This window comes from Methylorubrum populi, from assembly GCF_002355515.1.
In the GTDB taxonomy this organism is placed as follows: domain Bacteria; phylum Pseudomonadota; class Alphaproteobacteria; order Rhizobiales; family Beijerinckiaceae; genus Methylobacterium; species Methylobacterium populi_A.
Genome location: NZ_AP014809.1, coordinates 4384052 through 4441722, shown reverse-complemented (window position 1 = coordinate 4441722; position 57671 = coordinate 4384052). Strand labels below are relative to the sequence as shown.

Below are 57671 nucleotides of genomic sequence, written 5' to 3'. Positions count from 1 at the left end.
ACAATTTTGCTGATCTATTTGCGAGCAATTGATCACAGCCAGCCCGAGAGGCGCCGCTTCGCAGCAAGCCTCCGTTCAAAGAAAGCTATTTATGGCTAACACCTTCTACGTTTCTCCGACCGGCTCGGATGCTCAGTCCGGCACGTTGGAAAGTCCCTTCGCCTCGCTGGAATATGCTCACTCCAGGGCCCAGCCCGGTGACACCATTCTGCTACGCGGCGGCGTCTACACCCCGCTTTCGGGCATTGATCTCACGAGCGATGGGACCAGCGGCAAGCCGATCGTGGTCGCAAGCTACCCCGGCGAGCACGCTGTCCTGGACGGCTCCCGCCTACCTCAAGGCGAGTACGTCCTCAACATGCAGGATGCGTCCTGGAATCACCTCGTCGGCATCGAGATCCGCAATGGTCCCGAAGGGGGCTTGATCATGCAGGGGAACTCGCACGACAACATCATCGAGCGGCTCGATGTGCACCATAACGGCGGGCGTTCGGAATGGGACGGCAAGGGCATCTCGCTCTATGGCACCGGCGGCAACAACCTTCTCCTGAACAACGATTCGCACGACAATCATGACCTGCACGGCGACAACGCCGACGGGTTCCAGATCAGCAGCACCGGTCAGGGCAATGTGCTGAGTGGAAACCGTGCCTGGGGCAACTCGGACGACGGATTCGACCTGTTCAATGTGCAGGACGGCACGCAGGCCGGGGCGGTTCATCTCGAGGGCAACTGGGCCTTCGACAATGGCTTCGACGCCGCGGGCAACCGTGTCGGCGACGGCAACGGCTTCAAGCTCGGCGGCCAGCGTCCGGATGCGGGAAGCGAGTCGGGCGGCCACACCCTCGTCCACAACATGGCCTGGGACAACGGGGGCAGCGGGTTCGACGAGAACGGTGCCACCGCGCCCTCCACCCTGGAGGGCAACACCGCCCACGACAACGGGAGCTACAATTTCGGCTTCTGGGAGCAGGACAACACGTTCCAGGACGACGTCTCGTACGGCTCGGGCCGGCTCGCGATCTCGGGCTCGTCCAGCGGCAGTTCCTGGGACGTCGATGCGGCGCCCGTCACGACCGACCCGATGACGGATGCCGACGCCCGCGCAGCCCGCGGCAGCGACGGGTCGCTACCGGGCATGTCCGCTGACACCGTGACGGAAACGGCCACCGCCGCGACGTCTACCGCCGCGACGTCCAACATCGCGACGTCCAACACCGCGACATCTACCGCCGCGACATCTGCCGCCGGGCCTGTGACAGACCCGCTTGCGTCCGTCACGACCGGCGGCGCGAGCGCCACGGACAAGACCGCGACCGGCGTCTCCAGCAACGACGTCCTGCTCGGCAATGCGTCCGACGACCGGAGCTCGGGCGGTTGTGGCAACCACGTGTTCCACGGGGGCGCGGGCGACGACACGCTCAAGGGCGGTCGTGGCAACGATGTCCTCCACGGGGGCGCGGGCAACGACACGCTCAAGGGCGGGGCCGGCGACGACGTGTTGTTCGGCGAAGGTGGGAACGACCTGCTCATCGGGGGGCGCGGCGCCGACACGTTCGTGTTCGGAGCGGTGACCGGACGGGATGGAGGGACGGCGACCGTGCGCGATTTCACGCCGGGCGTCGATCACTTCAAGCTCACGGACGGGCTCTCGCTCGTGTCGTTCCACACGCTCGACATCGACTGCGGCGGCAGACACGACCTAGCACTCACCTTGAGCGACGGTCAGAGCATTCACGTCACGGGCGTGAGCGAGGCCAACCCGTGGGACTGGCTCGTCTGACGCGCGCCAGGCCGGGGGCCGGGACGACCAGCCCCGGCGCCTGAAGGTCGGGGGCCGCATTCGACCTGCCCGGCCAGGGACAACCGTCGAGCAGCCACCGGACGAGGGTGTACGCCCTCGTCCGGTCGGCTGCCGAGAGAAGGAACGCCCAGGAAAGGCCAGCGTAGCCGAGGGAGAGCACCGCGGCCGTCATGGCGAGGGCGGGCCACGTCTTGGGCGGCCACGTGGCCGCGACCAGGAGGCCGGCCAGGGATAGGCCGACGAGCATCAGCGCGCCGCCCGCCAGCGGGCGGATGAAGACCCAGGGAGACAGGCCGAGCACGCGGGCGGCGCAGGTGGAGAGCACGGCCGTGTTGCGCAAGGTCCAGACCAGGGCGCAGGCGCCCGCCACGCCCTCCAAGCCCCAGCCGCCCCAGTAGGCCGCAGCCACCGCCATCACCACGTAGGCCGCGCCGCACGCGACGGTCACCAGCCCCTGCAAGCGCATCTTGTCGTAGGCCGTGAAGATGTAGCCGACCGGGCGAAGCGCCAGGTTGATCGTGAGGTGACCGACGAGCAGCGCGAGTACGACGTGCATGCCGGAAAAGTCGGGGCCGAGCCAGAGCGTGAGCAGGGGCCGGCCCAACCCGCAGATCAGGCCTGCCGGCAAGGCGAGCCCCAGCGCCAGGAGCCTCGCCGCATCGGTGACGAGGTCCCGGATCCCCTCGGTGTCCCTGGCGGCGTAACGCGACATGATGAGCGGCGCGAGCAGGGGCAGCACGATCTCGGCAACGGTGTGGACGAGGAGCGGGATGAGCAGAATGGCTCCGTAGCGTCCGGTCGCCTCCGGTCCGAACATGAGGTTGATGACGAGCAGATCGGCGTGCATCAACATGAGGAGGCCGAGCATGTTGATGGAGGACCAACCCGTCATCCGAAAGAGCCGGCGCACGCATGCACGGTCGGCTGCCCAGGGGGCGAAACGCAGGGTCGGCGTCAGGCGTCGCCAGACCGCGACGTCGATGGCGAGCCCGATCGCCGCGGAGGCCATGAGCCCGGCCCCCACATGCCAGAGGCTTGCGGGCCACAGGGCGAAGCAGGCGGCGACGACCCCGACCCTCGCCGCCACCGACGCCCCTCGCCCCAGGTTGCGCAGGTCGAAGCGGTGGGCGATTGCGCTCGACGTGCTGAACAGACCCGTCAGCAGGCCCGCCAGTAATGTGCAGGCGGTGCCCGCGAACAGGAATTGAGTCGCTCGGTCGAGGTCGGGCGGCACGGCCAGCGCGTGGGGAAGCACCAGGGTGAAGGCGCCGAACGGCAACAGCAGGAGGCCGCAGGCCAGGAGTGTCAGCAGTGAGGCGCTGGCGAAAGTCTGACGCGCCGCTTCCCCGTCGCCCCGGTTCAGATCGATGGCGAGGTAACGGAAATAGGCGGTGTAGAGGCTCTCCGAGACCACGATGGCGTACATCACCACCGAGTTCGCGAGCGGAACCATCCCGTAGGCGGCCACGCCGAGATGACGCACCAGGAACGGCACGTACCACAGCATGAGTCCCGTGCTCAGGACAAAGTAAGCCATGTTGGAGGCGACATTGACGCCGAATCGGTGGGCGGTGGCCCCGTCGTCTGGGCGCGGTGCGCCGGGCGCAGCGGTGGCGGGCGCTGGCTTAGACACCGGACGTCTCCCCGCCGGCGCGGCTTGGTCGCTGCGCCTTGACGCCTCCGCTCGCGGCAGCCGCGAGGTGGGCGGGGATGAGCATCAACGCGAGCAGCAGGATCAGGGTCGGGTGATGCTTCATCCCCCCCGCCTTGAACCAGGACACGACGAAACCCACCGTGACCCCGATCACAACAGGGTAGTAGCCGGGGGGGGCGCCGAGGGCGAGCCAGCGGTGCCGGGAGTTCGCGAAGCTCCAGATCGCGCTGGCCAGCATGAGGGCGTAGAGCAGGAGCCCGAACAGGCCTGTGTCGACGGCGATCTCCAGGAATGGCTGGTGGCTCGGCAGGTCGAGGCGATGGTTAAACGTCCCGGTCGCGGCGGCCATGTAGGCGTGCAAGGCGAAGGGACCGTTCCCGACGCCCCCGCCGGTCCACGGGTGATCGCGGATGAAGTCGAGGCTCGCCGCCCAGAGTGGTGCCCGCCCGCCCAGTTCGCTCCCTCCTTCCTCGCCCACGCGGTGGAGGACCACGCCCAGAACGAACGGCGCCACCATGAGCAGGGCGACCAGAACGCCGAGGCCGGCGATGCCCCAGGGGCGCACCGAGCGGGAGAACAGGAACAGGAACAGGACGATGAGAAGGGAGAGCGCGCTGCCGCGCGATCCGCTCAACGCGACGAAGGCCAGGGTGAGCAGAAGGTAGACAACGCTCAGGGCCATCAGCACGGTACGCCTGCCGCCGTGGGCGCGCATGACGGGCCACATGGCCCCCGGGAGTCCTATGATGAGCAGGATCCCATACATATTCTCGTTGATCCCCAGCACCTGAAGCCGGGTCGTGAAGTCGTAGCCGGTCAGCGTGACGGTGAAGAGTCCGGCGAGGATCAGAAGCCAGCCGGCCAGCCCGAGGGTGAGCATTAGGGCATCGATGCTTTCGAGCGACCGTGTCCGTTGAAGCAGCAGGAAGAGGAGCAAGAAGGACAGGATCCAGGCGATGAGGGCCCGTCGGCCCTCGACGAGGTCGGGCGCCCACAGAAGCGAGATGAAGGCCCACAGAATGCAAAGCCCGAGGAGGAGCAGCGTGCCGTTCCAAGCCATCGGGTCCCGCCGCAGCCCGTCCGCGAGAAGCCACGATGCCAGTGCCGCCAGGCAAGCTCCGTTCGTGGCCAGGGTATGGAAAGGTTCGAGCTGGAGCGCAGGCGGCATCACCAGCAGAACGAGCCAGCCGTGGAGCGAGAGGGTCGGGCGATCGATCAGAAGGAGGCCTGCCGACACGGCCGCCGCGCCCGCGATCAGAAGCAACGATAGGCCCGGGACCGAGGCCGCGAACAGCACCAGGGCGGCGGCGAGGAATGACGCGGCGAGGAAGGCCAGGACGATCAGGAAAGTCGTGCGGCTCGGTCTCAGGGCGTGTGAGAGGGCCATGCGGGCTCCCGTGCGGGCTCGAACTGATGTGACGATCCGGCTTCAGCGCACTTCGTCGAGGGATCACGCCTCTCTGGCGTGGGTCGGGTCCACCTCGCCTGCGGGTGCTCCGGCGAGGGGGCGCCCCTGCCAGCCGCCGGGGCTGGAAGCCAAGGCGCCCAGCGCCGCGCAAACCGCGTCGCTGCCGTGCCAGCGTCGCACATAGGCGAGGCCGTTCTCGCCGAGGATGCGGTTCAGCCGCTCGTCGACGGCCAGTCGCAGCACGTCCTCGCACAGGACCTCTACGGAGCCACTGACCCGCCCGAGCCCGTATTCCCGGATCACGCCCCCAGGGTCCACGCGGAGCGAGACGACCGGTACGCCCATCGACCAAGCCTCCAGCATCGTGTTCGGGAAGCCCTCCCCGTCCGAGGTGTTGACCAGGACGCGGCTGCGCGCGAGGCAGTCCATGACGTTGTCTGCGCGCAAGGCGCCGAGCCACTCGACGTTGGTCAGACTGGCCATGCGCTCCATCAGATGGATGCGCGCCTGCTCGTCCACCGTCGGGTCGAAACCGCCCACCACCGCAAAGCGCATCCTCGGCAACGAACGGGCCAGATTCAGGAACAGATCCAGCCGCTTCTCATGGCGGATCTTGGCGACCCATACGACGTCGATGACGGCCGGTAAGAAGGGGCGCGGCTCCGCGCGAACCTTGCGCACGAGGTTCGGTACCCATGTCAGGCGGCCTGCTGTGCCCAGGCTGACCCGGGCGGCCTGGTGCCGATGCTGGACGGCGATGACGTGGGCGCTGCGCAAGCCGAGGCCGAACAGGGGCGCGTGGAACCACCGGCGGTGGTCGTAGGCCGTCCGGGCATCGGCGTGCGAATCGTGGGCCAGCGCGTAGACGAAGCGCGAACCTGGGCGCATGCGAGCGTACAGACCCATCAGCCACAGGAAGTCGTCGGGCAGGCGAGCGTAGAGCCTGTCTGGCTGGAGACGGCCGAGGGTGCGCCAGAACCGGGCGAGGCTCGCCGGGCGGCGCCAGGCGGGGGCCGCGTCGATGCAGGCAACTCCAGCCACGGTCCGGTCGGGCGTGGGCTTTGCACCCTCACCGTAGATCATCGTGACCTCGTGGCCGCGCTCGACGAGTGCGCGCGCCAAGTAGGCGACCTGAGCTTCCGCACCACCCGCGGAACGCGAGTCGCCGAGGAGCACATCGAGCGAGCGGAAGCCCGGTGAGAAGAAGCACCAGCGCGAGCGGGCCTCCTCTGCCTGGATGACCAAGGGAAGGGGACCGACCGCGGCCTGGGTCGTGCCGCAGGCGGCGTCGCGGGCCGCACCTTGGGCGGATGCCGCCCCGTGCGTCGGCAGCGGAGGCAGCAGGGAATCGAAGGCTTCGGGATGGTGGCGGGCGTGCGCCCAGTCACAGGACGTGATCGGCATCGGCGCTCCTCATCGCCCGGATTCCCCCCGGTTCAGGTGAGGCCCCGAGATCGGGCCTGGCAGTCCCGCACGGGAGCCTGCTTAGACGGCAGGTCGGCTCCTGAAATGACGAGCGTCAGTTTCTCTATTCAGCCTGTCCTCCAGGTTGGCTCTGCCCCCGAGGAGGCCAAGCCGGAACGCGTGCCGGTCACGGTGGCGCCGATGCCCCTCTCCGAGGTCGGCATCAGATGAAAGACGGTGCGCTGATGGCCATGGCTTTCTCGACCTATCCCTGGCGCAACGCGACTTGGCGCGAGCGCGTAGACGTCGTCCGCCTGCCGCCGTCCTCCGCGAGGCGGTTCATGGCCGTCCTTCGGGCGGCGCGGACCCACAGCATCCTGATCCTGAACGGCTTCTCCAGGGCGGACCTGTTCGCGGCGGTCCTCGTGGCCCGCCTGCGCCGCCCGCCCCACGTCGTCATCCTCGACCCAACCTGGGGGCGCGGAGAGAACTGGGCCGACCGAGCGGCTTGTCGCACCATTCTCACCCTGTTTGACGGCGACCACGTCCACTACGGCGTCTTGACGGAGTTCGAGGTCGGGACGTTCCCTCGCACATGGGTGGTCGACCCTGCTCGCGTGCACAAGGTGCTCTGGTCCTGCACGCTGGGCGACGACGAGCTGATTGCCTCCCGTAGCACCGGCGGCGGTGTCTTCGCCGGGGGCAACTCGCTACGCGACTGGGATCTGATGCTGCGGGCGGCGCGGATGGTCTCCACACCCGTGACCATCGCGGCGCCGAACCTTACGGTGGAGCAACTGCGCTCCGCCCCCGGCAACGTGACGGCCGGCCCGGTCAGCCCCGCACGATACGACGCCCTGTTGCGCGGCGCGGACGTCGTGGTCGTGCCCATGCAGTCGCGTGATGACCGCTCGTCAGGGCAAGGCACGATGCTCGCGGCCATGGCCCTCGGCAAGCCGCTGGTCGTCAACGATGCGCCCGGTGTGCGCGACTACGTGAGCGATGGAGAAACCGGAATCGTCGTCCCGCGGGATGACCCCGCCGCGCTCGCCGCCGCTCTGCGCCGGCTGCTTGGCGACGAACCGTTGCGAACCCGTCTCGGAGCCGCGGCCGAGCGAGAGGTGCGTCAGCGCTTCCTGCTGCCGCACTACGTGGAGCGGGTTCTCGGGTTGATGGACACTTTGCCGATCCGCCGGACCGCAGCAGCACCATCCCCGGACCGCGTCCGGGAGCGGATGCTGGCGCGGACGAGAGACTGACACGGTAACTGACGGGCGTCAGATCCCCGCCCCGATACTCGGCCCAATCTCGCTGCGCTGCTTTTCGGAGAACCCTTCGACCCCGGTCGATCACGACGCGGACGGCTCACCGGAGCGGACCGAGTCCGCTCGGACCGCCGCGGATGCCGCTCGGTCCCTGCCCCACCCCGACCTCCTTTCCCTCTCGAGCCGTCGACTCTCATGATGAACTGGCGTCATCCCATCCTGACCGTCTACGACCGCGTGGTCGCCCGCTCGCCCATCCCGGATTACCGCCGGAGCCTGAGCCTCTTCCACGAACTGCCGCGGCAGCAGAGGCGGGACATCCAGGTCACGCGTCTGGCGCGTCTGCTGCGTCACGCCGCGCGGCACGTCCCGTGGTACCGGGACGAACTTGCTCGGCTCGGGGTGATGCGCGGCGACGTGCTGGACCTGGAGCGGTTCACCACCATTCCGCCGCTGACGCGGGACTTCCTGCGGGAGCGCTTCGATAGCCTGGCCAGCGACGACCTAGCCTCGCGCCGCTGGTACCGGAACTGTTCGGGCGGCAGCACGGGCGAGCCCGTCGCCGTGCTCCAGGACCGGGACTACGAGGCGGCAGGCTTGGCCGCCATCGAGATGCATCACGCCTGGGCGGGCCGCCGGCCCGGCGAGCCCATGGTCAGGCTGTGGGCCTCCGAGCGCGACATCCTCCTAGGGTCGCAGGGCTGGCGCAACCAGGTCAGCGCCTTCGCCCGCAACCACGTTCTCCTCAACGCCTTCCGCATGAGTGCGGACGCCATGGAGCGCCACGTGGACCAGATTCGGCGCCGACGCCCGGTCCTGGTGGAGGCTTTTGCCGAGAGCGCGTACGAGATCGCGCGCCACCTCAACGAGACCGGGAGGCAACTCCACGGCGTGCGCAGCGTGGTCACCAGCGCCAGCACGCTTTACCCGTTCATCCGCAAGGAAGTCGAACAGGCCTTCGGTTGCCCGGTCTACAACCGCTACGGTTCGCGCGAGGTGGGCAGCTTCGCCGGCGAGCGCACGCCCGGCGGCGGGCTTGAAGTGTTCGCGGCCACGCACTGGGTGGAGGTGGTGGACGGGGATGGGAAGCCCTGCGCCCCCGGCGAGGAGGGCGACGTGCTGGTCACCTGCCTCACCAACCTCGCCATGCCGCTGATCCGCTACCGCATCGGCGATCGCGCCACGGTCGGAGAGGCGGTCGCGACCCCGACGCCCACGGTCGAGGTGCTCCAGACGGTGACAGGCCGCGCCAACGACGCTTTCGTGCGCCCGGATGGGGCTACCGTGCCCGGCATCTTCTTCATGTACTTCATCGGTGTGTTCTACAGCCGCAATTGGATCCGGATGTTTCAGGTGGTCCAGCGTGGCTACGACGACGTCGTGATCCGCATCGTTCCGGCCGCCGAGCCGCCGGCCAACGCTCTCCAGGAGATCGGAGACACCCTGCGCCGGGTGGTCGGGCAATCCTGTCAGGTGAGTTTCGAGTTCGCCGACACCATCGAGAAGCTGCCCTCGGGCAAGCACCGGTACCTGGTCCCGTTCGCGGCGCCTCCGTCGCCGGGCACCCGGCCCTGGCTTGCGGTGCGGGACGGCTTGACCGAGCCCGAAGCGCTGGCCACCGCCTGCGGCGCGCCGTCCATTGCAATGGGCCCGCTGGCCGACGCAGCGGCGGCGGCGCTGGCTCAGCGGGCGGACGCCTGATGGCCGCGGCGCCGGCCGTCTCCACAGTCCCCGCAGGCGGGCGTCCGCGATCCGCTTCAGGTCTCGTCCGCGCGCCTGAGCCCATCGCCGTGATGGTCGGGCAACTGGCCCAGGGCGGGAGCGAGCGCCAGCTCTACGCTTTCCTGGCTCACCGCGACCCGGCTCGGTGGGCACCCGTGCTGTACGTATCGGGCGAGCTCGGATTCTGGGAGGAGCCCATCCGGTCGCTCGGCGTCCCCATCGTGCTGCTGCGTGGCAGCGCAGCGGCTAAGATGGCGCGGTTCCGGGCCGCCTGCCGAGCGCACCGCCCGGCCTGTTTCTTCTCGTGGTCGTCCTACACCAATCCCTATGGATTGGCGCTTACAGGGATGGGCGTGCGCCGTGTCGGTTCGTTCCGCAACGCCGGGTTCGCCGACCTGCCGGAGCGGTTCCGCGGCCTCTGGTCAAAAGCGAGCCTAGCGGGACTGTCGATCGCGGTCTGCAACTCGCGTGAGACCCGCCAAACGCTCCTCACCCGCGGCTCCACGGCCCAGCAGGCGGTCTACGTCCCAAATGGCGTCGAAACGCCTCCCGCCATGCAGGCGGCCGCTTGGCGACGGGAATGGCGGGCGCGGTTCGGGCTCGGCGAGAGCGAGATCCTAGTCGTCGGCGTGGGACGCCTCGCACCGCAGAAGAACTTCGCGCGGTTCCTGGACGTGATCGCCCTGGTCCGCGCGCGCGCGCCTGTCCGGGCGGTCATCGCCGGCGAAGACATGGGGTGCCGCCCAGATCTGGAGGTCCGGGCCGCACGGCTCGGGGACACGGTGACGTTTGCGGGCCGAGTGCCTGACGCGCGGGAACTGATCTGTGCCGCCGACGTGTTCCTGCTCACCTCAGACCACGAGGGCATGCCGAACGTGCTGCTGGAGGCCATGTCGGCCGGGGTGCCCTGCGTGACCACCCGCGTCAACGCCGTCGGCGACTTGGTGTGCCACGGCGAGACCGGCCTCGTCGCGGGCCACGATGCCGGCGAACTGGCCGACTACGTCGCCCGCCTCGCCACCGATGGGAGCCTGCGCCGGCGCATCGGAGCACGCGCCCGTGCGGCAGTCATGCGCGACCACGACCCGGCCGCGGTTGCCGCGCGGCTCTGGGAATTGTGCGAGCCGTCCCCGTCTGGGCGGGCCTGAGGAGGGGCGACCATGCGTCTGGCTGTCTTCGTGGATCAAGTGTTCTGGCGGGACGGACACGGCCTCTCCACGGACGAGTCGTACGTCCTGTTCCTCCAGAGCCTCGCCGGCGAGGTGAGCGGGATGACCCTCATCGGGCGCCTTGCACCCGAGCCCCGGCGGGCACCCTACCCGGTCGATCCGGACACGTTCTCGCTGCTGCCGCTGCCATACTATCCGGATCTCCACCGGCTGTGGCGCGCGGACCCGCGCATCTACGGACGCGTGAGGCGCGAAGTCCGGGCGCAGGCCCGCAACTGGGATGCGCTCCTGGTGAGCGGCCCCCATCCGCTCGGGCAGATGATCGCCCGCGAGTGCATCGCGCTCGGCGTGCCCGTCGTCCTGGTGGTGCGCCAGAACCTCGTCGAGCAGATGGCGGCGCATCGAGGCCTGAAGCGCTGGGCCGCCCTTGCCGCCGCCGCGGTGCTGGAATGGGATTTCAGGCGCTTGGCGCGGGGGCGCACCGTGCTGGCTGTCGGCGCGGAGATGGCGGACGAGTACGGCCGCGTCGCCCGGCAGGTCACCAACCACTTCGCCTGCCTGGTCGACCGGGCCCGGTTCGAGATGTTCTCCAAGATGGCCACGGGCGGCGACCCGACCCGGCTCATCTGCGTCAGCCGCCTCTCGCCCGAGAAAGGTCACGCCCACCTGCTCTCGGCCCTGGCGCGGCTGACGGCGCGCGGCGTGGAGTATCGCCTCGATATCGTCGGGACCGGGCAGACGGATCCGCTTCTGCGGGCACAGGCCGAACGGCTCGGCCTCGGATCCCGGGTCACGTTCCACGGCTACGTTCCCTACGGGCCGGCGCTGTTCGACCTCTACCGCCGGGCGGGTGCCCTGGTGCTGCCGTCCATCACCGAGGGCTTCCCCCAGGTGATCAACGAAGCTCTCTCGCTCGGCCTGCCCGTCGTCGCCACGCGGGTCGGTGGCATCCCGTCCTTCCTCGAGCACGAGGTCACGGCCCTGCTGCTGCCGCCACGCGACGTTCCCGCGCTCGCCGACGCGATCGAGCGCATCGTCACCGACGAGGCGCTGCGTCACCGGCTGAGCCGGAACGGGCGCGCTCTGATGGGCGACAATACCCTCGAGGCGAACCGCGCCCGCGTCCTGGAGGCCCTCCACGATGAGATCCGTCCGCGCCCCTGAGCCCGCCTCCAGCCTCGGGCCCGTCGCCCCGGGATCGCGCTCGGCACTGGTCGACCACCCGTCGCCATCCCCGCCGGTGTGCCCGCGCGTGAGCATCATCGTGCCCATCCGCGACGAGGCCGCCGGCCTTGAGGCCCTGGTCGCGGATCTCCTCTCCCAGGACTATCCCGGGCTCGGCGAGATCCTGTTCGTCGATGGAGGCTCCCGCGACGGCACGCGCGAGAGGCTCGACGCGCTGGCGGCCCGGGACGCCCGTGTCCGGGTCATCCTCAACGAGCGGGGGGGCACGGCGGCCGGGATCAACATCGCCCTGGTTGTGGCCACGGGCGAGGTCGTGATGCGCATCGACGCGCATGCGCGCTACCGCGCCGACGTCGTCCGGGTCTGCGTGGAAGCGCTCCTGCGTACCGGCGCAGGGGGCGTCGGCTCCATCGCCCGCCCGCGCGCCTCCGCGCGGACGCCGATTGCGCGGGCCATCGTGGCGGCGCATCTCAGCCCGTTCGGAATCGGGGTTGCCAAGTTCCGCCGCGAGGGGGCGGAGGGCTGGACCGCAACCGTGTGGAACGGCTGCTACTGGCGCCACGTCGTCGATCAGGTCGGGCCCATGCGCGAAGATCTGCCCCGCAACGAGGACAATGAGTTCAACGCGCGGGTGCGCGCCCTGGGCTACGGCGTGTGGGTGACTTCGGCGGCGCACGCGTATTATCGCCCCCGCGAGACGCTTGGCGGCCTGTGGCGCCAGTACCGGGGAAACGGCCAGGGGGTCGCGATGACCCTGTTCGAGAATCGGGCGGCCGTGGGCCTGCACCACGTCGCGCCGCTGGTTCTGGTGAGCACCCTCGCGGCGCTTGCCGCCCTTGCCCCCGCCTGGTCGCCGGCGACCTGGGCACTGGCCTCCCTCCTCGCCGTCTACGGCGCGGTGCTTCTGGTGGCCACGGGCCTCGCCGCCCGGCGTCGGGACGGGGGTGAGGAGCGCGGGTCGTGGCTCCCCCTCCTCGCGCTGCCGGTGGTGCTCGCCACCCTGCACATCGCCTACGGGTTCGGCACGCTGGAGGGGCTCCTCGGCCAGGGCCGCGCCCGGGTGCGGCGGCTCTTGCCCCAGCAAGGGGCCACGCGCACCCGCGTGGAGGAGAGCCGATGACCACCCGCCGCCGCCTTCTCCTGGGCGCCGGTGGGCTCCTGCTCGCGGGGCCGGTCGCTGCCCCCCCTCTCCTGCACGCCCGCGAGCACAAGGCGTTCCATCTCGCCCCGGGCGGCGAGGACGGGGACGGGCCCAGTCACGGGACGCCCGAGCGCCCGTTCGCCACGCTGCCGCACGCCTATGCCAGGGCGGGGGCAGGCGACACCATCGTGCTCCGGGGCGGCGTGTACGGATTCGGCGGACGGACCTCCGGGTGGCTGCTCGCCGGGGGCGGGGGCCTCCCCGGCCAGCCGCTGCGCATCGAGGCGTTTCCGGGCGAGACGCCCGTCATCGATGGAAGCGACCTACGTCCGTCCGACGGGGCCTACGAGGCCTGGCCGTCGCGCAGCACGGCCGGCGGCTTCCCGATCGTGTTCTGGGACACACCCTATGTGGAGGTGACGGGGCTCACGGTGCGCAACGGCCCGTTGGGCGGCTGCCACGTCAACGGTTCCCATCCCGGCTTCAGGGCCGAGCGATGCCGCTTCCACGACAACGGTTGGCTCAACGACGAGCACGGTGTCGGACTCGGCCTCTACGGCTCCGGCGACGGCAACGTGGTGCGGAACTGCGACGCGTTCGGCAACCACGGCGGCGGCGAGGGCGCCACGGGCAGCAACGCCGACGGTTTTCAAGTCTCGCTCGCCGACAGCGTCGGCACGCTCATCGCGGGCAACCGGGCCTGGCGCAACAGCGACGACGGCTTCGACTTCTTCAGTACGCTGCAAGCGGCCGATGCCCGCGGGGTGACGGGTTATCTCGTGGATGGGAACTGGTCGTTCGAGAACGGGTATCGGTCCGACGGGGCAATGGCCCCGAAGGGGGACGGTAACGGGTTCAAACTCGGGGGCCGCCGGCGCGGCGCGCAATCGCGCCACGGCGGACACACGGTCATCCGAAACCTTTCCTGGGCGAACAAGTCCAACGGCTTCGACGACAACGGCTCGGCCGGCGGCATCGAGCCGCTGCAGGTGTGGAACAACGTCTCGTTGAACGACGCACGCAATGTCGATCCGGCGATGGGCGATCCGGGCTACGCTTTCGTCTTCGTGAACCACCCCGACACGGTGCTGGGCAACAACGTCGCCTTCGCCACTCAGGGCCGCAACGAGATTCTGATCCGCAAAGCGGTCGAGCGCTGCAATCTGCGCAACGGCCGGCCCTGGAACCTGTTCGAGCCACGGCTCGTGCTGACCGCCACCGATTTCGCCTCGCTGGACGACGCCGTGGCGCGCGGCCCACGCGGGCCCGGCGGTACGTTGCCCGTCTCGGGGTTCCTGCGCCCGACCCGAGGCGGCTGCCTCATCGGGCACGGGACGCGAGATGGCCTCCCCACGGAGCTGCGGGTGTCGGAAATGCCCGACCTGGGTGCCTACCCGGCCGGCTGATCGGGGCCGGGGGCCCGTCGAAAGGGAGGCCTTCCCCCCGGTGACGGGAACGAGGGGGCCGCACCGTCAGTCAGGTCCGGAGGGCGAGCGCTTGCCGGACCTGACCCGATCCGAGGCGGGCCGTCCGCAGCGAGACCTCCGGGGCATTGCCGCTCCCCATCGTCCCGGCCGAGGCTCCTCAGCGCGCCGCCAATGCCCCGGGGGTCTCGCTGCGGAAGATCACCTCCACCGCGTCTCCGGGCTGGAGTTCGAAATCGTCGTCTGCGGTCAGGCGGTCGAAGGCCGCGCCGTTACGCCGAACCACGACCACGTCTGGCCGCGGCCCGAGGGCGGCGGTCTGCAGGGACTGCGCCCGCCCGATGAGCGCGAGCTTGCGCGCGGACGCCTCCAGACGGGCGTTCAGGTCCGCGACCTGGGCCTGGCCATCCCTGATCTCTTTCAGCAAGAGGAGTTCGCGCTGGGTGTCGATGCGGTCGCGACGCCATGCCATCTCGTCCCGCCGCCGCTTCGCCTCGCTCAGGTTGGCCGCGGTCTGGAGCCGCCGCGTGGAGGAGAGCAAGACGGCGCGTCGGGCGTCCGCCACGCGCTGGCTCGTCAGGTTGCCGTTTCCGAACAGGTTGTTCGTGCGGTTGAGTTCCTCGATATCGGCCTTCAGCCCCCGCTCCTCCTGCACCTCCTGCTCGGTGAGGGTGGCGATCTGCTCGGCCGCCTGCCGGGCGGCGTTGACCAGGTAGTCCCGCTCCGCGCGCGTTTCGGCCTGGGCCACCTGCAGCGATCGAATCTCGGTCCGAACGAGATCCGCCACCAGGCTGGGCGGGACGGGGACGGCGTCGATCGGCCTGGCCTTGAACGTCTCCGCGCCCTCCATCTCTGCCGCGAGACGCCACAGGTGGACGTGCTCCTTGACCAAGTTGATCTGCGCCGTGCGGTATCCCTGCTCCGCCTCGACCCCCTCCGAGAGGGAGCCGACGCGCCCGCGCACCGAGCTCGCCCCCCCCGCCACAGCGATGGCATGGCGCGCGGTCATCATAGGGCGGTAGGCGTACTGACCCGGGGTCAGGACGTCCCCGCTCACCGTGACGGGCCTGTACTCCGCCACCGTGACCGCGACGTCGCCGGGCTGGAGCAGGGGCAGGCGGTCGGCGGCCTGCGTGCGCTGGCGGCGGAGCAGGCGGGAGGCCAGCACCGCCTCGACTTTGGCCATGACCTCGCCTGTGGTCTCGCCTGCGACCAGGAGCGTGCCGATGGCGGGCAGGGAGATGGTGCCGTCGATCTGCACCGTCGCGCGCGCGCGCAGGTCGGGCTGGCCCGCCACCGCGACCTCGATCGCGTCGCCGGGCTGCAGGCGGTATGCCTGAAGGATCCGGGGCCCGGCGGCCTGCGCCTCGGGGGAAGGCCGGGATTCGGGCCGGGCGCCCTGGGGAGCCAGCAGCGTCGTCAGCGCGATGACGGCTCCGGCGCAGGCCCGTGCCCTCATCGCTCGGGAGTGGGGAAGCCGGCTCACGTCATGTAGTCCATCTGAGACCGGACCCGCCCGGCCGAAAGGCGCTCACGCCACCACGCGATGGTTTGCTCCAGCCCTTCGCGCAGGCTGGTCTGGGCTCGCCAGCCCGACACCGCCTCGAAGCGGGCGCGGTCGGCGAGCAAGGCCCGGACCTCGGAATTGACCGGCCGCATGCGGCGGGTGTCCTGTACCACGGGCTTGTCGCAGCCGGTCAGGTCGAGGACGAGGCGGATCAGGTCACCGATGGACGTCCGCCGCTGGCTTCCCGCATTGTAGGCGGACCCGTACTCGACGTCGGGGGCGACTCCAGCCGCCAGGAACGCCGCCGCCGTGTCGGCGACGAAGGTGAGATCGCGCACGGGCGAGGTGTCACCGACCGTGACGGTCTCGCAGGCCGGGTCCAGCGCCTGCCGGATCACGGTCGGGATGATGGCGCGCTCGCTCTGGCGGGGACCGTAGGTGTTGAACGGGCGCAGCGTCACCACGGGCGTGCCGAAGGAGCGGGCGAAGGCCTCCGCCATCATGTCGGCGCCGATCTTCGAGGCCGAGTAGGGCGACTGGCCCTGGAGGGGATGGTCCTCTCGGATCGGCATGGTGAGCGCGGTGCCGTAGACCTCGCTCGTGGAGGTGTGGACGACCCGCCCGGTCCCGTGCTGACGGGCCGCCTCCAGCACGTTGAGCGTGCCCGTGACATTGGTGTCCACGTAGGCCTGGGGGGCGGCGTAGGAGTGGGGGATGGCGATGAGCGCCGCCAGGTGGAAGATGACGTCGTGCCCCGGCACCAGCCGTCCGACGAAGGCGGCATCGCGCACGTCACCGCGCACGAGGTCGAGCCGGCTACGCACCTCGGGTGCCACGTCGTCCAGCCAGCCGTGGCTGTCGAACGAGTTGTAGAGCGCCAGCGCCGTCACCTGTGCACCTCGGCGCGCGAGCGCCTCCGCGAGGTGCGAGCCGATGAACCCGTCCGCTCCGGTCACGAGGACCCTGGCGTCGGCATAATCCATGATGGTCTCCCTCAAGCTCTCGCGATCCAAGGCCGGCCCGTCTCTCCCACGTCCTCGTCAGGCTGCTGTGCCCTGGACTGGCGGACCCGCGTCTCCGGGCGGGATCGGGACGAGGGCGGTGCCGTCCGGGGCAGTCTCAGGCACGACACCGGGGACCAGGACGGTCAGCCCCCCCCGGAGGGTGAGGCCGAAGTCGGAGGCGAGCGTCCGGGTGCGGAAGTAGGCGATGTCGGCGCGCGCCTTGGCGGGGAACAGCACCTCACGGTAGAAGCGCTGTGGGTCGACGCTCCTTGCGTGGAGTGTGCTCTCGCTGCGGAACAGGATCTGGCACGGTCCCAGAAGGCCCGGCTTATGATCCAGAACCTCTTCGAACCCGTCATGGAAGCAATCCGCGAACGCCAGGCTTTCAGGGCGGGGGCCGACGACCGCCATGTCGCCCCGGAGCACGTTCCAGATCTGGGGCAGTTCGTCGAGCTTGGTCGCCATCAGGACCTTTCCGACCCTGGTCATTCGGACATCCCCTTCCAGGGTCAGTGGGCTGCCCCCGGAACCGGCTCTCGGGCCGAACTTCCGGAACTTGTACATCACGAAAGGCAGCCCACCGCGCCCGAGGCGCACCTGCGCGAACAGGATGGGCCGCCCCGATTCCAGCAGGATGGCGAGGGCGACGAGAAGCGCCACGGGCGCCAGCAGGAGGGCGGCGAAACCCGCCACGATGAGGTCGAAGGCGCGGCGCTGCCTGGCCTCGTCCGTGCGGAGCCGGGGAAAGGCCAGGGTCGGCCGGGATCGGGCGATGGAAACCTCGGTCATGGAGCTATTCCGTGTCGGGAGGGCGTCCAGGCGCAGTAGGCCGGGTCTCAGGCGACGTCTCAGGCGACGAGCGCCTCGCGGAGTGCGGTAACGACCCGGCGAACATCGTGCTGGTTCATGCGGGGGTGGAGCGGCAGGGTCAGTTCCCGGGCCGCGAAGGCCTCGGTTGCGGGCAGGGTGATGCCGGATTGGTGCGCGCGGTAGAACGAGAGGCGGTGCGCGGGCGGGTAGTGGATGGTGGTCTGAATGCCCCGCTCCGCGAGCGCGTCGATGACCGCCTGCCGGTCGGCACTGGCGGGCAGCAGCACCGGCATGATGTGGTGCACGGAGGGGCGTCCGTCCTCGAACGGCAGGCTCACCTCCGGGCACTCTGCCCGGAGAAGGCTCCGGTAGAGACGCGTCAGCGCGCGCCTGGTCTCGTTCCACTCCGGGAGGTGGGAGAGCTGGACCAGGCCCACGGCCGCCCGCATCTCGTCCATGCGGTAGTTGAAGCCCAGCATGGTGACGTCGTAGGTCGGTGTGCGGCTGTTCAGCCTCTGGAACGTACCGGTCGTCAGGCCGTGACCGCGGGCTTGGCGGACGGCTTCGCGCAGGGCAGGGTCGCGGGCGACGACCATACCGCCCTCCGCTGTGGTCATGTTCTTGTTGCCGTAGAAACTGAAGGCCGCGGCCGCGCCCAACGTCCCCGCGCCGGGCAGGCCGGCGGCATGGGCGGCGTCCTCGATCAGCACGAGGCCGTGCTTGGCGGCGAAGGCCCGCCAGGGCTCGGGGTCGACCAGATAGCCCGCAAAGTGAACCAGAATCACCGCCCGGGTGCGCGCCGTGCACTTGGCCTCCGCATCCTCCAGGGACATCAACGGCAGATCCGAGCTGGCGATGTCGACGAAGACCGGGGTGGCGCCCACGTAGAGCACGCAATTGGCTGTCGCCACGAAGGTGAGAGAGGGCACCAGCACCTCGTCGCCCGGCCCGAGCCCGAGCGCGTGCATGATCAGGTGCAGCCCCGCGGTGCACGAACTCACCGCGACCGCGTCCTCGGTCTCATGCGCGTCGGCGAAGGCCCGCTCGAAGGCCCGCACACGCTCGCCCATGGTGATCCAGCCGCCGTCGATGACCTCGGCCAGCGCGGCCTTTTCTTCGAGTCCGAGGCACGGCTCGGCCACGAGAAGCCTAGGTGCCTCGGGTGCGGGATTGGGCGGGGCAGGATCGAAGGCCTCTGGAGTCCGCAAGGCCAAGCTCATCATGTCAGGCTCCCACGACCATGAGGGACGGGGCGTGCTCTTCCCACCTGATGTCCTGCGCCTTGTGGAAATCCTCGACCCGACCGATGTCGAGCCACAGGCCCTGGTGCTTGTAGACGTGTATGGGGACGTTCTTGGCCAGCAGGCAGTGGGCGAGGTCGTCCGCGCCGAAGGGCATCCCGCGGGGGATATGGTCCAAGATTTCCGGCTCCATGCAGTAGATGCCCATGCTCACGCTGTTGGTGAGCACCGGCTTTTCACTGAAGCTCGTGACCACGCCGTCCTCGTCCTCGATGACCCCGAAATCCAGCTTGTTGGAGCGGCACGCGGTGGCGATCGTGAAGGGGTGGCCGTGGGCGCGGTGAATACCCGTGAAAGTCCGCAGGCTGAGGTCGGTGAGCACGTCGCCGTTCAGGACGAGGAAGGTCTCGTCCAGGTGCCTCTCCAGCAGCGTGAGCGCGCCGATGGTGCCGAGCGGCTCGGTTTCCTCGGTGTAGACGATATGCAGGCCCCACTGGCGCCCGTCGCCGCAGAAGCTGCGGATGAGGTGTCCGAGGTATCCGGTGGTGATGTAGAGTTCCTCGATGGCGTTGCGGCGCAGCCATTTCACCAGGAGTTCGAGGACCGGCTTGGCCCCGATGGGCATGAGCGGCTTAGGCAGAACCGAGGTGTAGGGCATGAGGCGCGTGCCCCGTCCGCCCGCTTGGATGACCGCCTTCACGTGATCCTCCTCGTTCGACGTGTCCCGATCGACGTGTCCCGATCGACATGCCGGCCAAGCTGCCCCAGTCGGCTGAAGCGACCCTAGGGGGCTCGTAGACCGCGTGAACTGACGGCCGTCACTTTCGGACCCGCCCTGCGCTCTAGCCTCAAATCGCTCGCATCCCCGCTGCGGCTCCGGTGCGTGCGGCGGGGACGGCGCGCCGGGCGAGCGGGTGGGGAAGGAGCCGTGAGCGTGAACGAGGCAGGCGACATCGCGCGCGGCGCGCGCCAGAGGGAACAGGCGATGCTGCGGGAGCCGGGGACGACCAGGGAAACCATCGCGGCGCTGAGGGAGATCGTCGGGCCGGGGGAGGCGCGCCACGAGGCGCCGTTCCAGGTGCAGGAGCAGCGCACGGGGTTTCGTCCTGTTCCGGGGTTGGCCCCCGCTCCCGCGCCGTCCGCCGCTTACGCCGAGAATGGCCTCCGGATGCGCGACCTCTTCTTGGTCCTCAGGCGGCGGGCGCGCCTCATCGGGTCCGTGGCCTTCGCGGGGGCGCTGCTGGCGGGCACGCTGTCCGCTCTCCTGCCGCCCTCCTACGTGGCGACCGCGCAGGTCATGGTCGAGCCGGCCGCCTCCGAGGTCGCCGCCGGCCTGCTGGCGCCCGTCGTGGACACCCACATCATCCTTCTCACCTCCGAGGCCCGCCTCAGGCGCGTGTTCGATGACTTGGCTGCCGAGCCCCAATACATCGAGGCGTCGGCAGCCGTTGGGGCCCATCCCTCGTTCGTCGAGCGCGCCAGATTCCTGCTGCGCGACGCCGCGCGCGAACTAGGCCTGGCGTCCCGCCCGGTGCAGCCAGAGGCCGAGATGCCGTCGACCGACCTCGGGCCTGCCCAGGCCCGGGCGGCGATGCTGGTGCGCCAGGAGCGCCAGTCCAGCATCATCAGCGTCAGCTTCCAAGACCGCAGCGCGCAGAGGGCGGCGCTTGTGGCCAACGGCATGGTGACCCGCCACGTACGGGAACTGGGCGAGCGCCGGACGCAGGAGGCCGCAGGTCGCCGGGACTTCCAGGAGCAGCGGGTGGAGGAGGCCCGGGCGGAGGTTGGAGAGGCCGAGCGGCTGGTGCGCGCCTTCCAAATCGAGAACGGGGCAGCCGTCCCCGGCCGGGAGGAGGAATCCGTCTCCGAGATCACCCACCAGTTGGTCCTGCTGCGCTCGGAGATCGCCTCGCGCGAGCGGGATGCCGGGGCACCGGCCGCCGTCGACGAGATCCGGGTCGTCCGGCTCCAGGCCGACGCGCTCGAGGCGCGGCTAGCCGAGCTCAAGGCTGTCCAGGGCGCCACTGTTGACCGGCGCATCGAGAGGCAGGCCCTGGACCTGCGCCTGGATACGGCCCGCAGGAACCTGACCGAGCAGCAGCGCCAGTTGGAAGAGTCGAGCAAGCCCCAGCCCGCCTTCGCGGCCGCCGCCCGGGTCGTCGCTCCGGCCTCAGTGCCCACGCGCCCGAACTCCCTGCATCCCGTTGTGGTGGCCGTCCCTGCCTTGGTGGCCTTCGGCATCCTGGGCGCGATGGTCGCGCTACTGGGAGAGCGACTCGCCAAGGGCTACCGGAACGAGCGCGAGGTGGAGGAGGGGCTGGGCATCCCCTGTCTCGGCCTCGTCCCACGCGCGCCGGTCGTGACGGCATCCGGCGCCGCGGCCGACGACGCGCGCTCGCCCTGGGGCCGCGCAGTCGGCTCGCTCGCGTCGACACTCCTTCACCGTTGCGGCCGGCCCGGCTCCCCCTGCGTCGTGCTGATCACGGCATGCGCGCGCGAGGAGGACAAAGCGGAACTGGCAACCGCCCTTGCCGTACGCGCCCGTAAGGATGGGCGCCGCGTGCTTCTGGTCCGCTGGGATGACGACGCCGCCCTGGGACATGACTTCCCCTCCCACCCGCTAGCCGAAGGCGGGGTCGCCTTGAAGTCGTTCTCGGCCGCCGCCGCCTTCGCGCGCGATCCGGCCCTCGGCATCGACCGGCCCGTCAGCGAGGGCGTCGGACGCGATCTCGTGCTCGGCCTGGGAGGCGACCGCTCCGTCCGGGTCAGGCAGGTTCTGGCGTATCAGTACGACCTGGTGGTGGTGGACGCCCCGCCCGTGCTGGCCTCCGCGCAGGCGCGCTTGGTCGCGGATGACGCCGACGCCGCGCTGCTGGCGCTCGCCTGGGGTCGCACGGACCGCCAGGTCGCGGACCAGGCGCTGCGCCTCCTGCGCCGTCCGATGCCCCTCGCGGGCGACGGGCCAGCCCCGGGCGAGCGCGCCGTCCTCGCCGTGCTCACCGATGTCAACCTGAAGGCCCATGCCCGCTACCGCCTGGGTGACGTCGGCGAGCACCTTTTCCGGGCCCATCGTCGGCGGGACCGGTCGCGCCGAACCGCCCCGCAGCCCTCCGCCCCGATCCCGAAGCAGGCCGCCGCGTCCGAAGCGCGCCCGGATGTCGAGCCCGGGCCATCCCCGGTTCCGCGCAAGCGAGCAGAGGCGTGACGGGGGCCCTGGAGGCGGCTCAGGCGCTCCTCTCCCTGTGGGGACGGTTCACCTGGGGGCTGATAACCCCATCGAACCTGTTTCCTGGGCTCGCGTTCCTCGGGCTGACCGTGGCCGCGCTGGGCCGGCGCCGGATCGGGACCGGGCTCGCCTGGGCCGGAGTGCTGGCGATGCTCTCGGGACTGACGCCGCTCGCCAACTGGGCGCTCCTGCCCCTGGAGCAGCGCTTCCCGGCCCGGGCCGGCGACACCCGGCCAGTGGACGGCATCATCGTCCTCTCGGGTGGGATCGATCTCACCACGTCCCGGACCCGCGGCCGTCTGGAGCTCAACGACGCGGGCGAGCGCATCACGGCGCTGATCGCCCTCGCTCACCGCTACCCGCAGGCGCGCCTGGTCTACACCGGCGGCGACCCGTCCCCGCCGGGGAGGCGGGCGCGGGCGCCCGAGGCCGTGCTCGCGGCCGCCTACCTGGAGGGGATCGGCATCGCGCCGGCACGCATCACCGTCGAGGCCCGATCGCGGACCACCGCCGAGAACGCGTCCGAGGTGCGCAGGCTGCTAGAGCCGCACCCGGGTGAGCGCTGGTTGCTCGTCACCTCGGCGTGGCACATGCCCCGAGCCATGGGCGCCTTCCGCCGGGTTGGCCTCGAACTCGAGCCTTACCCCGTGGACTTCCGCACAGCGGGGCCGTTCGCCACCCGGTTCACGTTCGGGCACGCGGCGGACGGGCTGCACCTGCTCGACGTGGCCGCCAAGGAATGGGCCGGCTTGGTCGTCTACCGCCTGACGGGGCACAGTGATGCCCTCTTTCCGGCACCCGCCGCCGATGCGCCGCCGTCGCTACAGGCCAACAGGGATCACCGTCCTCGCCTCGCGCCGGACCACCGATGTTCGACGGGGCTCTGACGGACCGGATCAGCGTGCCGCCTCACCTTGCAGGAGCGCGGGCGTGAGCGCGGCCTAGAGCATCATCCCGAAAGGTGGTTTGCGGCTTTCGGAAAAAGATGATGCAAAAACAGATTCCTAGCGCATCGTGCTGGATCCGGTATCCAGCACGATGCGCTAGGCCGCGGCTGGGGCACTCGCCGTCCGGGCCTCCACGGGCCGCGTCGGCGCGGCGTGCTGCCTGGTCCAGGCTTCCAGCATGAGGAGGCGCCACAGGAGGACCCCGAAGCCCCGCCCGGTGCCTGCGCCGTGGATGTCCAGGATGCGACGCACGCCTCGGTGGTCCCAGTGTCCGAGGTCCATCCCGCGCCCGTCCAGCAGCCGCTCCCGCACGAGCGCCCTTCCCGAGGGCTCGCGGAACCATGCGTCGAGGGGCACGCCGAAGCCCCGCTTGGCGCCGCGCTCGACGGCTTCCGGAAGGAGCCGCCGGCCGAGCGCGCGCAGCGGGAGCTTGCCCTCATGCGCATCGAGCAGGGCCGCGCGCGGCAGGCGGGCAGCCCACTCCACCAGGCGCACGTCGAGAAGCGGGGACCGCACCTCGACGGAATGGGCCATCGAGGCGCGATCGACTTTCACGAGCACGTCGTCGGGCAGGTAGAGGCGGTAATCCAGATCCTGCTGGCGCAGGGTCGTCGACTTGCCGCGGCTGCGCGCCCATCGCTCCCACACACGCGACGTGACCCAAGGTCATTTGTCTGCATCCTGGAGGTTTGCGGTAACCTTCATGGCGGCTTCGGGTCGGCTCCGCGCCACCTCCACCTTGTCGCAGATATTATACCGATGGTATAAATAAGCGTCGCTGAGGGACGAGGTTCGAGCGTGCACTGACGGAGGTGGCAATGGTCGTGGGGTTCTTTTCTGACGATGGTTCCGCTCTTTACGCCGCGCTGCTGGCCAGCTGCGGGCTCGCGTGCGTAGGACGGTTCATGACCGTCATCGACGGACACGAGATCGGGCGGCCGACCTGCGGTCCATCCATGGAGGACGCGGCGGCATCCCGGGCGGACATGTCCGCGACGCTCGCGCGGGCCGCGGTCGGCGGCCAAGCCGACGTCGCCTTCGTCGCCCCGCTCGGCTTCCTGCATGAGGGCGGCGTCTGGACCCACCTCGACGTGGCCGTGGTCTCCGGAGGGGACCCCCTGCAAGCCAGGCGCGCTAGGCGGTCCGCCGGTCACGCTGACGGCGGAGAGCTCGCGTCCGGCGCGAAACGTCGGAACGCATCCGACTGCTGCGCGCGGCGCCCGTGGCTCCTGACGTTCGGGGCGGGGCGGCCTCATGGGCCTGCCGCATCGCCCAAGCATGGCCTGCAGGGACGCGGCACCGAAGCCGCCGCGAGGACGCTGCCGGTCCGGGTGCCTTTGCCCGGCCGATCCGTGAAGGCCGCCATGGACCGCGGGCTTCCGACGCTTGAGACCCTACGCATCGGGATCCTGCTGGCGGCGACCTTTGAGGTCGCCGCTGCGGTTCCCGACGCGGCCGCCGTCGAACTCGCGACGATGTCCGACCTGATGTCCCCGGCATCCCATCCGGCTGACCAAGCCCTGGCCGGACGCCTGTCCGATCTGGCGGATCGACTGGTCGACATCGAACGGGCGCTGGGTACGCCGGCATCGCCGGCCGCCTCCAACAGGCGGGATCGGGGCATGCGGAGGATTGCCAGGTCCTGTCGCGACGCCGTCCCGGAACTGCCGACGGCATCCTGGCCGACGGGCAGCGCATCCGCCGCCGGACGTCGATAGCCGGAATCGCTTCCCGCTACGCGACCGTGCGTCGGCACCTGACCCGCCGATCCGGTCTCAAGAACCGCTCCGCCCCTGCCCGATCCGGTTCCGGGAGGGACGCGAGCCGGCCACGGTGCATCGGGAGCCCGCTGCGCCCCGCCCAAGGTCCGAGGCACTGGTCCGTGCCGTGGCGGAACGCGTCTGCCCCGCGGCCACGGAACGGCCGAGCTTGATTGCCCGTTGAGCCGTCATGAGGCTCCTCATGACGATCCTTGCGGCGACGGCGATCTGCGCGGCTGCACTGACCGTTGTCGGCTATGGGGCCGGCGCGCGGCCAGAGGACCGACCGCTGACGGGCCTCACGGCCGCGACCATCCTGGGGACCCCCGCGGCAGGCGCTCCGGGCGACCACGGGAGCCGGAGAAAGCGTGCCGGGACGGTGTCCGGCAACCACCAGGCGGAAAAAGTATCCCCGCTCGGGGAAGGCACGCCCCCGGCAGACGGCCCGCAGGGCTAAGCGCGGGCCCTCCCCCCGGATCGCGCGCCGGGCATCCAACCGGATATGACGCCTTCGCGCGGCACCGGCCGCTCCGGAGACGGCTATGTGCCACCGTCGCCCTGGCCGCCTCGCTACTTGGGCCGGATGGGACCGGCGGCCGACGAAGCCCACATCGCGCACCAGGAGCTGCCCCGCTTCCGACACGCGGATCGCCCTTGAGGCCGGTGCGGCCGTGCCAAGCCTGCCCGCGGTTTCCTCCACCCGCCAGCGAAGGATTGCCGGAGCAGGGGGCAAGGATTGCGTCGTTGCTCCTTCCGTCGCCTCATTGGTCGGGCATTCTGCATAAGTGGCTGTCCGGATTGATCTTTTTCATATTTCAATATCAAATCCGAAAGAATAGGCTATTCGATCCTTGGAATGCTTCGACGTCCCTCTGATGTCCTGCTTCAATCAAGCATCATCTCGCGATCATAGCAGATCGCAGGCCGATCCTGCAGTAAAAGGCGGGGTCCAGACTTGACTCCCAGGGCCGTGCTCGCGGTACAAGGCGCTGCCCGGGCCGCATCGGCCCGAGCCGACCAGGAGTAAGGGAATGACCGTGCCGGAACCGCCGTCGCGCAGGTAGGCGTGTGCGGGTAGCCGCCCACACACGCCTCCTTGCGATCCATCGACCGGGGTGCGCCCTCACGAGGCCAAAGGCACCCCGGTCAGCAACCCCGAACCGCCGAGGACGGAAACGGGCGCTTCGGCGCATGGGCAGTGGATTCGCATCTCCCGCCGCCCTTGGCAAGAGTCCCCGTTCCGCTCCGGCTCGAACGACGCCAGCCGACAGGCATCGACCGGCCGTGCGTCGCCAGCGCGGAGCTGTCATTGAACACGAAGCATGATCGAGATCCCGCACGCGAAGCGCGGGAGACGCCCGATGACGCCGGCGCGTCGGCCGTCGGCCCGGGGGTGCCCGAACCCTTGTATCCGCCGACGAAGGTTGCCGGGGCCGACCTGATGGTGGTCGGCCTCGCCTACCGGTCCGACGAGTGGATCGAGTTCCTGGATGGCGAGGATCCCGGCGGCCGTTTCGAGGTCGCCGCAGTGGTCGACCCCGCCGACCTTCGCCAGATCGAAGCGATGGTGGCGGGGCGCACCTTCCGTCTGGCGGCCGTCGACCAGGAGCTCGCCATGGGCACGTCCCTGGCCGTTCAACTCGCCTTCTTCGGGCCGCCGTCGGTCAAGGTCCTGCCGCCGCCGTCGGAGCGCAAAAGGCTGGTCGGCTCCAAGGCGCGGCGCCCCCCCGAGAGGCCCTGGGTCCACACCCTCGGCGGTCCGCGGGAGCCAAGTCCGCGACGGTAGGAGACCGCGTGTCGGGAGGGCGCCGGGTTGCGCCCTCCCGGGCATGAGGCGGACGCCTCACGGTCGCGCTCGGGGAAGAGGGTTGCCGCCGTGCCCCCGCGCGTCGGATGAGCCTGATTTGGATCGGGGTAGCGACTACTCCGCCGAGCCGGCCCGCGACACCTTGAGCGCCCATCATCGGCTGCGTCGGCGCCGACGATACGAGGCCCGCCGTCTCGAACCCGCGGTCCCCGCCGGAGCGGGCATTCCGCTCCTCGATATCCTGGGGCGATTGAGTTCATGGCGGCGCGCAAGATCCCCAAGCCATTGCACAACCGTGTCGGCGCTGCCGAATTTCGGCCACTCTAAGTAGCCACGTGAGCCGGGCGATCCCCGTTTCCATGGCTTGATCCCGACTTCGCGATGGCTCCCCCGCTCAACCGACGAACCAAGAAGGGAGAGCCGTATGTGCGCCCCCCTTCGATAGAAGCCGCCCTCGACCGATTGGCCGCCCTCGACCTGGATGGGATCGTGCGTGAGGCACGGGCGGAGGACCCCAAGGCGCCCGGCTACGTCGAGAGCGAATGCTTGGTCCATCTGCTGCGCTCGACACGCCACGACAACACGGACACCCGTTTCCAGAGACTGTTCGAGGTGTTGATCGAGAGGGTCGAGCGCTCCCTGAAGGGCTCGATCCGGACCAGCCGCCGCTACGACGCGGAGGAGTTGCGGACCGAGGTCGTCAACCGCCTCGTCGATCTCCTCGTCGAGGACAGGCAGTCTCCGGGCATCAAGCTGGATTTCTTCGAGGTGCGGTTCGCCCGCGCCATGGCCGCCTTGCGCATCGGCGTGCTGCGGCGTTCCGAAAGCCAGGCGGAGGGGACCGACCACATCGAAGACATGGGCGACGGTGAAGGGGATGCCGTCCCGGACCTGACGAACCGTATCAGCCAAGCCTTCGCCGCCGACGGGTCCGAACAGGAAAAAGAACATTTCCGGAACGAGCTGCTTCGCGCGATCGACCGTCTGCCACCCCTTCAACGGGAGGCCGTAGCCCTCTTCCTCGAAGGCCACCGCATCGAGGGAGGAGACACGGAGACCATAGCGAAGCTTTGCGGCGTCTCGGACCGGGCGGTACGTTATCGCCTCAGGAATGCGTACGAGACGCTGCGTCGGGAACTCGGAGAGAGACGATGACGACCAGCCCCTCGCACCGCGCGCAAGAAATCCTCATGACCTTCGCGGCGGAAGGCGAACCCACCCCGAAGCGGTTGGAGGCCTTTACGAAGGAGTACCCGGACCTCCGCCGCGAGCTCACCGACCTTGCGGTCGAGTTGGTGCTGGAACCCTCGCGGCCGGTCCCCGCGGCTGACGCCGCGACGGCGCGCACCGTGTCGTCGGCATGGGCTCGCTTCCAGGCAGGCATCGCCAGCCCCCCGGCGAAGACCCGGGCCGGCGCGGTGGTCGAGCCTTCGCCGGACGTCTTCGCGGGCTTCGCCGGCCCGTCATTCCCACGGCTCGCGGCCCGGCTCGGAGTGACACCCGCCTTCCTGATCAAGGTCCGGGACGGCCTGATCGAGGCCGCGTCCTTCCCCAAGGCGCTGGCCCGGGACATCGCGGACGAGGTCGGGCATGGCGTCGACACGGTCATCGCCCTGTTGGAGCGCCCCGCATCCATGCCGGCCGGAACGATGGCCAAGGCCGACGGCAAGCCGGAGGTCGGCGTGAAGCAGACTTTCGAGGAGGCGGTGGCGAGCTCGGGCCTGACGGCGGATCAACGGCGGCGTCTGCTCGCGATGGCAGAGGCCGAACGTGGATCCGATTGAGGCGGGGCGGAAGCAGGCCGCCCGCATCCATGCCGAGATGGTCGCCGAGGGAGCCGATCCCTGGCAGCCGTTCGACCTTGCCGTGCGGGCCATTGAGGGCCACGGCCTCTGGCACCAGCCCGTCCACGCGGGCGACGTCTCCCTGAACGGAGGCCGGGCACGGCTCGACCCGAAGTCGAAGGGCATCCTGTACGGCGAGACGGGCACCCCCGGAGGCGATGCGCTCCTGCTCGGACATGAGCTCGGGCACGTGGTGATGCACGGCGGGACCGCTCCCGTCGTCACTACGCATACCGACCCGAGCCGATCCTCCGAGAGCGGCATCGCCGTCGAGCGGCTGGCCGACTACGGGCGTGGGGAGCGCCGCGAGGTCCAGGCCGACCTGTTCGCGCGCGAACTGGTGCTGCCGCGAGCCGTCGCGCGGCGCCATCACCAAGACGGGATGAGCGTCGCCGACATCGCCGGGCGGCTCGGCATCTGCCCGGACGTGGTGACCCAGCAACTGCTGGACGCGCTACTGCTTCCCGTCGTGCCGGACGCCGCCCCCGCCCCCGCGGCCGCGATGCGGCCGGACCCGAGCCAGGATGCGGCGGTCGCCCATCGTGGCGGCCCCTACCTGCTCCAGGCGGGGCCCGGGACGGGCAAGACCCGCACGTTGGTCAGAAGGATCGAGAGCCTCGTCGACGAGGGGATCGACCCGAACGGAATCCTCGTCCTGACCTTCTCGAACAAGGCGGCGGCCGAGCTGATGGATCGGCTCGCCCTGTCGCGGCCCGAGGCGGCCGCCTCGGTCTGGACGGGCACCTTCCACGCGTTCGGGCTGGACGTGATCCGACGCTTCCACGAACGCCTCGGACGAAGCGCAAGCCCGAAGCTCGTCGACAAGCCCACGGCCATCACGATGCTGGAGGGGGTTCTGCCGAGCCTGCCGCTGGCGCACTACCGGGACCTCTGGGACCCGGTGCAGGATCTCTCGAACATCCTCTCGGCCATTTCCCGCGCCAAGGACGAACTCGTCGACCACGTGCGCTACCGTGAATTGGCCGATGCGATGCAGCGTGCCGCCACGGACGACGCGACGCGCCTGAGGGCGGAGCGGGCGCACGAGGAAGCCCTCGTCTACGAGGCTTACGAGAGGCTGCTCTCGGAGGCCGATGCCCTCGATTTCGGTGACCTCGTCATGAGGCCCGTGCGACTTGCGGCCGAGCATCCCGACGTGGCCAAGGCGCTGTCGCTCCGCCATCGCCACCTGCTCGTCGACGAGTACCAGGACGTCAACCTCGCCACCGTGCGCTTGATCAGGGCGCTGGCGGCCGACGAGGGCGAGCGGCTGTGGGTCGTCGGCGACGCCCGCCAATCGATCTACCGGTTCCGGGGCGCCACCTCGGCCAGCATGGCCGCGTTCCGGGCGCACTATCCCGGGGCGACCCTCGGAGCGCTCGACGTCAACTACCGGTCGCGCAAGGAGATCATCGACACCTTCACGAGCTTCGCCGCGAGCGTCGACGCCTTCCGCCCGCTCGGCGAGCTCGGCCTCGCCCCCGACAGGGGGGCGTCCGGCCTCAAACCGGTGCTGCACGACGCCGGCACCCCCGACGACGAGGTCGCGCTGGTGGCCGCCTCCGCGGCGCAGGCGAAGGCCGCGGGGGTGGACTACCGCGAACAGGCGGTCCTGTGCACGACCAACGACCGCCTCGCGGAGTTCGCCGCAGGCCTGATCGCCCGGGACGTACCGGTCCTCTACCTCGGGCCGCTGTTCGAACGGCCGGAGGTGAAGGAGCTGCTCTGCCTGCTCGCACTCTTCCACGATCCCCGCGCCGCAACGCTCGTCCGCGTCGCCACGATGCCGGGGTTCGAGATGGAGCTCGGCGACGTCGCCGCGGTCGCCGCCCATCTGAGGGACGCTTCAGGGCCGCCCCTCGACTGGCTGGCCGCCGCCGACGCCATCCCCGGCCTCGGCCCCTCGGCGACGGCGCCGCTGCGGCGCCTGCGAGAGGTCTGCGGGGGCTTCGCGGATCGGACACCCCCTTGGCGCATCGCGAGCGCGCTGGTGCTGGACCGGCTCGGCATCGGCCGGAGGATCGCGGCCTCAGGTACCCTGCCAGAACGGATGGCGGGCATCGCGATCTGGCAATTCCTGAACTTCCTGCGGTCCTTGCCGGTCGAGGGTCAGTTCCCGACCTTCGAGGCGCTCCGCCGGATCAAGAGGCTGGTCGTCCTCGGCGAGGAGAAGTCGCTCAGGCACGTCCCGGACGCCGCCCTCGAACTGGACGCGGTGCGCATCATGACGATCCACGCCTGCAAGGGCTTGGAGTTCCGGCTCGTCCATGCGCCCGGCATGATCAAGACGGGCCTGCCGCGAACGGCCAAGCCGCCGCCGGTGCCCGCCGCCGGACGCGCTGATCGAGGGCAGCGACGGCCTCACCGGCCCGCAGGCCTGCCTGACGGGCCACGAAGAGCAGGAGGCCTGCCTCTTCTTCGTCCTGCTCTCCCGCGCGCGAGACGACCTGCGCCTCTACCGGTCCACCATGATGGCCGGCGGGACCAAGAAGCGGAACCCGTCCGACTACAACGCCCGGATCGCCGCCACGCTGGGCTGCCCGCCCGCACTCGTCCGGCTCCCGTCGCCTCCGCCGCCATCCGGCCCGGCCGCCGTTCCCATCACATGGGAGACGCCGTTCGCGCTCGACCACCAGCACCTCGATTCCTACGGGAAGTGCGGGCTGCGCTTCCTCTACACCTACCTGCTCGGCCTGGGCGGACGCCGCGACGAGACGCCGTACATGCGGATGCACAACGCCGTGGCGGAGACGGTCCGTTGGCTCGACCGCAACTTCGACGCCGGACGCGCCGAGCCGGAGGGCTTCGGCGAGGCCTTCGCCGCGGCCTGGACCGAGCACGGCCCGGTCGACCACGGGCACGCCGAGGCGTACAGGACCATCGCGGACGAGATGCTGCGGTTCCTCCTCGGCCTGCGTGACGAGGAAGGCAGGCTGCCTCCCGAGGCCATGAGCCTGGCCGTTGCGGGAGGAAGCGTCCTTTCCAGGGCGCACGACGTGGTCCGCAACGCGGACGGACGCCTCGTCGTGCGCCGCGTCGCGACGAGGAAGGCACCGTCGGCGCTGCTGAAGGAGATCGAGTACATCGTCCTGGATGCCGCGGCGGAGGCGACGTTCGGCGAACCCGTCGTGGTCGAGGCGGTGCATCTCACCGGCGGCAGCCGGCTACCGGTGGAGATCCCGCCGAAGAAACGGGACGAGCTTCGTGCCGCCGTCGTCGCTCACATGTCCGGCATCGGGGCGGGACTGTTCGCCCCGAGCGTGGGATCCCGCTGTCCGCGCTGCCCGCATCACTTCGCCTGCCCCGGCCTTCCGGGCGGCTCGGCGGTGGTGCGGCGACCCCTGGCGTGGGGCCGGTAGCGCGGCCCGGAGCCCCTAGAGGCTGCCCGGCCCGCGGCCGAAAAAAACTTGGGCCTGGCCGTTTCCGGCTTGGCCGGCCCCTTTCGATCAACCCCTCGACGGGCCGGGAAGGATGGCTTCCCGCGATGATCGAAAGGCAACCGGATGAATACCAACAAGAACCACGGCCACCACGACGACAACGCCCCCCGCACGGACGAGGACGGCGTCCGCGCGGTCAAGGTCTACGGCTTCCGCATCGACAAGAAGAGCTACGAGAACCCGCTGCCGGACCTGACCGGCCGAGACCTGCTCGTTATCGCGGGCAAGGCGCACCCGGACCGCTGGAAGATTTTCCAGAAGGTCGGCGCCCAGTTGAAGCGCATCGGCCTCGACGAGGTCGTGCACGTGAGCGACAGCGGCGAGGAGCGCTTCGTCACCCTGCCGCTCGACCAGACGGAGGGGGAGCAGCCGCTCCCCCGCCGCCGGGATTTCGCGCTTCCCGAAGGCGACGAGGAGACGCTCGACGCGGCCGGCCACCGCTGGGAGGCGATCCAAGAGGCGGGCGTCACCCGCGTCGTCGTCCGCGACTATCCCGTCCGCACCGGGTACGCCCCGGCCAAGGCGGACCTCATGCTGCGCCTGCTGCCGGGGTATCCCTCGACCCAGATCGACATGTTCTACTTCCACCCCCCGCTCGCCCGGGCCGACGGGGTTCCGATCCGCGCCCTGGTCGAGGACACCTTCGAGGGCAAGCACTGGCAGGGTTGGTCGCGTCACCGCACCGGCGAGAACCCCTGGCGCCCGGACGTCGACGACATCGGCACGCACCTCGCGCTGGTCGAGCATTGCCTCGCCAAGGAAGTGGGGGCCGCCTGACATGCGCACCACCCTCGCCCTGACCGGCGCGCAACACGCCGCGCTTTGCGCCCACCTCTTCCCCGGCGACGGCCGCGAGGCGGTCGCCCTGATGCTCTGCGGGCGCGCCGCCTCGCCCGGACGGACGAAATTCGTCGTGAACCGGATCGTCCCGATCCCGCACCATGCCTGCGAGCGCACCGACAGGCGCGTGACTTGGCCGACCGCCTACTTGGAGCCCCTGCTCGCGGAAGCGGCGAAGCGCGGCATGGCCGTGGCCAAGGTCCACAGCCATCCGAGCGGCGACCTGCGCTTCAGCGAGGTGGACGACGCCGCGGATGCCGACCTGTTCGGCGGGGTCCATGCCTGGATCGACGACGGCCAGCCGCACCTCAGCGCGGTGATGGTCCCGGACGGGACGATGATCGCCCGGGCCCATGGCGAGGACGGCACGCACGCGCCGCTCGACCACGTCGGCGTCGTCGGCGATGACCTCCGCTTCCACCGGCCCCCCGTTCACGCCGCCCAGGCCGTTCCCGAGTTCGCGCGGCGGCACGCCCAAGCCTTCGGACGCGCGACGTTCGAGGCGATGCGGCACCTCCGCGTCGGGGTCGTGGGGTGCTCCGGGACCGGCGGTCCGGTCGTTGACCAGATCGCCCGCCTCGGCGTCGGCGAGATCGTGCTGGTCGACCCCGACCTGGTCGAGGACAAGAACCTCAACCGCATCGTCAACACGACGCTCGCCGACGTGGGTCGGCCGAAGGTGGAGGTCCTTGCGGCGTTCGTCGAACGCCTCGGGCTCGGTGCGAGGGTAGAGGCCTTTCCCTGCGACCTGTCCCGACCGGACGCGCTCAGGGCCGTTTCGACCTGCGACGTCGTGTTCGGGTGCATGGACGGGGTCGAGGGCCGCGACCTGCTGAATCGCCTCGCGACGTTCTACGTCCTGGCCTACCTGGACATCGGGGTAATGCTCGACGCCGATGGCGAGGGTGGCATCGACCAGATCTGCGGGTCGGTCCACTACCTGCAGCCGGGGCGCTCCAGCCTCCGGGGACGCGGTCTCTACACGGACGGGATGCTTGAGGCCGAAAGCCTGAGGAGGCAGGACCCCGCGGCCTACGAGGACCGCCTCGCGCGCGGCTACATCCGCGGCGTGCCGCAGGAGCGGCCGGCCGTGGGTGCGGTGAACGGCCTGTTCTCCAGCCTCGCGGTGGTCGAGTTGCTGCTGAGGTTGCATCCGTCGCGGCTCGACCCGAACGGCGATTTCGCCGTCCAGACCCTAAGCCTGACGGCCGGGTTCTGGCAGTTCGCGCCGGAGGAGGGCGCGGACGACGCGCTCGCGCGATACCTCGGTCGAGGCGACATGAGGCCGTTCCTGAACCGACCGCATCTCGACATGCTCATGAGGGCGGCGTGATGGCGGGACTTCCCGTTACGCTCCTGCGGGCGTCCCTGTCCTGGGTCGCCCGCCGCCTCGGGCGTCACACCGTGGATTTCGTCGACGAGGAGCCCGATACGCCCGCGCCTCGCACGGTCTACGTCGTGGGTGAGGATGGCCATCAGTGGTTCGCAGCCTTCGGGTGCCCGTGCGGCTGCAGCGAGACGATCAAGCTCTCGCTCGTTCCCGGCGACCGGCCGGGCTGGCGTATCCGCCGACACTGGGACGGGACGGCGTCGCTGACGCCGAGCGTCTGGCGGCAAGTGGGATGCCAGAGTCACTTCTGGCTGAGGAAGGGCCGGACCGACTGGTGCTGACCGCCTTCGCCCGCCGCGGCGCCGGTTCCGCCGACGCCGAACCTGTCGCCTCCGGAGCGGGGAGGATTCCGCCGTGGCGACCGGAGGTGAGCTCGACCCGGAGCTAGGTCGCCGCTGGCCGGACCGGGGTGAATTCCGGACATGGGGCCGTTCAAGAAGCCCTCGTTGCGACGAACGGTGCTGCTTGGAGGCCGTCACCTCGACCATATCACGCCGGAAGAATTGACCGGCGGAGGGATGTCGCTTCCCTCGTTGCGGTCCGGACCAAGCCGAGGGCCGGATAAGCGCCACCCGCCCGAACGCGGGATACCCGGCCGTCGGCGGCAGGACGAACTCTGAACGGGGCGGCGCACGTGCGCCGCCCCGTAGAAGCCGTTAGGCCAGGGCAGCGGCCCACTTCGTAGGATCGGGTGACTTGTTCTTGTAGATCGTCCCGCCGAAATCCACGTGAAGCTCGGCCCACGCCCCGCAACCCTGGCGCGCGAGAACTTCGAAGTGCTTCGGCTTGCGGCGAAGGTCCCCCGACGGGGTCCAGCCCGCGGCCTTTACCGCCTCCAGCACGCGCGATGGGTCGGCCGGCATGTCCGGTCGCTTATCGCCAGGCGGGTGATGGGGCTTCTTATGCTGGATGTGCACGGGTTCCCGGCCCTCGGCTGCGATCCGCGTCACCTTGATCTCGGACGGGCGACGCTCGCCCTCGATGTCCACATGCAGGCCCGCCACGAGCGGGAAGGCCTCCGCTCCCTTAGGGCCGAGATCGGCCAGATGCGTCCCGCCGCCGGCCTCCACCGTGAAGCGATGGGCGAAAACGTGCTGAATGACCCCCGAGAGGGCCGTCGTGTCGTGGTGCGGCATGATCTTCTCTTTAGGGCGCCCATCCGCAGGCGCGGCCCGTCAGGTGGCTTGGCCTCGCACGCCGTTCAAGATTGACGCCGGACGGTGAGAGCGAGAGGACGATCACCTTTTTTGTGCTTCGTCCCGAGGCCGCGGGGACCCGTGCGCGACTCCCATGCCCGGTCTGCCGATCGATGGTCCTGCCGCGATCATACTCATGCGCAGACCCTGCTCGACCGACACGTGGCCTCAAGGATTGAGCCGGGCCGTCCGCAGGCGCAGGGCGTTGCCGATGACGCTGACCGAGGACAGCGCCATGGCCGCGGCGGCGATGACGGGCGAGAGCAGGATGCCCAGGAACGGGTACAGCACCCCGGCTGCGACCGGCACGCCGGCGGCGTTGTAGACGAAGGCGAAGAACAGGTTTTGGCGGATGTTGCCCATCACCGCCTTCGAAAGGCGCCGCGCCCGCACGATCCCCATCAAGTCGCCCTTGAGCAGCGTCAGGCCGGCGCTCTCGATGGCCACGTCCGTGCCTGTGCCCATCGCGATGCCGACATCCGCCGCCGCGAGCGCGGGGGCGTCATTCACGCCGTCGCCTGCCATGGCGACCACCTGACCCGCAGCCTTGTGGCGCTCGACCACGGCGGCCTTCTGGTCCGGCAGCACCTCGGCCCCGACCACCTCGATGCCCAGGCGGCGCGCCACCGCCTCAGCGGTCGTGCGGTTGTCCCCGGTCAGCATCACCACCCGGATGCCCTCGGCCCGGAGCGCCGAGAGCGCCTCGGCCGTCGTCTCCTTGACCGGGTCGGCGATGGCGATGATGCCGGCCACGCGGCCGTCGACGCCCGCGAAGATCGCGGTGGCGCCGTCGCGCCGGAGCTCGTCCGCCTCGGCCGCGTAGGCCGAGACGTCGACGCCCTGTTCACGCAGGAAAGCGGCGTTGCCGAGCGCCACGCGGCGGCCCTCGACAGTGCCGAGCGCGCCCTTGCCGGTCGGACTGTCGAAATCCGCCACGGGAGCCAGGCCGATCCCTTGCCTCTCAGCCGCCTTCACGATGGCGAGGGCGAGCGGGTGCTCGCTCGCTCGCTCAACGCTCGCCGAGAGGCGCAGCACCGTGGCCTCGTCGAAGCCGGCCGCCGCCGCCACACGCGTCACCGCCGGCTTGCCCTCGGTCAGCGTGCCGGTCTTGTCGACAACCAGAGTGGTAACCTTCTCCATGCGCTCCAGGGCCTCAGCGCTCTTGACCAGCACCCCGGCCTGGGCGCCGCGACCGACCCCGACCATGATCGACATCGGCGTGGCGAGGCCAAGCGCGCAGGGGCATGCGATGATGAGCACCGCGACCGCCGCAAGCAGCGCGAACGTGAGGCGCGGCTCCGGCCCGAAGGCCATCCAGGCGAGGAAGGCGAGCACCGCCACGCCGATGACCGCCGGCACGAACCAGCCGGCGACTTGGTCGGCGAGGCGCTGGATGGGTGCGCGCGAGCGCTGCGCCTCGGCCACCATCTGGACGATGCGGGCCAGCATGGTGTCGCGCCCGACCTTGGTCGCCTCGACCACGAGCGAGCCGGACTGGTTGAGGCTGCCGCCGATGACGCTGGCGCCGACCTCCTTGCCGACGGGCATGGATTCCCCAGTCACCAGGCTCTCGTCCACCGAGCTGCGGCCCTCCACGACGGCGCCGTCGACCGGCACCTTCTCGCCGGGGCGCACGCGCAGACGGTCGCCGACGCCGATGGCGTCGAGCTGCACCTCCTCGTCCGTACCGTCGGGGTGGATGCGCCGGGCCGTCTTCGGCGCGAGGTCGAGCAGCGCGCGGAGCGCGCCACCGGTGCTCTCGCGGGCGCGCAGTTCCAGCACCTGCCCGAGCAGCACCAGCACGGTGATGACCGCGGCCGCCTCGAAATAGGCGGGTACCGCCCCGCCGTGCCCGCGCAGCGCCTCCGGGAAGAGCCCCGACGCGAACGTCGCGACCACGCTGTAGGCCCAGGCCACCCCCGTCCCGAGGGCGACCAGGGTGAACATGTTCAGGTTGCGCGAGACCACGGAGCGGTAGCCTCGCACGAAGAATGGCCAGCCGGCCCAGAGCACGACCGGGGTCGCCAGCGCGAACTGTATCCAGTTGGACCTCTGCTGGCCGAGGCGGTCGGTCAGGCCGAACAGGTGGCCGCCCATCTCCAGCACGAACACCGGCAGGGTCAGGACGAGCCCGACCCAGAACCGCCGGGTCATGTCGACGAGCTCCTCGCTCGGTCCTTCGTCGGCGCCAACCATCGCCGGCTCAAGCGCCATCCCGCAGAGGGGGCAGCCTCCCGGGCCGACCTGCCGCACCTCCGGGTGCATCGGGCAGGTGTAGATCGTGCCCTCCGGCACCGGCTCCACCCTCGCCTGCCCCGGATCGAGGTAGCGGACCGGATCGGCCTCGAACTTGGTCCGGCATCCGTTCGAGCAGAAGTAGTACGGGTGCCCGGCGTGCTCGGCCCGATGCTTCGCGGCGTGCGGATCGACCGTCATCCCGCAGACGGGATCCTTGACCGTCCCGGTGTCGGAAGCCTGTGTCTCGCGATCACCGTGCCCAAGTTGCGCATGGTCGTGCCCGGCATGATGGCCGCGGCGCTCGTGCGAGGAGGGGACGCTATGCGGCATGACCTGGCTCCCGTGGGTTCGCATCGCCTTCGGTCACCGGCTTCCGGTGACGGGAAGCAGGCTGAGGCTGTCCAAGGACATCGAACAGGTGACGGGGACGGCGGGCGTCCCCGTCGGGATGGGTGCCCCGGACCGGGGCGCGGCCGACCTACTTGGCGTGCTGCTTCAGCCACGCCTCCATCTCGCCGATCTCCTTCTCCTGGTCGTCGATGATCTTCTGGGCCATCGCCTTGGTGGACGGGTCCTTGGCGTGCTTCTGGGCGACCCTGGCCATCGCGACCGCGCCCTTGTGGTGCGGAATCATGTGGGTGCGGAAATCGACGTCCGGGTTGCCGGTGTAAGCGACGGCCATGTCCTTCATCATGGCCATGTCGGCGGCCTTGAAGTCCTTGGTCGAGGCGTCGTCCTTCGGGTCTGGCTTCATGGAGGACATCGAACCGTGGTCCCTCATGTCCTGTGCGTGGGCGGTACCGGCCAAACCGAGACCGAGAATGGCGGCGATGGCGAGCGTGTTCGGAGCTTTCATGGTCGTTACCTTTTTCGATAGCGTGGGATGCCGTCGTGCCGGAACGGACGTCCGCTCCGGCGCGACGGGGCGTCGTGAGGCGCGGCGGCGTTCAGTGACCGTGGGGAGGCTTGGCGGCCGTTCCGTCGGAACGTCCGTGGTCCATCCGCTCGCCGGACTTCGTGGGGCCCGTGTCCCCGAAACGCATGTCGTGGGCAGGCCCTCCCGCCGTGCCGCCGCGGCTCGGCGTGGGCTGCGTCTGTTGCTCGGCGTTCGCGTTGCCCTGGTCGTTGGCGAAGGCGGGCGATGCCGCACCGAAGGCCATCAGAAGGGTGGCGACAGCGGCGATTTTCATGTGGTGAACTCCTTGGCTCATTGAGGTTGGCCGGCCGCGGGCGTGCAGCTCGTCGACCGATGGCTCCGGCACGGGCACCCGCCTCGGGCGGCTCCCCCCTGCATCCCTGCGTGGGATCTTCAGGCCCCCTTCCGGTCGCGCTCGCGACAAGGGGCGATGTTCAGTCGAACTTGCCGCTGGCCGTGGCACCGTCGGGCGCGGTGAGCTGCACGGCGCCCTTCGGGCTGTCCCCGAGCGCCACCGGGGCCGTCCCTGTCAGTCGGTTGCCGTCGGCCGGCTCCAGGGGGACCCGGGTCGGCTTGCCGCCGACGACGAGGATGGCCGTGCCCTTGAAGCCCGTGGCCGGCACCGGCTTCTGGCCGCCGTCCGACAGGAAGACGTCGACGGTCTCGCCCTTGGTAGCGAGCTCGACGTGGAACTTCCCGGCGTCGGCTACCCGGCCGCCGTGCTGGCCGGCGCTTTCGTGGGCGTATGCCGCGGTCGCCGCCATCAGGCCGGCGACGAGGGTCAGTCTGTGCAGGATCATGCTGGTTCTCCTCGGGGGTCAGTAGGCCTCGGCCGGGCGCGGTCGCGCGCCGTCCGGGGACGGGTCGGCCGGCGCCTCGGCGTGCAGGGCGTGCAGCCGCTCCAGCGGCTTGCGGCCGAAGCGCAGGAACAGGACGGGGGTCAGGAAGGTGTCGAGCAGCGTCGCGCTGACGAGGCCGCCGAAGATCGTCACCGCCACCGGGTGCAGGATCTCCTTGCCCGGGCTCGCGGCGTCGTACAGCAGCGGCACCAGCGCCACGCCCGCCGAGAGCGCCGTCATCAGCACCGGGGTCAGCCGCTCCAGGCTGCCGCGCACGACGAGGTCGGGCCCGAACGGCATACCCTCGTGCAGTGACAGGTTCAGGTAGTGGCTGATCTTCAGGATGCCGTTGCGGGCGGCGATGCCGGTCAGCGTGATGAAGCCGATCATCGACGCCACCGAGAGCGGCTGCCCCACCAGCCAGAGCGCGGCCACCGAGCCGATCAGGGCCAGCGGCACATTGCCCATGATGATGAGCGCCAGGGCGGCCGAGCGGTAGCGGCTGAACAGGATGGCGAAGACCAGGGCCAGCGACAGCGCCGAGAGCGCCGCGATGGTCCGGCTCGCCTCCTCCTGCGCCTGGAAAGTGCCTTCCAGGCTGGTGAAGAAGCCGGGCGGCATCGGCTCCTTCGCCACCGCCTCGCGGATGGCGGCCACGACGGTCGCCATGTCGGTGCCGGCCGTCGTGTTGGCCTGCACCACGATGCGGCGCCGGGCGTTCTCGCGCAGGATCTGGTTCGGCCCGTCGGTCTCGCGGATGTCGGCGACCTGGCGCGCCGGCACCCAGCCCGAGGGCGTCTCCAGCAGGAGGTCGCCCAGCCCCGTCGTCGTCCGGCGGTTCTCGGCGAGGCGCAGCACCACGTCGAAGCGGCGCACGCCGTCGACGACCGTCGAGACCACCCGACCGTTGGAGAGGCGGCTGATCTGCTCGACGACGGCCGCGGGCTGGACGCCGTAAAGGGCCGCCCGGGTGTAGTCGACGCGCACCTCAAGCTGCGGGATGCGCACCTGCCGCTCGACCTGCAGGTCCGCGAGACCCGGGATCGAGGCCATGCGGTCGCGCAGGGAGTTCGCGACCCGCCGCAGGGCGTCGAGGTCGTCGCCGAACACCTTGAGCGCGATCTCGGCCCGCACGCCCGAGAGCATGTGGTCGAGCCTGTGCGAGATCGGCTGGCCGACGTTGACCGCCACCGGAAGGGCGGCGAGGCGCCCGCGGATGTCGGCGACCAGCGCCTCCTTCGGACGCTTCGTACCTTCGTCGAGCGCCACGTCGATCTCGGAGGAGTGGACGCCCTCGGCGTGCTCGTCGAGCTCGGCCCGACCGGTCCGGCGGCCCACCGCCTTAACGCTCGGGATGTCCAGGAGCAGCTTCTCGGCGATCAGCCCGACCCGGTTGCTCTCGGCGAGCGAGATGCCCGGGTTGAAGGTCATGCTGACCGTGAACGAGCCCTCGTTGAACGGAGGCAGGAAGGCCCGGGGCAGGTTCCAGGCGGCGACGCCCGCGGCGGCGACCGCCACGGCGACGCTTCCGACGAGCCAGCCCTTGTGCCGGAAGGCGACCCGCAACAGGGCGGCGTTGCCCCGCTTGAGCAGCTTGAGGAAGCGGCTGTCGTGCTCCTCAAGGTTCCTGAGCCCCGGGAGCAGCAGCGACGCCAGCACCGGCGTCAGGGTGATGGAGGTGAGCAGGCTCGCCAGGATGGAGATGATGTAGGCCTGCCCCAGGGGTGCGAAGAGCCGGCCCTCGATGCCCGAGAGGGCGAAGAGCGGCACGAACACCAGGATGATGATCAGCGTCGCGTAGACGATGCCGGAGCGCACCTCGTTCGAGGCCTCCACCACCACTTGGAACACGCTCTTCGGGTTGCCGGCCTTTCGGTTCTCGCCGAGCCGCCGGTAGATGTTTTCGACGTCGACCACCGCGTCGTCGACGAGTTCGCCGATGGCGATGGCGAGGCCGCCAAGGGTCATCGTATTGATCGACAGCCCGGCGAGGTGGAACACGACCGCGGTCGTCAGCACCGAGACCGGGATGGCGAGCAGCGAGATCGCCGTGGTGCGCACGTTCAACAGGAAGGCGAACAGCACCACCGCCACGACCAGCACGGCCTCGACGAGGACGCGCTCGACGTTGCGGATCGAGGTCTCGATGAAGTCTGCCTGCCGGAACAGCACTTGGTCGGCCTTGATGCCACCGGGCAGGTTCGGGTTGAGTTCCTTCAGTGCGGTCTCGATGCTGCGGGTCAGCCGCACGGTGTCGACGTCGGGTTGTTTCTCGACCGAGACGATGACCGCTGGCTTGGCCATGTAGCCGGCGTCGCCCCGCTTCACCTTCGCGGCAAAGGACACCTCCCCGACCTGGCGCAGGTACACGGGCGTGTCGGCGACCGTCGCGACCACGAGGTTGCGCAGGTCGTCGAGGCTCATGGTCCGGCCGATGCTCCGGATCAGGTACTCGCGGGCGTTCTGATCGGTGAAGCCGCCGCCGGCGTTGGTGCCGAACTGCGCCAGCGCCGTCTCCAGCTGGGCATTGGTCACCCCGAGCGCGCGCATCGCCGCTGGGTTGGGGCTGACCCGGAACTGGCGCACCTCGCCGCCGATGGGGATGACCTGCGCCACGCCCGGAATGGTCAGCAGGCGCGGCCGGATGGTGAAGTCGGCGACCTCGCGCACCTGCATGGGGGTCGCGGTCTCGCTGGTGACCGCCACCAGCAGGATCTGGCCCATGATCGAGGAGACAGGGCCCATCACAGGGGTGACGCCGCGGGGCAGCTGGTCCTGGACGAGGGACAGGCGCTCCGCGACCTGCTGCCGGTTCCGATAGATGTCGGTCCCCCAGTCGAACTCGACGTAGGTGATGGACAGGCCCACGCCCGAGACCGAGCGCACGCGGGTCACGCCGGGGAGACCGTTCATCCGGGTCTCGATGGGATAAGTGACGAGTTGCTCGACCTCCTGGGGGGCGTACCCTTCCGCCTCCGTCATGACCGTGACGGTGGGTCTGTTGAGGTCGGGAAAGACGTCGACCGGCAGCTTGGTCGCGGTGAAGGCGCCGTACAGTACCAGCACCGCGGCGAGCGCGAGGACGAGCAGGCGGTTGCGGACCGACTGGCTGACGAGGAAGGTGAACATCGGGCGGCCTCCTCAGCGAACTTGGTCGAGGAGTTCGGCGCCCTGGGTCACGACCCGCTTACCGGACCCGATCCCCTCGGCCACGAGCACCCGGCCGCCGTCGAGCGGCTCGACCCGAACGGGCCGCGCCTCGAAGCGCTCGGCGGTGGTGTGCTCGTAGACGACGTCCTGCCCGTTGCCGGTGCGCACCACGGCAGAGCGCGGCAGCGCCAGGCCGGCCTGCTCCGTGTCGGTCCCGGCCAGCACCGTGACGAACTGGCCGACCCGCAGGCCGGAGGCGTCGCCCTGGACCGCGAACTGGACCGGTATGGCCTGGTTGCGGTCGGCGAGCCCCGTGCCCTGGTAGGCGAGCTTCAGGGTCCGTCCGTCGGCGAGACGGGCCGTAGCGTTCTGCGCCGCGGTCAGAGCGTCGAAGCTGAGGGCCTCGACCCAGAGGCGGTTTGGATCGACGATCTGGAAGACCATGGCGCCGGGCGCCGCCATCTGCCCGGCCACTGCGGTCGCCTGCGCCACCACGCCGTCGACGGGCGAGACCAGGGCCTCGGGCTGCTGGCGGATCTTGTCGAGGGCCGCGCGGCGGTCGTGCAGGCCATTGAGCTCCGCGACCGCGTCGTCGAGCTGGGTCGTGGCGACGGCGCCGGTCGTGGCGAGCTTCCGGTAGCGCTCGACCCGGCGCTCGACGATGGCGATCTGCTGGTCGAGTTCGCCCTGGCGCTGGCGCATGTCGGAGACGTCGACGGCCTGGACCGGCGGCGTCACCGTGGCGAGCACGTCGCCCTTGCGAACCTTCGTGCCGAGGCGGGGGAAGACGCCGGACGGCGGTGGCGAGATCCGTCCGCCGACCGAGGACTGGACGACGCCGCTGGCGTTCGGGTCCGGGATGATGCGGCCCGGCAACTCGACCGAGCGGTGGAAGCTGCCCTGCTCGGTCATGGTGGTGCGCAGGACCAGCAGCCGTTGCGTCGGCTTCGGCACGAAGACGGAGCCGTCGGGCAGGCGCTGCGCGAGGTCCGACGAGGCCGGCGTGGTCTGGCGCGGCTCGATCAGGGCGGCGCCCTCAACGGTTGAGCCGTGGTCCTCGTCGCCGTGCGCGAAGGCGGCGGTGCCGAGGACGAGGGTGATGCCGATGGCGACCAGCGCCACCGCCGGCGCGCCACGGCGCCCGCGTGCGAGCGCCGTCACGAGCACGCCGAGCAGGAAGGCGACGGCGACCGCGGCCACCAGGGCCGGGTCCTTGGCCATCAGCCGTTCCCTGATGCCGTGGGCGACCTCGGAGACGCGCGCCAGGGGAGCCTGAGCCGGGGCCGGCTTGGCAGGCGCCGCGGCCGCGGCGACCTTCGGGTCGGGCACTGTGACCGCCACGGTCAGCACATCGACCGCGTCCCCGGCCGTGACGGTCGCGAGGAGCTCGTGCCGGCCGGGCTTCGACAGCCACGGGACCGGCAGCGCGTAGCCGCCGTCGGTCGTGGCGGTCGCGACCCTGGGACCGTCCGGCGTCTCGACCTCGATGGTTGCGCCGGGCACCGGCTCGTTCGTCCGGAAGCGGTCGAGGAACAGCGTCAGGGTGCCGTCGCGCGGGACGGCGACGAGTTCGAAGGCGTCCGAAAGCGCCTCGCCGCGCGGCGCGATGGTCTTCGAGAGGGGCGGCGGCACGGCGCCGTGGTCGTGGCCCTCGTGGGCAAGCGCAGGCCCCGTTAGGACGGCAGCAAGCAGCGCCACCACGCCATAGGCGGCGGCAAAACGGGTCGACATGAATAGGAATCCTCGCGTCGGGAAGTCCGGACGGCGCCGATAGCGGGCGCATTCCGGGCGTCGCGCGCCTCAGGCGCGCCCTACTTCACGCCAGGGTTCGTGGGGGCTCGGGCAGGGCCTCGGGGTCGACGCCTGAACGGGCGTCGACGTCGTGCGGGATCAGCACGACGTTCCCAGACAGGGGCCTGGAAAGCGACGCGGCGCCGGCGGCGACGCCGGACGGGCAGCATACCATCGTCCCGCAGCATGAGCCCCTGCAGCCGACAGGGCAGCATCTCCCACCGGCATCGTCAGCCTGCAGCGAAGACAGCGGCTCGGCTGCCGGGGATTGTCCGTCGAGCGCAAGCCGGGTTTCGGCAGGGCCACCGACGATGCGGGACGGGAGGGTAATCGGCCTCGTCGCGACGGGAGGCGCTGCGTTCGCCTGAGTCGTTGATTGATGACGACCGTGGTGGGCATGGCCGTCGTGGGCTTGGACGGCAGACGGCGCGACGTAGGCGATGATCGCGAGGATCACCACCGCCGTCAGGCGCATGATTTGCCGGTCGAGGCTCATGAGGTCTGGCTTACACCGATTTCGGTGGCGGGACCATGTCCGCATGTGAAATGAAAATGGGGGGATGAAGGTTTGGTTGCCGCTGCGGCATTTCAAGCTGCCGCGAGCAGCGGCTCAGCCGGATCCGCGGCCACGGACACGAGATTGGCCCGCAAATCGATCCCGACTTGAGCGCACGGCTCGATGGCTTGGATGGTGCAGGTGATGGGCTTGGTGCAGCCGCCGCATCCGATCTTGTAACGGAACAGGACGCGCTTTCTTTGATGACGTGCCGCGGGTAGTGGGGCTTCCCGATTTGGGAGGGTCGGGGCGTGATGGTTGTTCTTGTGCGAACAACCAAAATCGCGCATAAGAACCTCGATGGGTGTCGGCGGTTGGCATAGGCGTTGTGCCGTGTTGCAGGAGTGGTGCGCATTCGGTGCCCGCGCGCTCTTGCTCGCCCTGGCCATGTTCATCGTTTCGACCGTTGCGGGCTCCGGCGACGATCTTGCTGATCATGGCGGCCGCTACCACAACGCAATCGATGTGGGGACGCTAGTCACGCCCATGCCCACCGAGGCCGGCAATCCGGGTTTGGCCTGCCGCCTCCTTTGTGGCTGCCATCAGGTGGCCCCTCTCCAAGTCTCCTCCTACGTCACGCCGTCGACGGAGTTCGCCGGCCTGGGCTTTTCCTGGGTGGCCGAGGTTCCGACCTCCGTCACTCCCGACCGACTGGCGAGACCGCCCCGCGCGTAAGGTGACGCCGCGCTCCCAAGAGCGCGTTCGCCCGGCCCACATCTCGGCGCCGGTTCGTCCATCACCTGATCCAACGGGAACGACCGTGACCGCCCAAGCGGGCCGTCCGGCGTCCTTGTCGAGCGGCCCCCATGCGCATCCTCCTGTTCGCGGTCCTCCTGGCCACCGGCATCGCCATAGGCGCAGCCGTCCCCGCCGTCGCCCGCTTCGTCCAGGACAATCTGGCCGCCGCCGGGCTGCCGAAAGACCTGTTCACCATCACCGTGCCACCCGTCACCGCCAACCACGAACCCTCGAAGGCTGGGACGCCGCCCGACGGAGATGACGACGTCAAGAAGCCGGGAACCCCCAAAGCCACGAACGGCCACGAGATCGGGAAGCACGGGTACGAGCCGGGCGAGGAGCACCCCGAGAAGGGCGCAATCCGGATGGGACCCGATGAGGTGGCGGCGCTCAACATCTCGGTCGTGAAAGTCGAGGGCGGCACGCTCGCCCGGCACCTCCTGGTACCCGGCGCCATCACCCCCGACACCGACCGGATCGCGCGCGTCCCGGCCCGGGTCGTGGGTACCGTCACGGAGATGCGCAAGCGCCTCGGCGACCGGGTTGCCAAGGACGAGATCGTCGCCGTCCTCGAAAGCCGTGACGTCGCCGACGCCAAGAGCGAGTACCTCATCGCCTCGGTACGCGCCGAGCTGGAGAAGACCAACTTCGACCGGCAGCAGGCGCTCTGGGACAAGCGCATCTCGTCGGAGCAGGTCTACCTGCGGACCAGGGCAACCTACACGGAAGCCACCTTGCGCGTCGACCTCGCCAGCCAGAAGCTGTCCGCCCTCGGGCTGAGCGCGACCGATGTCGCAGCCGCACAGAAACGAGAAGGTGCCACCCTGAACCAATCCACCCTGCGCCGGTACGAGCTCCGCTCGTCGCTCGCCGGCCGGGTCGTCGAGCGCAAGGTCGAGGTCGGGACGACGGTCGGCGGCAAGGGCGACCCCGCCGACATCTACACCGTCGCCGACCTCTCGACCGTATGGATCGAGCTGTCGGTGCCGACAAACGAGCTCGCCATGGTTCGGGAGGGCGCACCCGTAGCTGTCACCCATGCCCATGAGGCCGGCGGCCGCCATGCCGACGGCAAGGTCGTCTTCGTCAGCCCGTTCTTGAACCCGGACACCCGCTCGGCGCGAGTCATCGTCGCCCTGCCGAACCCTGACCTTGCATGGCGCCCCGGCGCCTTCGTCACTGCCGGGGTGGAGATCGCGAACGACGCGGTCGAGGTGCACGTCCCGAAGGCCGCCCTGCAGACGGTCGGGGGCGAGCGTGTCGTTTTCGTGCGCACTGAGGAGGGCTTCGAGAAGCGGGAGGTCGAGCTCGGACGCTCGGACGACGATTCCTACGAGGTCGTCTCCGGACTGAAGTCGGGCGCCACCATCGCGGTTGCCAACTCCTTCATCCTCAAGGCCGAGCTCCGCAAATCCGAAGCGGGCGACGACTGAGGGAGACCGGACCTGATCTCCCGTATCCTCGCCTTCCCCGTTCGACAGGGCTGGCTCGACTTCGTGCCCGATATCAACAGCAACCAGGTGCTGTTCAACACCGTCGCGCCCACGCTCTCGCCCTTCGATATCGAGAAGCAGGTGACCTGACCGGTCGAGACCACGCTCGCCGGCATCAAGGGTTCGGAATACATCCGTTTGCGTTCGCGTAACGACTTCTCCCAGGTCACGGCGGTCTTCGCCGACGAGGTCAAGGTCTACTTCGCCCGCCGCCAGTTGGTGGAGCGCCTAGGCGAGGCGCGCGAGGGGCGGCCGTCCGAATTCAAGCCCCATATGGGGCCGATCATGACCGGCCTCGACGAGATATTCATGTGGACCGTGCGCTACACGGCGCCCGACGCGTGGAAGGCGTCGTGTTTAGGCGAACCGGGCTGGCAATCGGACGACAGATACCTGACACCTGAGGGACTGGGGCTGAGGACGGAGCTGGAGAAGGCCGCCTACCTGCGGACCTTCCAGGAATGGATCGTCCGGCCGCAGATCAAGACCGTGCCGGGCGTGGCCAGGGTCGAGGGCAAGATGTTCGAGCCGATGGCGCCGACTGTCATCATCGCGCTCGTTGCCGCCTTCGTCCTGTGGCTGACCTTCGTGCCGGCGCTGATCGCCATCCTGAAGGACGCCATGACCGCGCTTGTTGCCCTCGCTCGGGTTCGTCCCGGTGACGCTGGCGGCGGGGACCGGCACGGAGGTCTAGAAGCCGCTCGCGACCGTGTTCATCCGCGGCTTGATCAGCGCCACCATGCTGACCCTGGTCGTACTTCCGGCCCTCTATGCGCGCTTCGGCGGCGCCCGCGCCACGGCGCCGGTCAGCCATGACGAGGACGACGGTGGCGCCGCTCTGTTCCGGCAGGTCGCCGAACAGTATCCGTGAGCACCACGCGAACCAGCGGCAGTCCTTTCAGGATCGCGGTCTTCGCATTGCAAGCTTGACAGACTTCAAGAGCAACGAGACCACTCAGAAATGACGACCTTCCTCGCCTATGCGGGCGCGGCCCTCGCCGAAATCGTTGGATGCTTCGCGTTCTGGGCCTGGCTGCGCCTGGACAGATCACCCCTCTGGTTGCTCCCCGGCATGGCATCGCTTGCGCTCTTCGCCTACCTGCTTACCTTAGTCGAGAGCGAGGCGGCAGGCAGGGCTTATGCGGCCTACGGAGGCATCTACATCGTGGCGGCCATCCTCTGGCTATGGGGTGCGGAAGGCTACCGTCCGGACCGATGGGACGTTACGGGCGGTGCGATCTGCCTCGTCGGCATGACGGTGATCCTGTTCGGCCCACGCTCCTGAGGCCCTCGCGGCGATGTGCGCGGCTTACCCAGGATAGTGCCGAATCTTGTTCTTCAACAAGGGCCGGCTCACGCTCGTGGCAGCCTGCAGTCGCATGCTCAACAGCACGCCTGCGGAGGACCATGCCTCAACCGATCCGCCCAAGCACGGGGAAGGCCTCCACGAGGAGGGAAGCCACGGCGCTCATGCGGTCGGTCACCATCAGCAGCCCCATCGCCACCATCACGCCCCCGCCGACGAGCTGAAGCGCACGACCGAACCAGCGTAGGGTCCGAAGGCGCGCGACGAAGCCTGACAGGAAAAGGGCCGCCGCCACGAACGGCACGCCAAGCCCGAGCGAGTAGACGGTGAGCAGGACGACGCCCTTGCCCGAGGCCGAGGAGGCCGTGACTGCCAGGATGGCACCGAGGACGGGACCGATGCACGGGGTCCATCCGAAGGCGAAGGCCGTTCCGAGGAGATAGGCGGCGACGGGCCCCCGACCCGGCGGATCGCCGTGCCAGCGCAGCTCACGCTGCAGCCAGGCGGGCCGCAGCAGACCGGCCGTGAACAGGCCGAACAGGATCACCAGCAAGCCCGAGGCGAGGTTCAGCGCCTCGCGATGGGCGAGCAGGGCGAAGCCGAGCGCGCTCGCCCCCGCGCCGAACGCGACGAAGACGGTCGTGAACCCGAGCACGAAGCAAAGGCTCAGGCCGAGCGTGCGAAGGCTGTCGCGCTCGCCGGCGGCCGACTGCCCGGCGACGTAAGACACGTAGCCCGGAACGAGAGGCAGCACGCAGGGCGATAGGAACGATACGGCGCCGGCCGCGAAGGCCGCGAGGAAGCCCACGCTTGAGGCGTCGATGGCCATCGGTTCAGCCCCGGCGGAGTAATGGACGCAGGATCGTCACTCCTGATCGGCCCCGGCCGCGGCGAAGATCCTGAGAAGGCGTTGGCGCTCCGCCTCGGTCCCGCCGGGCCCCGTCGGCTTGAGCGCCGCCGCGCCCCGGACCGGATCGCGCTTGCCGGCGAGAGCAACCGGGCCCGCGGCCGGCAAAGCGACCTCACGCGGCCCTGCGGCCAGAGCCTCGGGGCGGCTCACCTGGCCGAGACCGCCTCCGGCCGCGACCATGGTCTCTCGGAACGACCGGTGCTGGCCGCCGTCCTCGTACACCAGCCGGACGGCGGGCGTCCCGCTCGCCACGAGGGCGGCGACCTGCCGCTCGTCATCCGCCTGCTTCCGCGCGACCGCGCCAGCCGTGGCCTCGTCGCCGGCATCGAACACGTATCGGCCATCGGCGACGCCGACGCCCGGCTCGGCCCTCGTGACCTCGAACCGGTCGGACCCCTCCTTGAGGTTCCTCCAGAACGCGATATTCGGGTCCTGCCGGTGCCGGGCCATGTTTTCCGGCGTCATACGGAACGGGTAGGACTGGAACTGGACGGCGCGCTGGCCGCCCGCGAAGGCCTCCCGCACCACGGCATAGAGTTCCGAGATCGCCTCGTCCGTCATCGCGAAGCAGCCCCGCGACGAGCACGAGCCGTGCACCATCAGGTGCGCACCGGTGTGTCCCAGGGAGCGGTCGTACTCGTTCGGGTACCCGAGATTGAACGAGAGGTAGAGGCTCGAATTCGGGTTCATGGACGCGGGCGTCACCGCGTAGAAGCCCTCCGGCGCCTGCCGGTCTCCCTCCCGGGTCTTGGGCCCCAGCTGACCCGACCAGCGGCACATCGGGTAGGTCTTCAGGAGGGCGTAGTTGCCGTCCGCGCCGCGCTTCCAGAGCTCGATCTCGGACTCCTTCTTGTAGGCCCGCATCAGGATCGGGTCCGCCGGCGAGACACCCTTGGCCGACATCAGGGCCAGGGTCGCCGGCGGGATTGGCGCGAGGTGGCGCGTCGAGGCCGCGTACTGGCCGTCCTGGCAGGCGGACAGCGCCAGGAGGAGGGCCAGACCGAGCGTTGTCGTCTTCAGCATGTCGGCCTCGCCGAGGTCGGCCTCCGAGCCTGGGCTCGAAGGGTTGATGACAGGTTGCCGTGGCTGCGGTTCGGCGGAATCGGGCCCCTCAAGGGATTGGCTCCCCGGCGCTGCGATGCCTCCGCCGCAGAGGAAGTCCGTCGAGGAGCAGCATCACCACACCTGCCGAGATCCAGACGTCCGCCAGGTTGAAGGTGAACCAGCGGATGCCGCCGGTATGCAGGTCGAGGTAGTCCGTGACGACGCCGTCCATGAGCCGGTCGACGAAGTTGCCGGCGGCCCCGCCCGCTATCGCGGCGAGCCCGAGGCGTTCGAGCCCGCCGCCCGCGGCCAGAGCCCAGCCGGCCACAAGGCATGTGAGCGTGCCCTGGATGGCGAGGAGCAGCGCCAGGGAGGACTGGTCGTGCGCCGGGAACAGGCTGAAGCTGATGCCGTGATTGAACGACAGGCTTAGGTCGACGAAGGGCAGTGCGCCCTTGACGGCGCCCTCCTCCAGCCACGCCTCGGCTACCGCCTTCGCGACGAGGTCTATGGCCGCGGCGGCCCCCGCCACCCCGGCCACGGTCGCCGCCCGGCCGGCCCACCCTGACAGGGAGAACATCAGGCCCTCAGGAGACGGAGCGCGTTGGCCGTCACCAGGACGGTCGCGCCGGTGTCGGCCAGGATGGCCGGCCAGAGGCCGGTGATGCCTGCGATGGTCGTCACCAGGAACACGGCCTTCAGACCGAGGGCGATCGCGACGTTCTGGCGGATATTGCCCAGGGTCGCCCGAGAGAGGGAGACCAGCGCGGCCACGTCGCCCACCCGGTCGTTCAGCACCGCCGCGTCCGCCGTTTCCAGGGCCGCGTCGGTGCCGCCGCCCATCGCGATGCCGACGCTGGCGGCGGCGAGCGCCGGCGCGTCGTTGATGCCGTCGCCGACCATTGCCACCGGAGCCGCCGCCTTCAGGGCCGCGATCTCGGCGAGCTTGTCCTGAGGCAGGAGCTCGGCCTTCACGTCGAGCCCGAGTTCGGACGCGACCGCCTGGCCCGTGCGCCGGTTGTCGCCGGTCAGCATCACACTGCGGACGCCGAGCCTCCGCAGGGCCGAGATGCCGGCCGCTGCGTCGGCGCGGGGCTCGTCCCGGACCGCGATGGCGCCCAAGGCCTCGGCGCCGCGGACGACGATGACCACCGTCTTGCCGCCGGCTTCCAGGTCCGCGACCGCGCGCTCGGCCTCGGGGCCGAGCCGCGCGCTCTCGGCGGCGTGGCGTGGGGAGGCGACGAGCACCGTCTGACCCATCACCGTGGCCGACACCGCCTTGCCGGGGATGGCGCGGGCGTCCCGCGTCGGGCGCAGCGGCACCCCGTCCGCGCTCGCCCGGTCGAGGATGGCCCGGGCGATGGGGTGGCTGCTTCCGCTCTCGACCGCGGCGGCCAACCCGAGAAGCGAGCGCTCCGACGCGTCTGGGGCGAAGACCAGGATGTCCGAGACCCGCGGCCGTCCGGCGGTCAGCGTCCCGGTCTTGTCGAACGCGACCGTACGCACCCGCCCGATGACCTCCAGTGCGGCGCCGCCCTTCACGAGCAGCCCGCGTCGCGCACCGGCGGCCAGTCCGGAGGCGATGGCCGCCGGGGTCGAGAGCACCAGCGCGCAGGGGCAGGCAATGAGGAGGAGCGCCAGGCCCCGGTAGATCCAGGTGCCCCAGTCGGCGCCGAGCAGCGGCGGCACGACCGCGACCGCGGCCGCGAACGCGAACGCGATGGGCGTGTAGACCGCGCTGAACCGGTCGATGAAGCGCGCCGTGGGCGACTTCGACGCTTGCGCCTCCTCGACGAGGTGCAGGATGCGGGCGACCGTGTTGTCGGCCGCCGTCTTTGTGACCCGGACCTGGAGCGCACCGTCGGCGTTGACGCTGCCGGCGTAGACCGGGTCGCCGACCTCCTTGGGCTTCGGGACCGACTCGCCGGTGATGGGGGACTCGTCGAGGCTCGACGCGCCGTCGGTGATCACACCGTCGGCGGGCACGCGGTCGCCCGGCCGCACGACCACGACCTGACCGATGGCCAGCGACGCGGCGGCCACCTCGCGGATGGTGCCATCAGCCTCGTCGACGAGGCGGGCGGTCTTCGGCACCAGAGCGGCGAGCGCCTTGATGCCAGCCCGCGCCCGGCCCGCCGCCACGACCTCCAGCATCTCGCCGACCGTGAAGAGCAGCACGACGATGGCGGCCTCCTCGGCGGCGTGGATGGCGAGCGCCCCCGCGGTCGCGACCGACATCAGCATCTCGATGGAGAAGGGCGTGCCGGCGAACGTCGCCACGGCCGCGCGGCGGCCGTAATAGGCGAGGCCGACGAGCGCCCCTGGCCAGTAGGCGTACTCGCCCGCCACCCCCGGCGCGATCTGCTCGACCAGGAAGCCGGCGGCGAACAGGGCGCCGATCAGGATGCCCAGCAGCGCCTTCCGGGTCCGCCAGAGCGGCGGCTCGGGCTCCTCCGCAGTCTCGGCGGGCGGGGCGCCGCCCGAGGCTTGGGCCATGGCTAGGTCCGAGGCCGTGGGGAGCGGCGCGACGCCGTAGCCCAGGCGCTCGATCCGCCCCTCCAATTCGGTCCTCGGCGTCGCAGCCTCATCGAGCGCGAGGTCGAGGACTTGGCTGCCGTAGTTCACGCGCACGTCCGCGACGCCCGGCAGTCGGGAGACGGCGGTCTCGATCTTCCCGGCGCAGGTCGGGCAGTCCATGCCCTTGACCCTGTAGCGCAGAGCCTGCGGTCCGTTCGTGGGGAAGGATGTGCGGTCCGCGCCGGCGGCCTGGTTCATGGTGCGCTCCGTTCGCCGGGCTCCTGGTCCGGACTGGGAAGGCCCCCTACATGCACCCTGTAGTCACTACAGGGTCAAGGCCGTGCGGACCGCCTCTTCCATGACCATCGGCAGCCTCGCGGAGGCCACGCAGACCCGTGTCGAGACGGTCCGGTGGTACGAGAAGGTCGGGTTGCTGCCCCCGCCGGCGCGGTCGAGCGGTAACTACCGGCTCTACGGGCCCGAGCACCTGCGCCGGCTGAGCTTCATCCGCCGCGGTCGCGCCCTGGGGTTCACCGTGGAGCAGATCCGGGACCTGCTCGCCCTGGCGGACGACCGTGAGCGCTCCTGCGGCGAGGTCGACACCATCGCCCGCGCCCATCTCGCCGACGTGGAGCGCAAGCTGGCCGACCTGACCCGGCTCGCCTCGGAACTCCGCGAAGTCATCGGCCAGTGCGGCTGCGGGTCGGTCGCCGACTGCCGCATCATCGAGGCCCTGTCGCCGTCGGGTGAGCCTGCGTGAGCGACCTGGGCCCGGAGGTCAGCGAGCGACGTAGGGCGTCATCAGCACCCGGCTCTCGAACAACCCCTTGGCCGCGAACCCGCAGCACGCGACGGCGAGGAGACCCACCGTAATCGCGACGAAGGCTCGGCGTGCGGCGGCCCGGACATGCGGCCTGACGCGACGGCGGCGACCCGCGTTCCTCTGGCCCCAGGAATGGCGTTCCACGCGAACCGCCCCGTTCCACCCGACGAGCACCGCGGGCTTGTCACCGCGACCTTACGAGGCCCGGGGATACCATGCCGGCGGCCAAAGCCGGAAGGGCCGGCGCGGTCAACTCGCGAGAGACAAAAAGACAGTACCACGCGAGGCGAACTCAGAATAGAACAGCCTCGGAAACCAAGAAGCCCACAGGTTGGAACCTGTGGGCTTCACACGGGCCGGAGCCCATGGGTTGCTGACGGCGCACCGTTCAGCGTTGACGGATCGGATATGAGTGCATGGAGCTGGATAGTCAAGCGGGAAAATCCAGGATCCGGGCTGCACTCTACATCGACGGCTTCAATTTGTATCATTCCGTCAATGATTTAGGAGAGCCCTTTCTGAAGTGGTGCAACTTCTGGAAGCTGGGGGAGTCGATCATCCCGCGCCAGTCGGAAAAGCTCGTTCGCGTCGTGTTCTGCACGGCCTATTACCCGGGCGATCACAGCAAGAAAATCCGCCACGAGCGCTTGGTCCGCGCCCTCAAACTGGTCGGCGTCGAGACCGTCCTCGGCCACTTCAGCCATGAAGACGCCAAGTGCCGGGACTGTGGCTCCACTTGGCAGAAGCCGACCGAGAAGGCGACGGACATCAACCTTGCGCTTAGCGTCTATGACGACGCAGTACAGGACGTCATGGATACTGCATATCTCCTGACCGCCGATACGGACCAGGCGGCGACAGCCAAGCTGTTCGCCAAGCGCTTTCCCGGCAAGAAGCTCGTCAGCGTCAGCCCCCCGGGCCGGACCCACTCGCAGCACATCCTGTCGCACACCCCGCACAAGATCGCGCTTAACCGGGAGCATATCGAGAGGGCGCTGTTCCCGGGGCTCGTCACCGCGGAGGGGCAGGCCTCCGTCATGCGCCCGCACGAGTACGACCCGCCGGCCGGCTACGTGATGTGGGACCAGCGTCCGAAGCCCGCGCCCAAGTCGGGGGCGAAGGCGGCCGCGCCGGCGGCGGCGATGCCCGAGCGCTGAATCCGCCGTGGCCTCAGGTTAGTTCCCCGCCGCGGTACCGCGCGAACGTCGACCGACCGTCCTTCCCAAACAGGACGACGTCGTAGGTATCAGGCTGCATGTCCTCGACCTCCATGCCGGGCGAACCGACCGGCATGCCTGGCACGGCCAGACCCATTCCCTCGGGTCGCTCCGCGAGGAGCCGCTTGATCGCCCCGGCCGGGACGTGCCCCTCGATCACGTAGCCGCCGACCTGGGCGGTGTGGCAGGAGGCAAGCTCGCGAGGCACCCCCAGGCGGATCTTGAGCGGGTTCACCGGGCCCTCGGTCACGGTGACGGTGAAGCCGGCCTCGCGCAGGTGGGTGACCCATCTCTCGCAGCAGCCGCAGCTCGGGTCCTTGGTCACCGCGACCATCGGCGGCCCCTCCGCCAAGGCGCCCCGTCCAAGCATCAGCCCCACCGCCAAACCCACGAGCACGGTACGTCTGGATGGCATCGCATCGCTCCTCATCGTCATCTCCCGTTCGCTCTCACTCGGCCGCCTGCGGCAGCCGCATCGCCTCACCATCCGTCCCCTCGCGGACCGCGCCGGCCGGGGGCAGGCCCCGCCCCTTCACCAGGGCGTAGACCGCCGGGATGACCACCAGGGTCAGCACGGTTGAGGAGACCATCCCGCCGATCATCGGCACCGCGATGCGCTGCATGACCTCGGAGCCTGAACCGGTACTCCAGAGGATGGGCAGCAGGCCCGCCATGATGGCGACGACCGTCATCATCTTGGGCCGGACCCGCTCGACCGCGCCGACCATGATGGCCCGGCGCAGGTCCGGGCGCGCGAGCGGGCGTCCCTCGCGCTCGCACTGGGCGCGGACCTCGTCGAGGGCGTGGTCGAGGTAGACCAGCATGATCACCCCGGTCTCGGCAGCGACGCCGGCCAGGGCGATGAAGCCGACCGCCACAGCGACCGACAGGTTGAAGCCCATCCACCAGAGCAGCCACACCCCGCCGACCAGGGCAAAAGGCAGCGACAGCATCACGATGAGTGTCTCGGTCAGGCGCCGGAAGTTCAGGTAGAGCAGCAGGAACACGATCAGCAGCGTCAGCGGCACCACGACCGCGAGGCGCGCCTCCGCACGCTCCAGGTACTCGTACTGTCCGCTCCACTGCAGGGTCGTGCCCTGGGGAAGCCGCACCGCGTCTGCCACCGCGTTGCGCGCCTCGGCGACGTAGCCGCCGAGGTCTCGCCCGGCGATGTCGACGAAGAGGTAGACCGCGAGCTGCCCGTTCTCGGTGCGGATCGAGGTCGGCCCTCGGGTGAGCTCGACCTTCGCCACCTCACCGAGCGGCACCGTGCCGCCGGTCGGCAGCGGCACCTGGACCTCTGTCGCGATGGCCCTTGGGTCCGAGCGGAAGGCGCGCGGGTAGCGCACATTGACGGTGTAGCGCTCGCGGCCCTCGACCGTGTTCGTCACGGACTGCCCACCCAGGGCCGTCGCGACGACGTCCTGAACGTCTCCGACCATCAGCCCGTAGCGCCCGAGCGCCTCGCGGTCCGGGGCGATGTCGAGGAAATAGCCGCCGATGACCCGCTCGGCATAGGCGCTCGACGTCCCCGGCACAGCCCGGACGACGGCCTCGACCTGGCGGGCGACCCCTTCCATCTCCTTCAGGTCGGTGCCGAGCACCTTCACGCCGACCGGCGTGCGGATGCCGGTCGAGAGCATGTCGATGCGGGCGCGGATCGGCTGCGTCCATGCGTTCGACACGCCCGGGAACTGCAGGGCTTGGTCCATCTCGGCCCTTAGGCTGGCGAGGGTCACGCCGGGGCGCCACTCCGCCTTCGGCTTCAGGGTGATGACCGTCTCGAACATCTCCATCGGCGCCGGGTCGGTCGCCGTGTTGGCGCGTCCCGCCTTGCCGTAGACCGAGGCGACCTCCGGAAAATTTCGGAGGATGCGGTCCTGGGTCGAAAGGAGCTCGCCGGCCTTGGTCACCGAGATGCCCGGCAGGGTCGTCGGCATGTAGAGCAGCGTGCCTTCGTCGAGCTCCGGCATGAACTCGGATCCGAGTTGCCGGGTCGGCCAAGCGGTCGCGGCCAGTACGCCGACGGCGAGCAGGATGGTGAGGAGTCGGGCTCGCAGAACGCCGGCGATGAGAGGCCGGTACAGCCAGATCAGGAGCCGGTTCAGCGGGTTGCGGTGCTCCGGGACGATGCGCCCGCGCACGAACAGCACCATCAGGGCTGGCACCAGCGTGACCGAGAGGAGCGCCGCCGCCGCCATGGCGAAGGTCTTGGTGAAGGCGAGCGGCCCGAACAGCCGTCCCTCCTGGCTCTCCAGGGTGAAGATCGGCAGGAAGCTCACCGTGATGACGAGGAGCGAGAAGAACAGGGACGGCCCGACCTCCGCAGCGGCCTCGACGAGGACCTCGACCCGCGGCTTGCCCGGGGGCGCCCGCTCCAGGTGCTTGTGGGCGTTCTCGATCATCACGATGGCGGCGTCGACCATGGCGCCGACCGCGATGGCGATGCCGCCCAGGCTCATGATGTTGGCGCCGATTCCGAGCGCCCTCATGCCGGCGAAGGCCATCAGGATACCGACCGGCAGCATCAGGATGGCCACGAGCGCGCTGCGCACGTGCAGCAGGAACACGATGCAGACGAGAGAGACGACGATGCTCTCCTCGACCAGCGTGTCGCGCAGGGTGTCGATCGCCGCGTCGATGAGCTGCGAGCGGTCGTAGACCGGCAGGATCTCGGTGCCGGCCGGCAGGCTTTTCGCGACCTCTGCGAGCTTCGCCTTCACCCCCTCGATGACGTTGAGTGCGTTGGCGTCGAAGCGCTGCAGGACGATGCCGCCGGCGACCTCGCCCTCGCCGTTCATCTCGGTGATGCCGCGGCGCTCGTCCGGCCCGAGCTCGACCCGGGCGACGTCCCGGAGCCGCAGCGGCGTGCCGCCCACGGTCTTGAGCACGATGTTCTCGATATCGGCGACGCTCTTCAGGTAACCGCGCCCGCGCACCATGAA

Annotated in this window: 45 protein-coding genes and 3 pseudogenes (1 of these 48 cut by a window edge); 25 read left to right on the top strand and 23 right to left on the bottom strand. The window is 70.0% G+C overall.

From position 1 onward, the window contains the following. Nucleotides 1-91: 91 nt before the first annotated feature. Entirely contained in the window at nt 92-1783 is a 1692-nt protein-coding gene (locus tag MPPM_RS20575) for a right-handed parallel beta-helix repeat-containing protein (RefSeq protein WP_096486646.1), read from the top strand. Here the strand turns inward: MPPM_RS20575 and MPPM_RS20570 are convergent. From MPPM_RS20570 to MPPM_RS20560, 3 genes are all read right to left on the bottom strand, one after another. Beyond that, a complete protein-coding gene (locus tag MPPM_RS20570) occupies nt 1740-3437 on the bottom strand; it encodes a lipopolysaccharide biosynthesis protein (protein WP_157914223.1) in 1698 nt (565 codons plus the stop codon). The genes MPPM_RS20575 and MPPM_RS20570 overlap by 44 nt on opposite strands. Then, on the bottom strand, nt 3430-4845 hold the full coding sequence (locus tag MPPM_RS20565) for an O-antigen ligase family protein (RefSeq protein ID WP_096486644.1): 1416 nt from the start codon (nt 4843-4845) through the stop codon (nt 3430-3432). Before MPPM_RS20565 ends, MPPM_RS20570 begins: the two co-directional genes overlap by 8 nt. A gap of 63 nt (nt 4846-4908) precedes the next feature. Beyond that, the gene (locus MPPM_RS20560) at nt 4909-6270 is read right to left on the bottom strand and encodes a glycosyltransferase family 4 protein (protein ID WP_096486643.1); all 1362 of its coding nucleotides are present in this window, start codon (nt 6268-6270) and stop codon (nt 4909-4911) included. A 227-nt stretch (nt 6271-6497) separates the two neighbouring features. On the opposite strand from MPPM_RS20560, the gene MPPM_RS20555 reads away from it, so the two are divergent. The 6 genes from MPPM_RS20555 (at nt 6498) to MPPM_RS20530 (ending at nt 14158) form a co-directional block, all read left to right on the top strand. Beyond that, complete coding sequence (locus tag MPPM_RS20555; protein ID WP_096486642.1) at nt 6498-7529, top strand: glycosyltransferase family 4 protein; 1032 nt, start codon at nt 6498-6500, stop codon at nt 7527-7529. 201 nt (nt 7530-7730) lie between these two features. Further along, nucleotides 7731-9236, top strand: a complete 1506-nt coding sequence (locus tag MPPM_RS20550; protein WP_096486641.1) for a phenylacetate--CoA ligase family protein — start codon at nt 7731-7733, stop codon at nt 9234-9236. After that, nucleotides 9236-10405, top strand: a complete 1170-nt coding sequence (locus MPPM_RS20545; RefSeq protein WP_096486640.1) for a glycosyltransferase — start codon at nt 9236-9238, stop codon at nt 10403-10405. The genes MPPM_RS20550 and MPPM_RS20545 overlap by 1 nt, the downstream gene beginning before the upstream one ends. A 12-nt stretch (nt 10406-10417) precedes the next feature. Further along, nucleotides 10418-11590, top strand: coding sequence for a glycosyltransferase family 4 protein (locus MPPM_RS20540; protein ID WP_096486639.1), 1173 nt, complete (start codon nt 10418-10420; stop codon nt 11588-11590). Between the two features lie 88 nt (nt 11591-11678). Beyond that, nucleotides 11679-12731: a glycosyltransferase family 2 protein gene (locus MPPM_RS20535; protein ID WP_157914221.1), complete on the top strand. Its 1053-nt coding sequence runs from the start codon at nt 11679-11681 to the stop codon at nt 12729-12731. Continuing rightward, nucleotides 12728-14158, top strand: a complete 1431-nt coding sequence (locus MPPM_RS20530) for a right-handed parallel beta-helix repeat-containing protein (protein ID WP_096486637.1) — start codon at nt 12728-12730, stop codon at nt 14156-14158. The genes MPPM_RS20535 and MPPM_RS20530 overlap by 4 nt, the downstream gene beginning before the upstream one ends. 178 nt (nt 14159-14336) lie before the next feature. Here the strand turns inward: MPPM_RS20530 and MPPM_RS20525 are convergent, their stop codons facing one another. Genes MPPM_RS20525 through MPPM_RS20505 form a run of 5 tightly spaced genes read right to left on the bottom strand, consistent with a single transcriptional unit; the run spans nt 14337 to nt 19438 of the window. Beyond that, on the bottom strand, nt 14337-15662 hold the full coding sequence (locus MPPM_RS20525) for a polysaccharide biosynthesis/export family protein (RefSeq protein WP_162296274.1): 1326 nt from the start codon (nt 15660-15662) through the stop codon (nt 14337-14339). After that, entirely contained in the window at nt 15659-16666 is a 1008-nt protein-coding gene (locus MPPM_RS20520; RefSeq protein WP_096486635.1) for an SDR family NAD(P)-dependent oxidoreductase, read from the bottom strand. The genes MPPM_RS20525 and MPPM_RS20520 overlap by 4 nt, the downstream gene beginning before the upstream one ends. A gap of 57 nt (nt 16667-16723) precedes the next feature. Continuing rightward, entirely contained in the window at nt 16724-17476 is a 753-nt protein-coding gene (locus MPPM_RS20515; RefSeq protein WP_096486634.1) for a sugar transferase, read from the bottom strand. A 59-nt stretch (nt 17477-17535) separates the two neighbouring features. Beyond that, nucleotides 17536-18720, bottom strand: coding sequence for a DegT/DnrJ/EryC1/StrS family aminotransferase (locus MPPM_RS20510; RefSeq protein WP_096486633.1), 1185 nt, complete (start codon nt 18718-18720; stop codon nt 17536-17538). 1 nt (nt 18721) lies between these two features. Continuing rightward, a complete protein-coding gene (locus MPPM_RS20505) occupies nt 18722-19438 on the bottom strand; it encodes a nucleotidyltransferase family protein (RefSeq protein ID WP_096486632.1) in 717 nt (238 codons plus the stop codon). Between the two features lie 228 nt (nt 19439-19666). Between MPPM_RS20505 and MPPM_RS20500 the strand changes: the two genes are divergently transcribed. Together MPPM_RS20500 and MPPM_RS20495 are read left to right on the top strand one after the other, a co-directional pair. Beyond that, nucleotides 19667-21943 carry a Wzz/FepE/Etk N-terminal domain-containing protein gene (locus MPPM_RS20500; RefSeq protein WP_096486631.1) on the top strand — a complete coding sequence of 759 codons (2277 nt, stop codon included), beginning with the start codon at nt 19667-19669 and terminating at the stop codon, nt 21941-21943. Then, a complete protein-coding gene (locus MPPM_RS20495) occupies nt 21940-22851 on the top strand; it encodes a YdcF family protein (protein WP_244573371.1) in 912 nt (303 codons plus the stop codon). Before MPPM_RS20500 ends, MPPM_RS20495 begins: the two co-directional genes overlap by 4 nt. Nucleotides 22852-23007: 156 nt before the next feature. Here MPPM_RS20495 and MPPM_RS20490 read toward each other — a convergent pair whose 3' ends face one another. After that, complete coding sequence (locus MPPM_RS20490; protein WP_096486630.1) at nt 23008-23559, bottom strand: asparagine synthase-related protein; 552 nt, start codon at nt 23557-23559, stop codon at nt 23008-23010. Nucleotides 23560-23816: 257 nt separating this feature from the next. On the opposite strand from MPPM_RS20490, the gene MPPM_RS20485 reads away from it, so the two are divergent. The 9 genes and pseudogenes from MPPM_RS20485 to MPPM_RS20445 all read left to right on the top strand — a co-directional run bounded on the left by MPPM_RS20485 (nt 23817) and on the right by MPPM_RS20445 (nt 34273). Continuing rightward, nucleotides 23817-24629: a hypothetical protein gene (locus MPPM_RS20485; protein WP_238307872.1), complete on the top strand. Its 813-nt coding sequence runs from the start codon at nt 23817-23819 to the stop codon at nt 24627-24629. Between the two features lie 1447 nt (nt 24630-26076). Further along, a complete protein-coding gene (locus MPPM_RS20475; RefSeq protein ID WP_238307873.1) occupies nt 26077-26457 on the top strand; it encodes a hypothetical protein in 381 nt (126 codons plus the stop codon). Nucleotides 26458-26940: 483 nt separating this feature from the next. Continuing rightward, nucleotides 26941-27633, top strand: a complete 693-nt coding sequence (locus MPPM_RS20470; RefSeq protein WP_244573370.1) for an RNA polymerase sigma factor — start codon at nt 26941-26943, stop codon at nt 27631-27633. Then, nucleotides 27630-28262 carry a hypothetical protein gene (locus tag MPPM_RS20465; RefSeq protein WP_096486625.1) on the top strand — a complete coding sequence of 211 codons (633 nt, stop codon included), beginning with the start codon at nt 27630-27632 and terminating at the stop codon, nt 28260-28262. Before MPPM_RS20470 ends, MPPM_RS20465 begins: the two co-directional genes overlap by 4 nt. A gap of 37 nt (nt 28263-28299) precedes the next feature. Further along, nucleotides 28300-30042: pseudogene (locus tag MPPM_RS29040) on the top strand (UvrD-helicase domain-containing protein); the annotation flags it as partial. Nucleotides 30043-30790: 748 nt separating this feature from the next. Beyond that, the gene (locus tag MPPM_RS29035; RefSeq protein ID WP_348529748.1) at nt 30791-31681 is read left to right on the top strand and encodes a PD-(D/E)XK nuclease family protein; all 891 of its coding nucleotides are present in this window, start codon (nt 30791-30793) and stop codon (nt 31679-31681) included. A 144-nt stretch (nt 31682-31825) separates the two neighbouring features. Continuing rightward, nucleotides 31826-32539, top strand: coding sequence for a multiubiquitin domain-containing protein (locus tag MPPM_RS20455; RefSeq protein ID WP_096486624.1), 714 nt, complete (start codon nt 31826-31828; stop codon nt 32537-32539). Nucleotide 32540: 1 nt separating this feature from the next. Next, the gene (locus MPPM_RS20450; RefSeq protein ID WP_096486623.1) at nt 32541-33935 is read left to right on the top strand and encodes a ThiF family adenylyltransferase; all 1395 of its coding nucleotides are present in this window, start codon (nt 32541-32543) and stop codon (nt 33933-33935) included. Next, a complete protein-coding gene (locus tag MPPM_RS20445; RefSeq protein ID WP_096486622.1) occupies nt 33935-34273 on the top strand; it encodes a ubiquitination-like system serine protease family protein in 339 nt (112 codons plus the stop codon). The genes MPPM_RS20450 and MPPM_RS20445 overlap by 1 nt, the downstream gene beginning before the upstream one ends. Nucleotides 34274-34648: 375 nt before the next feature. Here the strand turns inward: MPPM_RS20445 and MPPM_RS20440 are convergent, their stop codons facing one another. From MPPM_RS20440 to MPPM_RS20405, 8 genes are all read right to left on the bottom strand, one after another. Then, on the bottom strand, nt 34649-35128 hold the full coding sequence (locus MPPM_RS20440) for a hypothetical protein (RefSeq protein ID WP_096486621.1): 480 nt from the start codon (nt 35126-35128) through the stop codon (nt 34649-34651). Between the two features lie 228 nt (nt 35129-35356). Beyond that, nucleotides 35357-37756: a heavy metal translocating P-type ATPase gene (locus MPPM_RS20435; RefSeq protein ID WP_096486620.1), complete on the bottom strand. Its 2400-nt coding sequence runs from the start codon at nt 37754-37756 to the stop codon at nt 35357-35359. Between the two features lie 148 nt (nt 37757-37904). Further along, nucleotides 37905-38282, bottom strand: coding sequence for a DUF305 domain-containing protein (locus MPPM_RS20430; RefSeq protein ID WP_096486619.1), 378 nt, complete (start codon nt 38280-38282; stop codon nt 37905-37907). Nucleotides 38283-38373: 91 nt separating this feature from the next. Beyond that, nucleotides 38374-38616: a hypothetical protein gene (locus MPPM_RS20425; protein WP_096486618.1), complete on the bottom strand. Its 243-nt coding sequence runs from the start codon at nt 38614-38616 to the stop codon at nt 38374-38376. Nucleotides 38617-38776: 160 nt separating this feature from the next. After that, on the bottom strand, nt 38777-39142 hold the full coding sequence (locus tag MPPM_RS20420) for a hypothetical protein (RefSeq protein WP_096486617.1): 366 nt from the start codon (nt 39140-39142) through the stop codon (nt 38777-38779). 18 nt (nt 39143-39160) lie between these two features. Next, entirely contained in the window at nt 39161-42310 is a 3150-nt protein-coding gene (locus MPPM_RS20415; RefSeq protein ID WP_096486616.1) for an efflux RND transporter permease subunit, read from the bottom strand. A gap of 12 nt (nt 42311-42322) precedes the next feature. Then, on the bottom strand, nt 42323-44062 hold the full coding sequence (locus tag MPPM_RS20410; RefSeq protein ID WP_096486615.1) for an efflux RND transporter periplasmic adaptor subunit: 1740 nt from the start codon (nt 44060-44062) through the stop codon (nt 42323-42325). An 85-nt stretch (nt 44063-44147) separates the two neighbouring features. After that, nucleotides 44148-44618, bottom strand: coding sequence for a hypothetical protein (locus MPPM_RS20405; protein WP_096486614.1), 471 nt, complete (start codon nt 44616-44618; stop codon nt 44148-44150). A gap of 393 nt (nt 44619-45011) precedes the next feature. Here MPPM_RS20405 and MPPM_RS20400 point away from each other — a divergent pair, with 393 nt between their 5' ends. The 5 genes and pseudogenes from MPPM_RS20400 to MPPM_RS20385 all read left to right on the top strand — a co-directional run bounded on the left by MPPM_RS20400 (nt 45012) and on the right by MPPM_RS20385 (nt 48194). Next, on the top strand, nt 45012-45353 hold the full coding sequence (locus MPPM_RS20400) for a hypothetical protein (protein ID WP_096486613.1): 342 nt from the start codon (nt 45012-45014) through the stop codon (nt 45351-45353). Nucleotides 45354-45484: 131 nt separating this feature from the next. Beyond that, nucleotides 45485-46849, top strand: coding sequence for an efflux RND transporter periplasmic adaptor subunit (locus tag MPPM_RS20395; RefSeq protein ID WP_096486612.1), 1365 nt, complete (start codon nt 45485-45487; stop codon nt 46847-46849). A gap of 12 nt (nt 46850-46861) precedes the next feature. Then, nucleotides 46862-47425, top strand: a pseudogene (locus MPPM_RS28125) (efflux RND transporter permease subunit); the annotation flags it as partial. A 102-nt stretch (nt 47426-47527) separates the two neighbouring features. Further along, nucleotides 47528-47780 (top strand): annotated as a pseudogene (locus MPPM_RS29390) (efflux RND transporter permease subunit); the annotation flags it as partial. A 90-nt stretch (nt 47781-47870) separates the two neighbouring features. Then, on the top strand, nt 47871-48194 hold the full coding sequence (locus MPPM_RS20385) for a YnfA family protein (RefSeq protein ID WP_096486610.1): 324 nt from the start codon (nt 47871-47873) through the stop codon (nt 48192-48194). Between the two features lie 127 nt (nt 48195-48321). On the opposite strand, the gene MPPM_RS20380 is transcribed toward MPPM_RS20385, so the two are convergent. The 4 genes from MPPM_RS20380 to MPPM_RS20365 form a co-directional block, all read right to left on the bottom strand. After that, nucleotides 48322-49044: a cytochrome c biogenesis CcdA family protein gene (locus MPPM_RS20380; protein WP_096486609.1), complete on the bottom strand. Its 723-nt coding sequence runs from the start codon at nt 49042-49044 to the stop codon at nt 48322-48324. Between the two features lie 36 nt (nt 49045-49080). Next, nucleotides 49081-50148, bottom strand: a complete 1068-nt coding sequence (locus MPPM_RS20375) for a L,D-transpeptidase family protein (RefSeq protein ID WP_096486608.1) — start codon at nt 50146-50148, stop codon at nt 49081-49083. Nucleotides 50149-50236: 88 nt separating this feature from the next. Continuing rightward, nucleotides 50237-50749 (bottom strand): signal peptidase II, encoded by a 513-nt coding sequence (gene lspA, locus MPPM_RS20370; RefSeq protein ID WP_093564617.1) that lies wholly within the window; start codon nt 50747-50749, stop codon nt 50237-50239. Continuing rightward, nucleotides 50749-52944 (bottom strand): heavy metal translocating P-type ATPase, encoded by a 2196-nt coding sequence (locus MPPM_RS20365; protein ID WP_096486607.1) that lies wholly within the window; start codon nt 52942-52944, stop codon nt 50749-50751. Before MPPM_RS20365 ends, lspA begins: the two co-directional genes overlap by 1 nt. A gap of 100 nt (nt 52945-53044) precedes the next feature. On the opposite strand from MPPM_RS20365, the gene MPPM_RS20360 reads away from it, so the two are divergent. Both MPPM_RS20360 and MPPM_RS20350 read left to right on the top strand, forming a co-directional pair. Next, nucleotides 53045-53446, top strand: a complete 402-nt coding sequence (locus MPPM_RS20360; protein ID WP_093564613.1) for a MerR family transcriptional regulator — start codon at nt 53045-53047, stop codon at nt 53444-53446. 479 nt (nt 53447-53925) lie between these two features. Further along, a complete protein-coding gene (locus MPPM_RS20350) occupies nt 53926-54666 on the top strand; it encodes an NYN domain-containing protein (RefSeq protein ID WP_096486605.1) in 741 nt (246 codons plus the stop codon). 13 nt (nt 54667-54679) lie between these two features. Here MPPM_RS20350 and MPPM_RS20345 read toward each other — a convergent pair whose 3' ends face one another. After that, nucleotides 54680-55156 carry a DUF411 domain-containing protein gene (locus MPPM_RS20345; protein ID WP_026105495.1) on the bottom strand — a complete coding sequence of 159 codons (477 nt, stop codon included), beginning with the start codon at nt 55154-55156 and terminating at the stop codon, nt 54680-54682. Nucleotides 55157-55175: 19 nt separating this feature from the next. Continuing rightward, nucleotides 55176-57671, bottom strand: the 3' portion of a protein-coding gene (locus MPPM_RS20340; protein ID WP_096486604.1) for an efflux RND transporter permease subunit. 678 nt of this gene lie beyond the right edge of the window; the window shows 2496 of its 3174 coding nt (coding positions 679-3174); its start codon lies beyond the right edge, outside the window — the gene reads right to left on this strand; its stop codon occupies nt 55176-55178.

Bases quoted from the DNA above. Each gene is read 5' to 3' on its own strand.
- MPPM_RS20575 (WP_096486646.1), top strand. From the start codon at position 92: ATGGCTAACACCTTCTACGTTTCTCCGACCGGCTCGGATGCTCAGTCC.
- MPPM_RS20565 (WP_096486644.1), bottom strand. From the start codon at position 4,845: ATGGCCCTCTCACACGCCCTGAGACCGAGCCGCACGACTTTCCTGATC.
- MPPM_RS20560 (WP_096486643.1), bottom strand. From the start codon at position 6,270: ATGCCGATCACGTCCTGTGACTGGGCGCACGCCCGCCACCATCCCGAA.
- MPPM_RS20555 (WP_096486642.1), top strand. From the start codon at position 6,498: ATGAAAGACGGTGCGCTGATGGCCATGGCTTTCTCGACCTATCCCTGG.
- MPPM_RS20550 (WP_096486641.1), top strand. From the start codon at position 7,731: ATGATGAACTGGCGTCATCCCATCCTGACCGTCTACGACCGCGTGGTC.
- MPPM_RS20545 (WP_096486640.1), top strand. From the start codon at position 9,236: ATGGCCGCGGCGCCGGCCGTCTCCACAGTCCCCGCAGGCGGGCGTCCG.
- MPPM_RS20540 (WP_096486639.1), top strand. From the start codon at position 10,418: ATGCGTCTGGCTGTCTTCGTGGATCAAGTGTTCTGGCGGGACGGACAC.
- MPPM_RS20530 (WP_096486637.1), top strand. From the start codon at position 12,728: ATGACCACCCGCCGCCGCCTTCTCCTGGGCGCCGGTGGGCTCCTGCTC.
- MPPM_RS20520 (WP_096486635.1), bottom strand. From the start codon at position 16,666: ATGGATTATGCCGACGCCAGGGTCCTCGTGACCGGAGCGGACGGGTTC.
- MPPM_RS20515 (WP_096486634.1), bottom strand. From the start codon at position 17,476: ATGACCGAGGTTTCCATCGCCCGATCCCGGCCGACCCTGGCCTTTCCC.
- MPPM_RS20510 (WP_096486633.1), bottom strand. From the start codon at position 18,720: ATGATGAGCTTGGCCTTGCGGACTCCAGAGGCCTTCGATCCTGCCCCG.
- MPPM_RS20485 (WP_238307872.1), top strand. From the start codon at position 23,817: ATGACCGTCATCGACGGACACGAGATCGGGCGGCCGACCTGCGGTCCA.
- MPPM_RS20465 (WP_096486625.1), top strand. From the start codon at position 27,630: ATGACGACCAGCCCCTCGCACCGCGCGCAAGAAATCCTCATGACCTTC.
- MPPM_RS29035 (WP_348529748.1), top strand. From the start codon at position 30,791: ATGATGGCCGGCGGGACCAAGAAGCGGAACCCGTCCGACTACAACGCC.
- MPPM_RS20455 (WP_096486624.1), top strand. From the start codon at position 31,826: ATGAATACCAACAAGAACCACGGCCACCACGACGACAACGCCCCCCGC.
- MPPM_RS20450 (WP_096486623.1), top strand. From the start codon at position 32,541: ATGCGCACCACCCTCGCCCTGACCGGCGCGCAACACGCCGCGCTTTGC.
- MPPM_RS20445 (WP_096486622.1), top strand. From the start codon at position 33,935: ATGGCGGGACTTCCCGTTACGCTCCTGCGGGCGTCCCTGTCCTGGGTC.
- MPPM_RS20440 (WP_096486621.1), bottom strand. From the start codon at position 35,128: ATGCCGCACCACGACACGACGGCCCTCTCGGGGGTCATTCAGCACGTT.
- MPPM_RS20435 (WP_096486620.1), bottom strand. From the start codon at position 37,756: ATGCCGCATAGCGTCCCCTCCTCGCACGAGCGCCGCGGCCATCATGCC.
- MPPM_RS20430 (WP_096486619.1), bottom strand. From the start codon at position 38,282: ATGAAAGCTCCGAACACGCTCGCCATCGCCGCCATTCTCGGTCTCGGT.
- MPPM_RS20425 (WP_096486618.1), bottom strand. From the start codon at position 38,616: ATGAAAATCGCCGCTGTCGCCACCCTTCTGATGGCCTTCGGTGCGGCA.
- MPPM_RS20420 (WP_096486617.1), bottom strand. From the start codon at position 39,142: ATGATCCTGCACAGACTGACCCTCGTCGCCGGCCTGATGGCGGCGACC.
- MPPM_RS20415 (WP_096486616.1), bottom strand. From the start codon at position 42,310: ATGTTCACCTTCCTCGTCAGCCAGTCGGTCCGCAACCGCCTGCTCGTC.
- MPPM_RS20410 (WP_096486615.1), bottom strand. From the start codon at position 44,062: ATGTCGACCCGTTTTGCCGCCGCCTATGGCGTGGTGGCGCTGCTTGCT.
- MPPM_RS20405 (WP_096486614.1), bottom strand. From the start codon at position 44,618: ATGAGCCTCGACCGGCAAATCATGCGCCTGACGGCGGTGGTGATCCTC.
- MPPM_RS20395 (WP_096486612.1), top strand. From the start codon at position 45,485: ATGCGCATCCTCCTGTTCGCGGTCCTCCTGGCCACCGGCATCGCCATA.
- MPPM_RS20385 (WP_096486610.1), top strand. From the start codon at position 47,871: ATGACGACCTTCCTCGCCTATGCGGGCGCGGCCCTCGCCGAAATCGTT.
- MPPM_RS20380 (WP_096486609.1), bottom strand. From the start codon at position 49,044: ATGGCCATCGACGCCTCAAGCGTGGGCTTCCTCGCGGCCTTCGCGGCC.
- MPPM_RS20375 (WP_096486608.1), bottom strand. From the start codon at position 50,148: ATGCTGAAGACGACAACGCTCGGTCTGGCCCTCCTCCTGGCGCTGTCC.
- lspA (WP_093564617.1), bottom strand. From the start codon at position 50,749: ATGTTCTCCCTGTCAGGGTGGGCCGGCCGGGCGGCGACCGTGGCCGGG.
- MPPM_RS20365 (WP_096486607.1), bottom strand. From the start codon at position 52,944: ATGAACCAGGCCGCCGGCGCGGACCGCACATCCTTCCCCACGAACGGA.
- MPPM_RS20360 (WP_093564613.1), top strand. From the start codon at position 53,045: ATGACCATCGGCAGCCTCGCGGAGGCCACGCAGACCCGTGTCGAGACG.
- MPPM_RS20350 (WP_096486605.1), top strand. From the start codon at position 53,926: ATGGAGCTGGATAGTCAAGCGGGAAAATCCAGGATCCGGGCTGCACTC.
- MPPM_RS20345 (WP_026105495.1), bottom strand. From the start codon at position 55,156: ATGAGGAGCGATGCGATGCCATCCAGACGTACCGTGCTCGTGGGTTTG.